The organism is Streptomyces sp. NBC_01298 (assembly GCF_035978755.1).
In the GTDB taxonomy this organism is placed as follows: Bacteria; Actinomycetota; Actinomycetes; order Streptomycetales; family Streptomycetaceae; genus Streptomyces.
On record NZ_CP108414.1, the window covers coordinates 3085149 to 3142819 of the forward strand.

Annotated in this window: 47 protein-coding genes and 1 tRNA gene (2 of these 48 cut by a window edge); 11 read left to right on the plus strand and 37 right to left on the minus strand. The window is 70.4% G+C overall.

Annotated features, from left to right (window positions below):
• The 3 genes from OG730_RS13690 to OG730_RS13700 all read left to right on the plus strand — a co-directional run.
• Positions 1-697, plus strand: partial view of an ABC transporter permease gene (locus OG730_RS13690; RefSeq protein WP_327309255.1) — the 3' portion only. The gene continues 83 nt to the left of window position 1, outside the view; only the last 697 of its 780 coding nucleotides appear in the window; its start codon lies beyond the left edge, outside the window; the stop codon is at positions 695-697.
• Between the two features lie 136 nt (positions 698-833).
• Positions 834-2018, plus strand: coding sequence for an ABC transporter ATP-binding protein (locus OG730_RS13695; RefSeq protein WP_327304503.1), 1185 nt, complete (start codon positions 834-836; stop codon positions 2016-2018).
• The gene (locus OG730_RS13700; protein WP_327304504.1) at positions 2015-2878 is read left to right on the plus strand and encodes an ABC transporter permease; all 864 of its coding nucleotides are present in this window, start codon (positions 2015-2017) and stop codon (positions 2876-2878) included. The genes OG730_RS13695 and OG730_RS13700 overlap by 4 nt, the downstream gene beginning before the upstream one ends.
• Before the next feature lie 37 nt (positions 2879-2915).
• Here OG730_RS13700 and OG730_RS13705 read toward each other — a convergent pair whose 3' ends face one another.
• On the minus strand, positions 2916-3269 hold the full coding sequence (locus tag OG730_RS13705) for an Rv1322 family protein (protein ID WP_327304505.1): 354 nt from the start codon (positions 3267-3269) through the stop codon (positions 2916-2918).
• Positions 3270-3511: 242 nt separating this feature from the next.
• Between OG730_RS13705 and OG730_RS13710 the strand changes: the two genes are divergently transcribed.
• Positions 3512-4546 carry an LLM class flavin-dependent oxidoreductase gene (locus OG730_RS13710; protein WP_327304506.1) on the plus strand — a complete coding sequence of 345 codons (1035 nt, stop codon included), beginning with the start codon at positions 3512-3514 and terminating at the stop codon, positions 4544-4546.
• Between the two features lie 154 nt (positions 4547-4700).
• On the opposite strand, the gene OG730_RS13715 is transcribed toward OG730_RS13710, so the two are convergent.
• Positions 4701-5093 (minus strand): SCO5389 family protein, encoded by a 393-nt coding sequence (locus OG730_RS13715; protein ID WP_243336246.1) that lies wholly within the window; start codon positions 5091-5093, stop codon positions 4701-4703.
• Between the two features lie 220 nt (positions 5094-5313).
• Between OG730_RS13715 and nucS the strand changes: the two genes are divergently transcribed.
• Positions 5314-5985, plus strand: a complete 672-nt coding sequence (gene nucS / locus OG730_RS13720; RefSeq protein ID WP_327304507.1) for an endonuclease NucS — start codon at positions 5314-5316, stop codon at positions 5983-5985.
• Positions 5986-5989: 4 nt separating this feature from the next.
• Here the strand turns inward: nucS and OG730_RS13725 are convergent, their stop codons facing one another.
• From OG730_RS13725 to OG730_RS13735, 3 genes are all read right to left on the minus strand, one after another.
• Entirely contained in the window at positions 5990-8863 is a 2874-nt protein-coding gene (locus OG730_RS13725; protein WP_327304508.1) for an ATP-binding protein, read from the minus strand.
• A 242-nt stretch (positions 8864-9105) separates the two neighbouring features.
• Positions 9106-9429, minus strand: coding sequence for an STAS domain-containing protein (locus OG730_RS13730; protein ID WP_243336243.1), 324 nt, complete (start codon positions 9427-9429; stop codon positions 9106-9108).
• Positions 9430-9589: 160 nt separating this feature from the next.
• Positions 9590-10438: a 3-hydroxyacyl-CoA dehydrogenase family protein gene (locus tag OG730_RS13735; protein WP_327304509.1), complete on the minus strand. Its 849-nt coding sequence runs from the start codon at positions 10436-10438 to the stop codon at positions 9590-9592.
• 195 nt (positions 10439-10633) lie between these two features.
• Between OG730_RS13735 and OG730_RS13740 the strand changes: the two genes are divergently transcribed.
• Positions 10634-11206 carry a cob(I)yrinic acid a,c-diamide adenosyltransferase gene (locus tag OG730_RS13740; protein WP_327304510.1) on the plus strand — a complete coding sequence of 191 codons (573 nt, stop codon included), beginning with the start codon at positions 10634-10636 and terminating at the stop codon, positions 11204-11206.
• On the opposite strand, the gene OG730_RS13745 is transcribed toward OG730_RS13740, so the two are convergent.
• Positions 11203-11769 (minus strand): hypothetical protein, encoded by a 567-nt coding sequence (locus tag OG730_RS13745; protein WP_327304511.1) that lies wholly within the window; start codon positions 11767-11769, stop codon positions 11203-11205. The genes OG730_RS13740 and OG730_RS13745 overlap by 4 nt on opposite strands.
• A gap of 108 nt (positions 11770-11877) precedes the next feature.
• Between OG730_RS13745 and OG730_RS13750 the strand changes: the two genes are divergently transcribed.
• The 3 genes from OG730_RS13750 to OG730_RS13760 all read left to right on the plus strand — a co-directional run bounded on the left by OG730_RS13750 (position 11878) and on the right by OG730_RS13760 (position 15860).
• On the plus strand, positions 11878-13161 hold the full coding sequence (locus OG730_RS13750; RefSeq protein ID WP_442814911.1) for a sensor histidine kinase: 1284 nt from the start codon (positions 11878-11880) through the stop codon (positions 13159-13161).
• Positions 13158-13799: a response regulator gene (locus OG730_RS13755; RefSeq protein WP_327304513.1), complete on the plus strand. Its 642-nt coding sequence runs from the start codon at positions 13158-13160 to the stop codon at positions 13797-13799. Before OG730_RS13750 ends, OG730_RS13755 begins: the two co-directional genes overlap by 4 nt.
• Before the next feature lie 201 nt (positions 13800-14000).
• Entirely contained in the window at positions 14001-15860 is a 1860-nt protein-coding gene (locus tag OG730_RS13760; protein WP_442814912.1) for a glycoside hydrolase family 18 chitinase, read from the plus strand.
• A 177-nt stretch (positions 15861-16037) separates the two neighbouring features.
• Here OG730_RS13760 and OG730_RS13765 read toward each other — a convergent pair whose 3' ends face one another.
• The 25 genes from OG730_RS13765 to OG730_RS13885 all read right to left on the minus strand — a co-directional run bounded on the left by OG730_RS13765 (position 16038) and on the right by OG730_RS13885 (position 42566).
• Positions 16038-16487: a DUF2550 domain-containing protein gene (locus tag OG730_RS13765; protein WP_266881152.1), complete on the minus strand. Its 450-nt coding sequence runs from the start codon at positions 16485-16487 to the stop codon at positions 16038-16040.
• Between the two features lie 157 nt (positions 16488-16644).
• On the minus strand, positions 16645-17019 hold the full coding sequence (locus OG730_RS13770; RefSeq protein ID WP_327304514.1) for a F0F1 ATP synthase subunit epsilon: 375 nt from the start codon (positions 17017-17019) through the stop codon (positions 16645-16647).
• Positions 17020-17148: 129 nt separating this feature from the next.
• A complete protein-coding gene (gene atpD, locus OG730_RS13775) occupies positions 17149-18588 on the minus strand; it encodes a F0F1 ATP synthase subunit beta (protein WP_266881151.1) in 1440 nt (479 codons plus the stop codon).
• On the minus strand, positions 18588-19505 hold the full coding sequence (locus OG730_RS13780) for a F0F1 ATP synthase subunit gamma (RefSeq protein ID WP_266904423.1): 918 nt from the start codon (positions 19503-19505) through the stop codon (positions 18588-18590). Before OG730_RS13780 ends, atpD begins: the two co-directional genes overlap by 1 nt.
• Positions 19506-19525: 20 nt before the next feature.
• Positions 19526-21121, minus strand: coding sequence for a F0F1 ATP synthase subunit alpha (gene atpA / locus OG730_RS13785; RefSeq protein ID WP_266881149.1), 1596 nt, complete (start codon positions 21119-21121; stop codon positions 19526-19528).
• A 130-nt stretch (positions 21122-21251) separates the two neighbouring features.
• Positions 21252-22067 (minus strand): F0F1 ATP synthase subunit delta, encoded by an 816-nt coding sequence (locus tag OG730_RS13790; RefSeq protein WP_327304515.1) that lies wholly within the window; start codon positions 22065-22067, stop codon positions 21252-21254.
• Positions 22064-22606, minus strand: a complete 543-nt coding sequence (locus OG730_RS13795; protein WP_327304516.1) for a F0F1 ATP synthase subunit B — start codon at positions 22604-22606, stop codon at positions 22064-22066. The genes OG730_RS13790 and OG730_RS13795 overlap by 4 nt, the downstream gene beginning before the upstream one ends.
• Before the next feature lie 42 nt (positions 22607-22648).
• Positions 22649-22885, minus strand: coding sequence for an ATP synthase subunit C-like protein (locus tag OG730_RS13800; protein WP_266955157.1), 237 nt, complete (start codon positions 22883-22885; stop codon positions 22649-22651).
• Positions 22886-22966: 81 nt separating this feature from the next.
• Positions 22967-23803 carry a F0F1 ATP synthase subunit A gene (atpB, locus tag OG730_RS13805; RefSeq protein ID WP_327309257.1) on the minus strand — a complete coding sequence of 279 codons (837 nt, stop codon included), beginning with the start codon at positions 23801-23803 and terminating at the stop codon, positions 22967-22969.
• 210 nt (positions 23804-24013) lie between these two features.
• The gene (locus OG730_RS13810) at positions 24014-24451 is read right to left on the minus strand and encodes a Cg1360 family ATP-synthase-associated protein (RefSeq protein WP_327254962.1); all 438 of its coding nucleotides are present in this window, start codon (positions 24449-24451) and stop codon (positions 24014-24016) included.
• A 275-nt stretch (positions 24452-24726) separates the two neighbouring features.
• Entirely contained in the window at positions 24727-26061 is a 1335-nt protein-coding gene (locus tag OG730_RS13815) for an MraY family glycosyltransferase (protein ID WP_327309258.1), read from the minus strand.
• Between the two features lie 104 nt (positions 26062-26165).
• Positions 26166-27398 (minus strand): serine hydroxymethyltransferase, encoded by a 1233-nt coding sequence (gene glyA / locus OG730_RS13820; protein WP_327304517.1) that lies wholly within the window; start codon positions 27396-27398, stop codon positions 26166-26168.
• 170 nt (positions 27399-27568) lie between these two features.
• A complete protein-coding gene (locus OG730_RS13825) occupies positions 27569-28201 on the minus strand; it encodes an arsenate reductase/protein-tyrosine-phosphatase family protein (RefSeq protein WP_327254960.1) in 633 nt (210 codons plus the stop codon).
• Complete coding sequence (locus tag OG730_RS13830; RefSeq protein ID WP_327304518.1) at positions 28198-28845, minus strand: L-threonylcarbamoyladenylate synthase; 648 nt, start codon at positions 28843-28845, stop codon at positions 28198-28200. The genes OG730_RS13825 and OG730_RS13830 overlap by 4 nt, the downstream gene beginning before the upstream one ends.
• 103 nt (positions 28846-28948) lie before the next feature.
• Positions 28949-29794 (minus strand): peptide chain release factor N(5)-glutamine methyltransferase, encoded by an 846-nt coding sequence (gene prmC, locus OG730_RS13835; RefSeq protein ID WP_327304519.1) that lies wholly within the window; start codon positions 29792-29794, stop codon positions 28949-28951.
• 86 nt (positions 29795-29880) lie between these two features.
• Positions 29881-30960 (minus strand): peptide chain release factor 1, encoded by a 1080-nt coding sequence (gene prfA / locus OG730_RS13840; protein ID WP_327304520.1) that lies wholly within the window; start codon positions 30958-30960, stop codon positions 29881-29883.
• A 114-nt stretch (positions 30961-31074) separates the two neighbouring features.
• The gene (gene rpmE / locus OG730_RS13845) at positions 31075-31290 is read right to left on the minus strand and encodes a 50S ribosomal protein L31 (RefSeq protein WP_112448418.1); all 216 of its coding nucleotides are present in this window, start codon (positions 31288-31290) and stop codon (positions 31075-31077) included.
• A 216-nt stretch (positions 31291-31506) separates the two neighbouring features.
• Positions 31507-32610 (minus strand): LCP family protein, encoded by a 1104-nt coding sequence (locus OG730_RS13850; RefSeq protein WP_327304521.1) that lies wholly within the window; start codon positions 32608-32610, stop codon positions 31507-31509.
• A 381-nt stretch (positions 32611-32991) separates the two neighbouring features.
• Entirely contained in the window at positions 32992-35139 is a 2148-nt protein-coding gene (gene rho, locus OG730_RS13855; protein ID WP_327304522.1) for a transcription termination factor Rho, read from the minus strand.
• 470 nt (positions 35140-35609) lie between these two features.
• The gene (thrB, locus tag OG730_RS13860; RefSeq protein WP_327304523.1) at positions 35610-36536 is read right to left on the minus strand and encodes a homoserine kinase; all 927 of its coding nucleotides are present in this window, start codon (positions 36534-36536) and stop codon (positions 35610-35612) included.
• A gap of 381 nt (positions 36537-36917) precedes the next feature.
• Positions 36918-37988, minus strand: coding sequence for a threonine synthase (gene thrC, locus OG730_RS13865; protein WP_327304524.1), 1071 nt, complete (start codon positions 37986-37988; stop codon positions 36918-36920).
• A gap of 6 nt (positions 37989-37994) precedes the next feature.
• The gene (locus OG730_RS13870; protein ID WP_266912707.1) at positions 37995-39284 is read right to left on the minus strand and encodes a homoserine dehydrogenase; all 1290 of its coding nucleotides are present in this window, start codon (positions 39282-39284) and stop codon (positions 37995-37997) included.
• Between the two features lie 161 nt (positions 39285-39445).
• Entirely contained in the window at positions 39446-40837 is a 1392-nt protein-coding gene (gene lysA, locus OG730_RS13875; RefSeq protein WP_327304525.1) for a diaminopimelate decarboxylase, read from the minus strand.
• Positions 40838-40909: 72 nt separating this feature from the next.
• Positions 40910-41971 (minus strand): ArgS-related anticodon-binding protein NrtL, encoded by a 1062-nt coding sequence (nrtL, locus tag OG730_RS13880; protein ID WP_327304526.1) that lies wholly within the window; start codon positions 41969-41971, stop codon positions 40910-40912.
• A 118-nt stretch (positions 41972-42089) separates the two neighbouring features.
• Positions 42090-42566: a response regulator gene (locus OG730_RS13885; RefSeq protein ID WP_327309259.1), complete on the minus strand. Its 477-nt coding sequence runs from the start codon at positions 42564-42566 to the stop codon at positions 42090-42092.
• A gap of 100 nt (positions 42567-42666) precedes the next feature.
• Here OG730_RS13885 and OG730_RS13890 point away from each other — a divergent pair.
• Both OG730_RS13890 and OG730_RS13895 read left to right on the plus strand, forming a co-directional pair.
• Positions 42667-42738, plus strand: a tRNA-Arg gene (locus tag OG730_RS13890).
• A 733-nt stretch (positions 42739-43471) separates the two neighbouring features.
• A complete protein-coding gene (locus OG730_RS13895) occupies positions 43472-44659 on the plus strand; it encodes a CBS domain-containing protein (RefSeq protein WP_327304527.1) in 1188 nt (395 codons plus the stop codon).
• A 61-nt stretch (positions 44660-44720) separates the two neighbouring features.
• Here the strand turns inward: OG730_RS13895 and OG730_RS13900 are convergent, their stop codons facing one another.
• From OG730_RS13900 to OG730_RS13925, 6 genes are all read right to left on the minus strand, one after another.
• Positions 44721-46982 carry a UvrD-helicase domain-containing protein gene (locus tag OG730_RS13900; protein ID WP_327304528.1) on the minus strand — a complete coding sequence of 754 codons (2262 nt, stop codon included), beginning with the start codon at positions 46980-46982 and terminating at the stop codon, positions 44721-44723.
• The gene (locus tag OG730_RS13905; RefSeq protein WP_327304529.1) at positions 46979-53746 is read right to left on the minus strand and encodes a DEAD/DEAH box helicase; all 6768 of its coding nucleotides are present in this window, start codon (positions 53744-53746) and stop codon (positions 46979-46981) included. Before OG730_RS13905 ends, OG730_RS13900 begins: the two co-directional genes overlap by 4 nt.
• Before the next feature lie 105 nt (positions 53747-53851).
• The gene (locus OG730_RS13910; RefSeq protein WP_327304530.1) at positions 53852-54799 is read right to left on the minus strand and encodes a hypothetical protein; all 948 of its coding nucleotides are present in this window, start codon (positions 54797-54799) and stop codon (positions 53852-53854) included.
• A gap of 44 nt (positions 54800-54843) precedes the next feature.
• Entirely contained in the window at positions 54844-56031 is a 1188-nt protein-coding gene (locus tag OG730_RS13915) for an AAA family ATPase (protein WP_327304531.1), read from the minus strand.
• On the minus strand, positions 56028-57317 hold the full coding sequence (locus tag OG730_RS13920) for a DUF262 domain-containing protein (RefSeq protein ID WP_327304532.1): 1290 nt from the start codon (positions 57315-57317) through the stop codon (positions 56028-56030). The genes OG730_RS13915 and OG730_RS13920 overlap by 4 nt, the downstream gene beginning before the upstream one ends.
• Positions 57318-57392: 75 nt before the next feature.
• Positions 57393-57671, minus strand: partial view of an ATP-binding protein gene (locus OG730_RS13925; protein WP_327304533.1) — the 3' portion only. 168 nt of this gene lie beyond the right edge of the window; the window shows 279 of its 447 coding nt (coding positions 169-447); its start codon lies beyond the right edge, outside the window; it ends in the stop codon at positions 57393-57395.

The following is a 57671-nucleotide window of genomic DNA, read 5'->3' on the forward strand; positions in this document are numbered from 1 at the left end:
CTTCCTCGTCACCGTCGGACTCAGCGCCGGATTCTGCGCCCTGGCCAGCGCGACCTTCGGCGACCTGAACGAGGTCGAGAAGGCCACCTTCGACCCCACCCTGCTGAGCTTCACCGGAATGGGGCTCGGCCAGCTCGCCATGATCGTCTTCGGCGTGATGGTCGTCAGCACCGAGTACAGCTCGGGCATGATCCGCACCTCGCTGGCCGCCGTGCCCCGGCGCGGCTCCTTCCTGGCGGGCAAGTTCGCCGTGGCCACGGCGCTGGCCCTGGTGGTCGGGCTGCTGACCAGCTTCGTGTCCTTCTTCCTCGGCCAGGCGATCCTGGGCGACCTCGGCATCGGCATCGGCGAGGACAACGTCCTGCGGGCGGTCGTCGGAGCCGGCCTGTACATGGCCCTGCTCGCCCTGTTCACCATGGGCGTGGCCACCATGCTGCGCAGCTCGGTCGCCTCGATCAGCATCCTGATCCCGTTCTTCCTGATCGTCTCGAACCTCCTCAGCGGTTTCGAGGCCACCCGCAAGTACGGCCAGTACCTGCCCGACAAGGCCGGATCCAAGATCATGCAGGTCGTACCGGAGGCCTTGGGCAGCTCCGAGACCCCCTACGGCCCCTGGGGCGGCCTCGGGATCATGCTGCTGTGGGTGGCCGCCTCGGTCATCGGCGGCTACCTGGTCCTCAAGAAGAGGGACGCCTGACGTACTACGGGGGATCCCCGGGTCGAACCTCAGGGGTAGCTCAGGGTCCGGGACGACGTGGAACCGCAAGGGACTGGATATCCTCTTAACCCTTACGCGGGCGAGAGTCGTCCCGGCCTGGCAAGGGGCAGCAAAGATGATCGAGGCAGTCGGCCTGACCAAGCGCTTCGGCGCGAAGACCGCTGTCGACGACCTGTCCTTCCAGGTCAAGCCCGGTCACGTGACGGGATTCCTGGGGCCCAACGGCTCCGGGAAGTCCACCACGATGCGCATGATCGTCGGCCTGGACCGGCCCACCGCCGGCCGGGTCACGATCAACGGCCTGCCCTTCCGCGAGCTCCCGAACGCCCAGCGGCACGTAGGGGCCCTGCTCGACGCCAAGGCCGTCCACGGCGGCCGCCGGGCCCGCACCCACCTGCTGTCGATCGCCCAGCTCTCCGGGATCCCGGAGAAGCGGGTGGACGAGGTGCTGGGCGTCGTGGGCCTCCAGGACGTGGCCCGGCAGCGCGCCAAGGGCTTCTCGCTCGGCATGGGCCAGCGGCTCGGCATCGCGACCGCCCTGCTCGGCGATCCCCAGGTGCTCCTCTTCGACGAGCCGGTCAACGGACTCGACCCCGAGGGCATCCTCTGGGTCCGCAATCTGATGCGCCGGCTCGCCTCCGAGGGCCGCACCGTCTTCGTCTCCTCGCACCTCATGAGCGAGATGGCGCTGACCGCAGACCACCTGATCGTGATCGGCCGGGGCCGGCTGCTCGCCGACATGGGCACCCAGGACTTCATCACCCACAACTCGGCCGGATTCGCCCGGGTCCGCACGGCCGACACCGACCCTGGCGGCTGGGACACCCTCGGCTCGGTCCTCACCAGGGCGGGCGGCCGGGTCCTGCGGGAGCCCGACGGAGCGCTGCGGGTGACCGGGCTGGAGCTGCCGCGGATCTCCGACCTCGCGCACGCGGCCGGCGTACGGCTGTGGGAGCTGTCGCCGCACCGGGCCTCGCTGGAGGAGGCGTACATGCGGATGACCCAGTCCTCCGTCGAGTACACCTCCACCGAGGACCCGCGCAACGAACTGTGGGAGCCCGAACCGCTGAGCGTGCCGAAGTGGGACGAGGAAGCGGCCGCCGAGGCCCTCCAGGTCCCGCAGGCGGGCTTCTTCGCTCCCCCGCCGCCCGGGACCGGCGACCGGCCGTTCCTGATGCCCGGCAGCCCCGGCGAGCTCGCCGGGCCCGGGGCCGCGTCCCCCGGGGCCGCGTCCCCCACGGCCGAGCCCTCCCCCGACCCCGTGCGCACCCCCGCGCAGAAGCCCGAGGACTCCCGATGACCGCCCCGACCACCGCGACCGCCGGGGAGCGGGGCCCGGCGGGCAACACCTCGCCGCTGCCGACCCCCCGGCCGCACCTGGGGCACGCGCTGGCCTCGGAGTGGACCAAGCTGACCTCGGTGCGCTCCACGATGTGGACGCTCGGCTCGCTCGTGCTGCTCGTCGTCGGCATCGGCGGCCTGGTCATCGTGCAGACCCGGGACGTGGACTACGAGCAGATGCCCTTCATCGCTCCCGCCCTCTTCGGACTGCTGGTCGGCCAGCTCGCGGTGATGGTGCTCGGGGTGCTGACGATCACCTCCGAGCACGGCACGGGCCTGGCCCGCACCACCTTCACCGCGGCCCCCGACCGGTACCGGGTGCTCACCGCGAAGTACCTCGTCTTCGGCCTCACCGCGTTCCTCACCACGGCCGGCTCGGTCTGCCTGGTCGGGCTGACCGCATCGATCCTGCGCGACGGCGCCGAAGCCGGGCCGCACCCGGCTTCCGAGTGGGCCTCCGGGCTGGTGGGCAGCCTGTACGTCACCCTGCTCGGCGTCCTGGCCCTGGCGATCGGGGCGCTGGTGCGGCACTCGGCGGGGGCGATCGCCGTGATGCTCGGCGTCGTCACGCTGCCGCCGGTGATAGGGGCGGTGCTCAGCATCTGGGAGGCCGTCGCCCCGGTCGGCCGGCTGCTGCTCCAGTACAACGTGCCGGTGGCGATGATGGAGCTGTTCGGCATGCCGACCAACGCCGCCGACCCGTCGTCGGGCGCGAGCATGGCGCTCCCGGGCGGCCTGAACCACATGGCGCTGATCCTGCTGGTGACGGGCGCCGCGATCGTCGGCTCGTACGTGGTGGTCGGCCGCCGGGACGTCTAGCCGGGACGTCCGGTACGGCGCCACTCGCCGGGGGCGGCTAGTACTTGGGAGCGTTGCGGGACCGCTGCACCTTGGAGGTGCGGCGGTCCTTCGCGTTCCAGCAGGCCTTGTGCCAGTGCCGGCGGTCGTCGACCCCGCCGTACTCGGGCCAGGCCACCAGGTGCGGGGTACCGGAGGGGATCTCCTGGTCGCAGCCGGGGCAGCGGTAGCGCTTGCCCGCGGCGCTCGCGCCCGCGACGTGCCGGACCTTCCAGTCCTCGCCCTGGTACTCCTCCGTGCGCTCCAGGCCGTACCTGTCCAGACCTCCCGCTCCCGCTCCCGGGCCCGAGCCCTGGTCCGAACGATCGGCTGGATTCTCGCCGCCCCTGGGGCGGTTGTGGCGCGGTGACACGTATACCTCACGGATGGGCGGACGGCAGTGACTTTCTCCCAGACTACGCGCAGCGAGACCGGGTACCCGCAGGGTGGCCGAAGGGCGACCACCGTACTGAGCGGCCGGTTGGCGCGACTGGCCTGACAATCCCAATAACCTTCCGGTGAGGCCGTGCCTTTGGCACGTGTCAGACGTTGTTGCCGATGAGGAAAACGGTCCGCCTGGGGGAGGCCGCGTCAGCCGCGAGGAGGCTAAAGGCGATGCGCGTAGGAGCTTTTGTACTGGCGGCCCAGTTCCCGGGCCAGGGACAGGGCGAGGCACTGCACCGGGCGGTGCGGACCGCCGAGGTGGCCGAGGAGGCCGGGCTCGACTCGGTCTGGCTCGCCGAGCACCACTTCGTCCCGTACGGGGTCTGTCCGTCCGCGGTGACGCTGGCGGCCCTGATGCTGGGCCGCACCCGGCGGCTGCGCGTGGGGACGGCGGTGAGCGTGCTGCCGAGCACCCACCCGGTGGCCCTGGGCGAGCAGGCGGCCCTGCTGCACCTGACCTCGGAGGGGCGGTTCACCCTGGGGGTGGGCCGGGGTGGTCCCTGGGTGGACCTGGAGGTCTTCGGCGGCGGGCTCGACGCGTACGAGAACCGCTTCCCCGAGGACCTGGACCTGTTGCGGCGCTGGCTGGCCGAGCCGCGCGTGGGGACGCCGGCGGGGGCCGCGGCCGGCGGCCGGTACGGCTTCCGCGAAGTGGCCGTCGTACCGCGCGCTTCGGAGGCGCTGCACGGCGACGGGACGGGGCCGGAACTGATCGTCGCCTGCACCTCCCCCGGCTCGGTTCGGATGGCCGCGGAGCGCGGACTGCCCATGCTGCTGGGCATGCACTGCGGTGACGAGGACAAGGCCGCCATGGTCGAGCTGTGGCGGCGTACGGCGCGGGCCGCGGGCCATTCGCCCGAGGCGGGCCACGTATCGGCCGGGGTCTGCCAGCTGGCGGACCGGACGGCGGACGCCCGCGAAACGCTGCTGAAGGCGATGCCGGGCTGGCTCAAGCAGGGCCTGGACGCGCACGTCACGGTGGACGGACGGCAGCGGGCGATGCGGGACCCGGTCGCGTACACCGAGCTCCTGTGCGATCTGCATCCCGTGGGCACACCGGAGCTGGCGGCGGACCGGCTGGCGGCCACGTCGGAGCGTACGGGCATCACGCGGTTCGCCCTGCTGACGGAGGGATCGGGCGATCTCGCCTCGACCGAGGAGAACGTCCGGCGTCTCGGCGCCGAGGTGCTGCCCCGGCTCGGATAAGACCAGGGCTGCCGCTCCGTTGGCACCGGAGCGGCAGCGAGGTACCGGTCGTGCGGTGGTACGGCGGTGCGGAGTGCGGTCGTACGGAGGTGCGGTGGTTCCGAGGTGCGGTGGTGCGGTCGTACTGGTTGTACTGGTCGTGCGGATCTTCCGGCTAACAGTCGCGCATTTCGGGCGACTGGTTGAGCAGCTGACCACGGATCGAAGTGAACTTGGCCAGCCGGTCGTCCACCGAGGAATCGAGCGGGAACACCGCTACCCGGTGGCAGTTCTGGAATGCCAGGCGCACTCCGAAGTGGCGTTGCAGCGCACCCCGTATCGCGTCACTCGCGAGGGCGCGAAGCAGCTGGCCACGCGCCTGCTCGTCCGGCGGCGGCGTCTGGTTGTCGGCGAACTGTCCGCCGTCCACCTTGAGCTGGGCCACCAGCGAGCTGATCATCTCCCATGCGTAGGGCAGGGAGGTCCGGACGCAGTCGACGAAAGCCGCTTCGTCGACCTCGCCTCGCTCGGCCTGTTCGAGTAGGGCCGGTGAGACGTCGAGCGACATGGGTTCTCCTCTCGCGACTCCGGCCGATTGGGTTGCCGGAGCCTTACGGGCAGGGAGGGAGATCGCGACGCAGCGTGCACGCTTCGCAACCTCCCGCTCACCACGGTAGGCGCCCGCTGGGTACCGCACCAGGAGAATGCGCATACAACGCGCCATCCGCGAAGGGGGCTTTCGGGGGCGAATCGCGTGCAGGCCTTCTCGTCGAGTAGCGTTGCCGACCATGCGTCTCGTCATTGCCCGCTGCTCCGTCGATTACGCGGGCCGGCTCACCGCCCATCTGCCCTCGGCACCCCGTCTGATCCTCGTGAAGGCCGACGGCAGTGTCTCGATCCACGCGGACGACCGAGCGTACAAACCGCTCAACTGGATGTCGCCGCCGTGCACCCTCAAGGAGGGGAGCGGTGATGAGGCCGGCGTCTGGACCGTCGTCAACAAGGCGGGCGAGAAGCTCATCATCACCATGGAGGAAGTCCTCCACGACTCCTCGCACGAGCTGGGCATCGACCCGGGTCTGATCAAGGACGGGGTCGAGGCCCATCTGCAAGAGCTTCTGGCCGACCGGATCGAGACCCTCGGCGAGGGTTACACGCTGATCCGCCGCGAGTACATGACCGCGATCGGACCCGTCGACATCCTGTGCCGGGACGCCTCCGGCGCGACGGTGGCGGTGGAGATCAAGCGCCGCGGCGAGATCGACGGCGTGGAACAGCTCACCCGCTACCTGGAGCTGCTGAACCGCGATCCGCACCTGGCGCCGGTCAAGGGCGTCTTCGCGGCCCAGGAGATCAAGCCCCAGGCCCGCGTCCTGGCGAACGACCGCGGCATGGACTGCGTCGTCCTCGACTACAACGCGATGCGCGGCATCGAGGACGACAAGCTCCGCCTGTTCTGAGCCGTCAGGGGGTCGCGGTCTCCGTCTCGCCCTCGGCATCCGTGGGGGGATTCGGCGGCCCGGTCGTCGGCCCGGTGTGCGTGGGAGACGCCGTCGCGGACGGGGACACGGAGCCGGACGGGCTCGGGGAAGCCGGTGGGCTGCTCACCGGCGGGGGCGAGCTCGACACCGGCGGCGAAGGCGGTACCACCGAGGTCGACGACGACGGAGTCGGCGTCGGGCTCGGCGTCCCCGAGGGGGACTTGCTCGGCGGCGGGGTCGTCCCCGGTGCCTGCGACGTCGGGGACGAGGCCGACGGCTCCGGCGAGGGATCGCTTCCGCTCGGATCCCCCGTACTCGGCTGCGGCTGCGCCTCCTCCGAGCTCGGGGCCGTGGAGACCGCCGGCGCCTGCACGGGTGGCTTCTTCTCGTCGGTGGTCATCGCCAGGGCGACCACCGTGCCCAGCACCACGACGGTCACCGCCCCGGCAGCGGCGAGCAGCAGCGGCTTGCGGCCGGGCCTCGGCTTCGGCTCGGGCAGCGCACGGGGCGCCGGGGCCGGCTCGGGAGTGAGGGGGAAGGCGTCCTCGAACACCTCGGCCAGGGTCGCGGGCGCGACGGAGCCCGGCGGCGCCACCGCGGGCACGACCGTCGTGAAGCCGTCCGGAACCCGCGCCGCCGCACGCTCGGGTCCGGGGGCGGCCCCGGAGCCCGCCTCGGGCAGGGCCGCGAGGGCCTTCGACAGGGTCGCCGGAGTTACGGGAGCCGAGGGGGCCACCGGAGCGGACGCCGCCCCGGCAGCACTACGAGCCCCACGAGCCCCGGGAACCAACGCCGTCCCGGCAGCACCGGCAGCACCGGCAGCACCGGCAGCACCGGCAGCCAACGGGCTCCCCGCGGCTCCGGACACACCAGCCGCACTGGCGGCACCAGCCGCACCAGCCGCACCAGCCGCACCAGCCGCACCAGCCGCACCAGCCGCCAACGCGCTCCCCGCGGCAGCGGAAACACCGGCGGCGCCCGGAACCCCAGGAGACCGCGGCGCCCCGGCGCCCCCGGGGCCGAAGGAAGACCCCGGAGCTCCGAGAAGTGCGGGGAACTGCGGCTTCGGGCCGGTCTGGGGAAGCACGGGAGGACCGGGAAGCCCGGCGAGCCCGGCGAGCCCGGCAGCCAGGGGACTCCCGGAAGCACCCGGAGCCGCCGGAGCACCGGGACCCGGCAGGGCCCCCGGACCACCCGGCGCCGCCGGCGGAGCCAGTCGCAGGGGCGGCGAGGCCGGGGTCTCCGCCGCCTCCCGGTCGGTGACCAGGGCCAGGGCCCGCCGTCCCGACACGGTCCCCCGCTTGTCGGCCAGCGCTCCGCGCAGCCCGGTCGAGGCCTCCAGCTCGGCACGTGCCCGGTCGAGCCGGCCCTCGCACAGGGCCAGTACGCCCAGTTCGTGGTGGAAGTACGCCTGCTCCGCGACCTCGCCGGCCTTCCGCGCGGCCTCCGCGCCCGCGCGCAGCACCCGCTCCCAGGCCTCCCAGTGCAGCGAGGCGGCGAACGCCGGTGCCGCCGTCCGCGCCAGCATGACCGCGGCCACGACATCGGCCCCGGCCAGCGCCGCGAGCACCGCGTCGGCCTCCGCCGCGACCCGCTCGGGACTGACGGAGGTGTGCCCGGTCCACCAGGCGTAGTGCCGGGCGGCCGTACGGGCCTCCTCGGCCGCGGTGTCCCCGTAGCCGATCTCCTCCAGCTGCCGCACGACACCGGCGGCCAGCTGGTAGCGGGGCCCGACGGGGGTCAGCAGCCCGCAGTCGAGCAGCTCGGCGACGGCCGTGTCGGCGTGCGTGTCGCCGACCAGCGCGGGCAGGTGCGCGTGGTGCGGCAGCTCCCCGCCCAGCGCGCAGGCGATCCGCAGCGCGGCGCGCGCCGACTCGCTGACCCGGGAGGCGAGCAGTTCCGCCGGGGCGGCGCCCTCGGCGAGCGTCGGCAGCGGCACGAACACGGTGTCGCGCGGCTTCTCCTCGAAGACGCCGGGCTCCTCGCCCTCGTCGGCCTCGTCGTCGGAGCCGGTGCGGTTGAGCGCGTCGCGCTGTCGCAGCAGCGCGGCCGCCTGGACGAAGCGCAGGGGCAGTCCCTCGGAGGCGAAGCTCAGGTCGGCCGCCCAGGCCGTTTCCTCGTCGGTGAGCGCCCGTCCGGCGCCCGTTTCGAGCAGGGCCACGCAGTGGGCGCGGGACAGCCCGCCGAGGAAGACCTCTTCGAGGTGGGAGTCGTCGGAGGGGGCCTTGCTTTCGGGGGTGGCGGCCAGCAGGTACGCGCACTCGGGCGTGGCCCGCAGCAGGTCGTCGAGGGCGGTGCCGCCCATGTCGAGGTCGTCGATCACGACGACGGCGCCTATCTCCGCCACCCGGGCGAGGAGCACGGCCCGGTCGGGGCGTTCGGCCGGAGCCTCGTACACGGTGGCGTAGAGCGCCTGGAGCAGCTCGCCGGGCTGCTGGTGGCCCTGGGCGCTGAGCCGTACGACGCCGTCGGGGGCGAGGTCCGCGCAGGCCTCGGCGACCGCGTCGAGCAGCGCCGTGCGCCCGGATCCGGACGGACCGGTCAGCCGTACGGAGCGGCCGCGCGCGAGGAGGCGTACGAGGCGCTCGCGCTCCTCCTCCCGGCCCAGCAGGGTCCGCGCACCGGCCGGGGCGCCCGGCGGTACGGGCGGCCGCACGGCGGCCGCCGCGGAGGCGCGGGCGGCGGGGGCGCGCTTGACGGGGGTGGGGGCGGGCTCGCCGCCGGGGCGGTGCGTGCGGACGATCTCGCTGCCGTCGACGGGGTTCACGGTGAGGGTGAAGTCCCCGGACGTGAGCGTCACCACGCGCGCCGGCGGTTCCACCGGATCGGGTTGCCCCTGTGTGCTGCTGCGGTCCATGACCAAGTCCCCCGTATCGCGCCGTGCGCCCTCGTCTCGCCCGGCCTTCGCTCACGCCGCTGTCGCTAGTGGTCCGGTTTCCGCCCGAACCCTAGACCGTGCCCGGTGGGGCGTGAACCGCAGGGGTGCCTTCACCACCGGACCGTTACGTTTGCGACGGCCCTGTGGAGCGGGGCGCACATCCTCCGCATGCGGACCGCGCGCGGAGCCGCGTCCGGACCGCGTACGGGGGTCGTACGGGGTCACGCGCGCGGCAGCGACTCCGCTTCCAGCCCGCCCTCGATCGCGAGGATCCGGTGCAGCCGGGTGGCCACGAGCAGCCGCTGCATCTGGGGCGGGACTCCGCGCAGGACGAGCCGCCGGCCGGTCCGGCCGGCCCTGCGGTGGGCGCCCATGATCACGCCGAGGCCCGTCGCGTCCCAGGAGTCGAGCCCGGTGAGGTCCAGCACGAGGTCGCCGTGACCGTCGTCGAGGGCGGTGTGCAGGACCGTACGGGCGTCCGCCGCGCTGCGCACGTCGAGGCGACCCCCGACAGCGAGTTCGGCGTGGTCGCCCCTGATGTGCATGTGTACTCCCGGCAGCGCGGTACTGATTGCGTATGGTCCGACTGGTTCGTTGGTCGGCAACTCTCACTGCAACTGACTGCCTCGGGGGCGGGGAAGTTGCCGACCGTGAGCGAACCGATACCTAATTCACCCTGTGGGGTGCAGGTATTCGAACGTGTGCTCAGTGCTTGTAGAAGCCCTGGCCGCTCTTGCGACCGATGTCGCCCGCGTCCACCATGCGGCGCATAAGCTCCGGCGGCGCGAACTTCTCGTCCTGCGACTCCGTGTAGATGTTGCTGGTGGCGTGCAGCAGGATGTCGACGCCCGTGAGGTCCGCGGTGGCCAGCGGGCCCATGGCGTGCCCGAAGCCGAGCTTGCAGGCGATGTCGATGTCCTCGGCCGACGCGACGCCCGATTCGTACAGTTTCGCGGCTTCGACGACCAGCGCGGAGATGAGACGGGTCGTCACGAAGCCGGCGACGTCGCGGTTGACGACGATGCAGGTCTTGCCGACGGACTCGGCGAACGCCCGGGTGGTGGCGAGGGTTTCGTCGCTCGTCTTGTAGCCGCGCACGAGCTCGCACAGCTGCATCATCGGGACCGGCGAGAAGAAGTGCGCGCCGACGACCCGCTCCGGACGCTCCGTCACGGCCGCGATCTTGGTGATCGGGATGGCGGAGGTGTTGGAGGCGAGGATCGCGTCCTCGCGCACGATCTTGTCGAGGGCGCGGAAGATCTCGTGCTTGACCTCGAGCTTCTCGAAGACGGCCTCGACGACGATGTCGGCGTCGGCGACCGCTTCCAGCTCGGTGGTCGTGGTGATGCGGGCGAGCGCCGCCTCGGCGTCCTCGGCCGTCAGCTTGCCCTTGGAGACGAACCGGTCGTACGAGGCCTTGATCCCGTCGGTGCCGCGCGTCAGAGCGGCATCGGTGACATCGCGCAGCACGACGTCCCAACCCGCTTGAGCGGAGACCTGCGCGATTCCGGAACCCATCAGTCCGGCACCGATGACGGCGAGCTTCCCAGCCACTGCACACCCCACGTTCTTCTAGGACACGGCCTCAGATACGGCACAGCCTCGTTCGTTCTCCGGCGGAGACTAGCGTCCGCGAGGGGCCCAGTGACCGCGAAGTAACACGCGTCACGTCTCAGATGACGGACATCACACCGGGACGGCCCAGCAGTGCGGCGGGGGCCCGTAGTTGACCCGGACTAGGGTGGCGGCATGGTGAACCTCACGCGCATCTACACCCGTACCGGCGACAAGGGCACGACCGCGCTCGGCGACATGAGCCGCACGGCCAAGACCGATCTGCGGATCTCGGCGTACGCCGACGCCAACGAGGCCAACGCGGCCATCGGAACGGCCATCGCGCTCGGCTCGCTGCCCGCCGATGTCGTGAAGGTCCTGGTCCGTGTGCAGAACGACCTGTTCGACGTGGGCGCCGACCTCTGCACCCCGGTCGCCGAGAACCCCGAGTACCCGCCGCTGCGCGTCGAGCAGTTCTACGTGGACAAACTGGAGGCCGACTGCGACCTCTTCAACGGCGAGCTGGAGAAGCTCCGCAGCTTCATCCTCCCCGGCGGCGCTCCCGGCGCGGCCCTCCTGCACCAGGCCTGCACGGTGGTCCGGCGCGCCGAGCGCTCCACCTGGGCGGCCCTGGAGGCGCACGGCGAGGTCATGAACCCGCTCACGGCCACCTACCTCAACCGCCTCTCCGACCTCCTCTTCATCCTGGCCCGCACGGCCAACAAGGAGGTCGGCGACGTCCTGTGGGTCCCGGGCGGCGACCGCTAGGGCGTGTCCGCAAAGTCGCGCAGGCCGGACTTCGCCGGAGCCCGCTTCGGCCACACCGTGTAGGTGACGGCGATCAGGGCGTGGATGGCGACCATCCGCAGGGCCGTGAGCTGCCAGCCGCGCAGCACCGCGGTATCGCCCGAGGCGCCGACGTACCAGATCGCGGCCTGCAGCAGGCCGGCCGCGACGGCCGCCGCGAGGACGGTCCGCGCGACCAGCTTCCACTCGTGGACGGCCCGCGCCCCGCCGTAGCCGACGCCGGCCGGCTTCGGGCCGCCGGCCAGCCGGTACGCGGCGTGGCCGTCGAGCCAGCGCACGGTGTAGTGCCCGTAGGCGACGGTGTAGCCGAGGTAGAGCGCGGCGAGCCCGTGCTTCCAGTCCGGCTCGGCGCCGCCGCGCAGGTCCACGGCGGTGGCCACCAGCAGCACCAGTTCCAGGAGCGGCTCGCACAGCAGGACGGCCGCGCCGGTCCTGGGCATCCTCGCGAGGTAGCGCAGGGCCAGACCGCCGGCCAGCAGGACCCAGAAGCCGACTTCACAGGCGATGATCAGGGTGACGAGCACGGGAGTCTCCGTTCCTGTGGTGGGGGGGATGCCTCCAGCTTCCCGCCCGCCGCGCGCCGTTTCCTCGTCGCCAGTGACGAATGCCGGCCGGCCGCCCTGCATCCTTCGATGTACGGGCCCGTCCGAAAAGGCGGCCTCGATGGCGACGCCCGCCCCCGCCGCAGCCTGTTGGATGGGCCCGTGACCCTCAAGATCCCGCCACCGCACCGCCACGACGTCCTGCTCGCCGTGATCAGCGTGGCCGCCGGCCTGCTCCTGTGGTCGCTCGGGGTGTACAGCTCCCCCACCCGGGACCTGCTCCCGGCCTGGGCCGCCCTGGTGCCGCTCCTCGCCCTCGGCGCGATGGAGCTGCTGCGCCGCAGCCTGCCCCGGGTGACCCTGGCGGTCGGCACCGCCGGGCTGATCGCCGACCAGTTCACGGTGGGCAATCTGGCCACCATCCTGATCTTCACCGACCTGATGTACGCGGCCGTCGTCTACGGCAAACCCGCGATGGCCCGCCGCCTCCCGGTCACCACCGGCCTGATCACCATCGCCGTCACCATCGCCTCCGTCGCCTGGCTGCGCACCCCGCAGGCCCTGATGATCGGCGTGATCACCGGCATCGTCAGCTTCGGTCCGGCGCTGACCGGGGCCACCCTGCGCAACCACCGCGAGGCCGCCATCGCCGCCCGGCTGCGCGCCGAGCAGACCGCGCTGCTGGCCGAGATGGACCGGTCGCAGGCGGTCGTCGCCGAGCGGGCCCGGATGGCCCGCGAACTGCACGACATGGTGGCCAACCACCTCTCCGCCATCGCCATCCACTCCACCGCGGCGCTCTCCATCGACTCCCCCGCCACCAGCCGCGAGGCCCTCGGGGTGATCCGCGAGAACAGCGTCCAGGGACTGGCCGAGATGCGCCGGCTGATCGGGCTGCTGCGGGACGCGGGCGCCGGGGAGGAGGCCGTCGCCACGCCCTCGCTGGACGGGCTGGACGCCCTGCTGGAGCAGGCCCGTACGAACGGGGCCGCGAGCGGGCTGGACTTCGTACTCCGTGACGCCCGGCCGTCCGGGGAGCCCCTGCCCGCCCCGGTGGAGCTGGCGGCGTACCGGATCGTCCAGGAGTCGGTGACCAACGCCCTCAAGCACGCCGCCCCCGGCACGGTCACCGTCCGCCTGGCCCGCGACCGCCCCGCGGGCGGGGGCCGGGCCGGGGCCGGCGCGCTGCGCGTGGCGGTCGACTCCCCCTACGGGGAGCGCCCCGGCCCCCGCGCCCCCGGCTCCGGCGCCGGTCTGATCGGCATGCGCGAGCGGACGGAACTGCTCGGCGGAACTTTCGAAGCGGGCCGCGCGGACGCGGTCTGGCGGGTCCGGGCGACGCTGCCCGTGGAAGAAGAGGCGGTACGGACGTGACGATCAGGGTCGTGGTGGCGGAGGACCAGAGCGCGGTACGGGCCGGGCTGGTCCTGATCCTGCGCAGCGCCGGCGACATCGAGGTGGCGGGCGAGGCCGCCGACGGGGAGGAGGCCGTGCGCCTGGCCCGCGAGCTGCGGCCCGACCTGGTGCTCATGGACGTGCAGATGCCCCGCCTGGACGGGGTGTCGGCGACCCGCCAGGTGGTCGCGGAGGGCCTGGCCGACGTCCTCGTGCTCACCACCTTCGACCACGACGAGTACGTCTTCGGCGCCCTGCGCGCGGGCGCGGCGGGCTTCCTGCTGAAGGACGCGGACGCGGCGGAGCTGATCGGGGCGGTACGGACCGTCGCGCGCGGGGAGGGCCTGATCGCCCCGGCGGTGACGCGGCGGCTGATCGCGGAGTTCGCGGACCCGCGGCCCGTACGGGTGCCCGTACCGGCCACGGTGGAATCGCTGACCCCGCGCGAGCGGGAGGTGCTGGGGTGCCTGGGCGAGGGGTTGTCGAACGCGGAGATCGCGGTGCGCCTGGAGATGGCGGAGGCCACGGCGAAGACCCACGTCAGCCGGGTGCTGGCCAAGCTGGAGCTGCGCAGCCGGGTCCAAGCGGCAGTTCTGGCACAGGAGTTGGGGCTCTAGCCAAGTCCGGCCGGAAATAAATCCGAGGCCGCTACGGGAGGTCTGGACCTCTTGACGGTTGGTCCAGACCTTTCTACTCTCACGCACAACTGTGGTGAGCGTGCCATGACAAAAAGTCACGGTCGCGCTCACGGGCGGCGCAGGTCCCACCCCCATGCAGCGGCCGTCCCCACGTCCGCTGCGGACCTCGGAGGAGCACCCTTGAGCACAGCACCCCCACGACGCGCACCGCTGTTTCGAAGAGTCGCGGCCGCACTGGCCGTCCTCACCCTGCCCGTCGCCGGACTCGTGGCCATCGCCGGTCCCGCCGAGGCGGCCGCCTCGGCCACGGCGACGTACACCAAGGTCTCCGACTGGGGCTCCGGCTTCGAGGGCAAGTGGACGGTGAAGAACACCGGCACGACCACCCTCAGCAGCTGGGCCGTGGAATGGGACTACCCGGCCGGCACCGCCGTCACCTCCGCCTGGGACGCCACCGTCACCAGCTCGGGCACCCACTGGACCGGCAAGAACGTCGGCTGGAACGGCACCCTCGCCCCCGGCGCCACCGTCAGCTTCGGCTTCAACGGCACCGGCTCCGGCGCCCCCAGCGGCTGCAAGATCAACGGCGGCACCTGCGACGGCGGCACCACCCCCACCGACAACCCGCCCAGCGCCCCCGGCACCCCCACGGCCAGCGGCGTCACCGACACCGGGCTGACCCTCGGCTGGGCCGCGGCCACCGACGACAAGGGCGTCAAGAACTACGACGTCTTCCGCGGCGGCGCCAAGATCGCCACCGTCACCAGCCCCTCGTACACCGACTCGGGCCTGACCAAGGGGACCGCCTACACCTACACGGTCACCGCCCGCGACACCATCGACCAGACCGGCCCCTCCTCCGGCTCCCTCTCGGTGACCACCACCGGCGGCGGCGGAACCGACCCCGGCGACCCCGGCACCCCGGGATCCGCGGTCAAGCTCGGCTACTTCACGAACTGGGGCGTCTACCAGCGCAACTACCACGTGAAGAACCTGGTCACCTCCGGCACCGCCGCGAAGATCACGCACATCAACTACGCCTTCGGCAACGTCCAGGGCGGCAAGTGCACGATCGGTGACGCCTACGCCGACTACCAGAAGACCTACGACGCGGGCTCCAGCGTGTCCGGCACCGCCGACACCTGGGACCAGCCGGTCGCGGGCAACTTCAACCAGCTGCGCCAGCTGAAGAAGAAGTACCCGAACATCAAGGTCCTCTACTCCTTCGGCGGCTGGACCTGGTCCGGCGGCTTCGGCCAGGCCGCGGCCAACCCGGCAGCCTTCGCCCAGTCCTGCTACGACCTGGTCGAGGACCCGCGCTGGGCCGACGTCTTCGACGGCATCGACATCGACTGGGAGTACCCGAACGCCTGCGGCCTGTCCTGCGACACCAGCGGGGCCGCCTCCCTGAAGAACGTCCTCTCCGCGCTGCGCACCAAGTTCGGCAGCAGCAACCTGATCACCGCCGCCATCTCCGCCGACGGCTCCAACGGCGGCAAGCTCGACCTCGCCGACTACGCGGGCGCCGCCCAGTACGTCGACTTCTACAACGTCATGACGTACGACTTCTTCGGCGCGTGGGACGCCAAGGGCCCGACGGCCCCGCACTCCCCGCTCACCTCGTACACCGGCATCCCGATCGCGGGATTCAACTCCGAGGCCGCGATCACCAAGCTCAAGGGCAAGGGCATCGCGGGCTCCAAGCTCAACCTCGGCATCGGCTTCTACGGCCGCGGCTGGACCGGCGTCACCCAGGCCACGCCCGGCGGCACCGCCACCGGACCGGCCCCGGGCACCTACGAGCAGGGCATCGAGGACTACAAGGTCCTCAAGGGCAGCTGCCCCTCGACCGGCACCATCGCGGGCACGGCGTACGCCAAGTGCGGCAGCAACTGGTGGAGCTACGACACCCCCGCCACCATCGCCTCGAAGATGACCTGGACGAAGCAGCAGGGTCTCAGGGGAGCCTTCTACTGGGAGTTCAGCGGCGACACCGCGAACGGCGAACTGGCCCAGGCGGTCCACGCCGGCCTCTCGTAACCCCTGACCGCACGGCCCGGTGAAAGACGAAGCCGGGGAGACGGGGTCCGCCCCCCCGTCCTCCCCGGCTTCTCCTTCTTCGCGCGCCGCTCGCACGGCTCGGCCCCGGGGGCCTCCCCGGCTTCGCGCCGCCGCGCCGGACTCCGTCCGGCGGGGACGACCCGGCGCCACCGGCCCTCAGGCCACGTTCACCCGTTGCCCGGGAGGCGCGGCCTCCAGCCAGGCCAGGAAACCGGTCAGCGCGTCATCGCTCATCGCCAGCTCCAGACGGGTGCCGCGATGCGCGCAGCACAGTACGACGGCGTCGGAGAGCAGGGCCAGCTCCTCCTCGCCCTCGGGCGCACGGCGGGCGACGACCTCGATGGAGGACCGCTCCAGCAGCCGGCGCGGCCGCGGGGAGTAGCTGAAGACACGGAACCAGTCGATGCGGTCACCGCTGTAGCGCGCGACCCCGTAGACCCAGCCCTTGCCGGAGACGTCCGGTTCCTCGGACACGCCCCAGCGCATGCTGCAGTCGAAGGTGCCGCCGGAGCGCTGGATCAGCCTGCGGCGCAGCCCGAACACAAAGAGCCCGATCACCACCAGGGCTACGACGACCAGGCCGCTCACAAGCAGAGCGAGGAGCATCTTTCACCGACCTCCTCGCTCATCGAATAAACCCGGACGACAGCGTTCCTACCAGACGGAGTCTGGTGCGGACCCGCATCGCCTCAGCCGCGACCCGGTCCGGAAAATTCCGGAACAGGCCGCGGCTGAGGTTTGAAACTCTTAACAGTACCGGGGCTTAGCGCCCCGAAACCGCGCGCAGCCGGACATCGGCGCGACGCTCGGAGACCGAGTCGGTCTCCGACTTCGCGCGCTCCAGTGCCCGCTCCGCCCGCTCGACGTCGATCTCGTCGGCAAGCTCGGCGATCTCGGCCAGCAGCGACAACTTGTTGTCCGCGAACGAGATGAATCCGCCGTGCACCGCGGCGACAACAGTGTTGCCCCCGACGGTACGGATGGTCACCGGGCCCGATTCCAGCACACCGAGAAGCGGCTGGTGACCGGGCATGACGCCGATGTCGCCGGACGTGGTGCGGGCGACAACCAGGGTGGCCTCGCCGGACCAGACATTACGGTCCGCCGCGACCAGCTCGACGTGCAGCTCAGCAGCCATGGTGGCTCCTCGGGTCACCACTCGGCCCAATGGCCGGGTGTTGGGTCAAATTCTAATGGGCGTGAGGAGAGGGACGGGACACACCCGCCCCTCTCCGTCATTCAGCTGTGCTCACGGATGAGCGCGGCTTCAGGAGACGCCCAGCTCCTTGGCGTTCGCCTTCAGGTCCTCGATGCCACCGCACAGGAAGAACGCCTGCTCGGGGAAGTGGTCGTAGTCTCCGTCGCAGATCGCGTTGAAGGCCACGATCGACTCGTCGAGCGGAACGTCCGAACCGTCGACGCCGGTGAACTGCTTGGCGACGTGCGTGTTCTGCGACAGGAAGCGCTCGACACGACGGGCACGGTGGACAACGAGCTTGTCCTCCTCGCCCAGCTCGTCGATACCGAGGATCGCGATGATGTCCTGGAGGTCCTTGTACTTCTGCAGGATCCCCTTGACGCGCATCGCCGTGGCGTAGTGGTCCGCCGCGATGTACCGCGGGTCGAGGATGCGGGACGTCGAGTCCAGCGGGTCCACGGCCGGGTAGATGCCCTTCTCGGAGATCGGACGGGAAAGAACCGTCGTCGCGTCGAGGTGGGCGAAGGTGGTGGCCGGCGCCGGGTCGGTCAGGTCGTCCGCGGGGACGTAGATCGCCTGCATCGAGGTGATCGAGTGACCGCGGGTCGAGGTGATGCGCTCCTGCAGCAGACCCATCTCGTCAGCCAGGTTCGGCTGGTAACCCACGGCGGACGGCATGCGACCGAGAAGGGTCGACACCTCCGAACCGGCCTGGGTGTAACGGAAGATGTTGTCGATGAAGAAGAGCACGTCCTGCTTCTGCACATCGCGGAAGTACTCCGCCATGGTCAGACCGGCCAGCGCGACGCGAAGACGCGTGCCCGGCGGCTCGTCCATCTGACCGAAGACAAGCGCCGTCTTGTCGATGACGCCGGACTCGGCCATTTCCTCGATGAGGTCGTTGCCCTCACGGGTGCGCTCACCGACGCCCGCGAAGACCGACACACCGTCGTGGTTGTTGGCGACGCGGTAGATCATTTCCTGGATCAGAACGGTCTTGCCGACACCGGCACCACCGAACAGACCGATCTTTCCACCCTTGACGTACGGGGTGAGAAGGTCGATGACCTTGACGCCGGTCTCGAACATCTCGGTCTTCGACTCGAGCTCGTCGAAGCGAGGGGCCTTGCGGTGGATCGGCCAGCGCTCGGTGACGTTGGCGTTCTCCTCCGGGTAGTTCAGCACCTCACCCAGGGTGTTGAAGACCTTGCCCTTGGTGAAGTCACCGACGGGGACGGTGATGCCCTCGCCCGTGTTGACCACCGTGGCCTGGCGGACCAGACCGTCGGTCGGCTGCATCGAGATGGTACGGACGAGGCCGTCACCCAGGTGCTGCGCGACCTCGAGGGTCAGGGTCTTGAGCTTGCCGTCCTCGGCCGGGTCTGCGACCTCGACCTTGAGGGCGTTGTAGATCTCGGGCATGGCGTCGACGGGGAACTCCACGTCGACGACCGGGCCGATGACCCGGGCAACGCGGCCCGTGGCGGCGGCCGTCTCAATGGTCGTCATTACTTGTCACTCCCCGCGGTCGCGTCTGCCATGGCGCTGGCGCCACCGACGATCTCGCTGATTTCCTGGGTGATTTCGGCCTGGCGGGCCGCGTTGGCAAGCCGGGAGAGGCTCTTGATGAGATCCCCGGCGTTGTCGGTAGCCGACTTCATCGCGCGGCGGCGGGCGGCGTGCTCGGAAGCGGCCGACTGCAGCAGTGCGTTGTAGATGCGGCTCTCGACGTAGCGCGGCAGAAGGGCGTCGAGGACGTCCTCCGCCGACGGCTCGAAGTCGAACAGCGGAAGGATCTCGCCCTTCGCGCCGGTCTCTTCTTCGACCTTGTCGAGGCTGAGCGGCAGCATCCGGCCGTCCACCGCGTTCTGCGTCATCATCGACACGAATTCCGTGTAGACGATGTGCAGCTCGTCGACGCCACCCTCGGCCGTGACCGTCTGGATGGCCTCGATCAGCGGCGCCGCGACGCGCTTGGCGTCGGCGTAGGCCGGGCTGTCGGTGAAGCCGGTCCACGATTCCGCGACCTTGCGCTCACGGAAGCCGTAGTAGGCGACACCCTTGCGGCCGACGATGTAGGTGTCGACCTCCTTGCCCTCGCCGCGCAGCCGCTCGGTGAGCCGCTCCGCCTGCTTGATGGCGTTCGAGGAGTAGCCGCCGGCCAGACCGCGGTCGCTCGTGATGAGCAGGACCGCGGCACGCACCGGTGCCTCGACCTCGGTCGTCAGGGCGTGCTTGGTGTTCGAACCGGTAGCCACCGCGGTCACCGCACGGGTGAGCTCGGTCGCGTACGGCATCGATGCCGCCACCTTGCGCTGCGCCTTGACGATGCGCGAGGCGGCGATCATTTCCATCGCCTTGGTGATCTTCTTGGTCGCCGTGACGGCACGGATACGACGCTTGTAGACCCGGAGCTGCGCTCCCATGAGTCAGCTTCCTTCCGTCGTCACTTGGAGACGTTGACGGCCGGCGCGTCCTCGCCCAGGAGCTTGCCGTCCGAGGTCTCGAACCCACGCTTGAAGTCAGCGATGGCGTCAGCGATGGAGGTGAGGGTGTCGTCCGACATCTTGCCGCCGTCCGCGATGGAGGTGAGGAGGTCCTTGCGCGAGACGCGCAGGTGCTCCAGCAGCTCCGACTCGAAGCGACGGATGTCGTTGACCGGGACCTCGTCCATCTTGCCGGTGGTGCCGGCCCAGACGGAGATGACCTGCTCCTCGACGGGCATCGGCTGGTACTGGCCCTGCTTCAGCAGCTCCACCAGACGCTTGCCGCGCTCCAGCGAGGCCTTCGAGGCGGCGTCCAGGTCGGAACCGAAGGCGGCGAACGCCTCCAGCTCGCGGTACTGGGCGAGGTCCAGGCGCAGACGGCCGGAAACCTGCTTCATGGCCTTGTGCTGGGCCGAGCCACCGACGCGGGAGACCGAGATACCGACGTTCAGCGCCGGGCGCTGGCCCGCGTTGAACAGGTCGGACTCAAGGAAGCACTGGCCGTCGGTGATGGAGATGACGTTGGTCGGGATGAACGCCGACACGTCGTTCGCCTTGGTCTCGACGATCGGCAGACCGGTCATCGAACCGGCACCCATGTCGTCGGAGAGCTTGGCGCAACGCTCCAGCAGACGGGAGTGCAAGTAGAAGACGTCGCCCGGGTAGGCCTCGCGGCCCGGCGGACGGCGCAGCAGCAGCGACACGGCGCGGTAGGCGTCGGCCTGCTTCGACAGGTCATCGAAGATGATCAGGACGTGCTTGCCGGCGTACATCCAGTGCTGGCCGATGGCCGAACCGGTGTACGGCGCCAGGTACTTGAAGCCGGCCGGGTCGGACGCCGGGGCGGCGACGATCGTCGTGTACTCGAGCGCGCCGGCGTCTTCCAGGGCGCCGCGAACGGACGCGATGGTCGAGCCCTTCTGGCCGATGGCGACGTAGATGCAGCGAACCTGCTTGTTCACGTCGCCCGAGCGCCAGTTGTCGCGCTGGTTGATGATCGTGTCGACCGCCAGAGCGGTCTTGCCGGTCTGGCGGTCACCGATGATCAGCTGACGCTGACCACGGCCGACCGGCACCATCGCGTCGATCGCCTTGTAGCCGGTCTGCATCGGCTCGTGGACCGACTTGCGGACCATGACGCCGGGGGCCTGCAGCTCGAGGGCGCGGCGGCCCTCGGTCGCGATCTCGCCGAGGCCGTCGATCGGGTTGCCGAGCGGGTCGACGACGCGGCCGAGGTAGCCCTCGCCGACGCCGACGGAGAGCACCTCACCGGTGCGCTGCACCGGCTGGCCCTCCTCGATACCGCTGAACTCGCCGAGGACGACGGCGCCGATCTCGCGCTCGTCGAGGTTCAGGGCGAGACCGAGGGTTCCGTCCTCGAACTTCAGCAGTTCGTTCGCCATGGCGGAGGGCAGGCCCTCCACCTTCGCGATGCCGTCGCCGGCAACGCTGACCGTTCCGACCTCCTCGCGCGAGGCCGCGTCCGGCTGGTACGACTGGACAAAGTTCTCCAGTGCGTCCCGGATCTCCTCCGGCCGGATCGTGAGCTCCGCCATCTGGGTTCCCTGCTCTCCTTGTTGGGCCTGAAGCTTCTTAGGGGTCTGGGGGCGACCCCCAGGAATCTTCTGCAAGTTCTGCACGGCCCAACCGGGCCGCTAGGAATGCTTTTTTCTAATGTGTGGCTGGTCAGCCGGCCATGCGGCGCGACGCCTCGGCGATGCGGTCCGCGATGGTGCCGTCGATGACCTCGTCGCCGACCCGCACCGAGATCCCGCCGAGGACCGTGGGGTCCACGTCGAGGTTCAGGTGCATCGGGCGGCCGTACAGCTTGGCCAGCACCGCGCCGAGACGCTGCTTCTGGACGTCACTGAGCGGAACCGCGGTGGTCACGGTGGCGACCATGCGGCCACGACGCTCGGCGGCGACCTTGGAAAGGGACTCGAGGCCCGCTTCCAGGCTACGTCCACGCGGGTGCGTGACGAGACGCGTGACCAGCCGCTCGGTGACGGCGTTCGCCTTGCCGCCGAGCAGGCTGCGCAGCAGCTGGCTCTTGGCGGCGGCGGTGGCCGACCGGTCGGTCAGTGCTGCGCGCAGCTCGGTGTTCGAGGTGACGATCCGGCCGAACCGGAACAGCTCGTCCTCGACGTCGTCGAGGCCTCCGCCGCTCTGGGCCGCCGTGAGGTCGGCGGTGGCCGCCAGGACCTCGAGCGAGTCCACCAGGTCACGGGACTGCGACCAGCGGGACCGGACCATGCCGGACACCAGGTCGAGGGTTTCCCCGCCCACCTGGCCGCCGAGCAGACGGCCCGCCAGCTCGGCCTTGGCCTCGCCGGACTGCGCCGGGTCCGTGATGACCCGACGCAGCGAGACCTCACGGTCGAGCAGCGCGGTGACGGCCGCCAGCTCGCCGGCGAGCTTCGCCGCGTCGACGGACGTGTTGTCCGTCAGCGCGTCGAGACGCTCGCGGGCGGTGGCCAGCGCGTCGCGGCTCGCTCCGTTCATCGGGCGGCCTCGGCCTTCTCCTCAAGCTCGCTGAGGAAGCGGTCGATCGTGCGGCTCTGCCGGGCGTGGTCCTCGAGGGACTCGCCGACAAGCTTTCCGGCCAGGTCGGTCGCCAGCTTGCCGACGTCCTGACGGAGGGCGGAAGAGGCGGCCTTGCGGTCAGCCGCGATCTGGGCGTGACCGGCAGCGATGATCTCCTCACGCTGCCGCTGGCCCTCTGCGCGAAGTTCTTCCTTCAGCGCAGTGCCCTGCTCCAGAGCATCCTGGCGCAGGCGAGCGGCCTCGTGCCGGGCTTCGGCGAGCTGGGCCTTGTACTGCTCCAGCACGCTCTGAGCCTCGGTCTGAGCGGCCTCAGCCTTTTCGATACCGCCTTCGATGGCCTCGCGGCGCTCGTCCAGAACCTTGTTGATGTTCGGGAGGAGCTTCTTCGCGAGGAAACCGAAGACGATGACGAAGGCGATCAGACCGATGACGAGCTCGGGGATCGGCGGGATGAGGGGGTTTTCCTTACCCTCAGCCGCGAGAACCAGGAGGTTCACATCAGTGCCTTTCGTCGATTCGGACTAGTCGTTGGGTTCGTCTTAGTAGACGAACGGCATGACCAGACCGATGAGGGCGAGCGCCTCACAGAAGGCGAAGCCGAGGATCTGGTTGGCGCGGATCAGACCGGCAGCCTCGGGCTGACGGGCAAGAGCCTGCGTGCCGTTACCGAAGATGATGCCGACGCCGACGCCGGGGCCGATGGCCGCGAGGCCATAGCCGACAGAGCTGAGGGAGCCGGTGACGCCTTCGGTGGCAGCAGCGAGGATCTGGGACATGCCAGTTCTTCCTTCTCTTTCATGGACCGGTGGGGGTTGGCCACCGGACGATTCGGGGGGATTGCAGGAGCGAGCTGTGGCTCAGTGGTGCTCGGCGAGCGCGCCCTGCAGGAAGCTGCAGGCCAGGAGCACGAAGACGTACGCCTGGACAGCCTGGATGAAGAGTTCGAACGCGGTCATCACGACGACCATGACGAACGAGACGCCCGCGTAAGCGATGCCGATCCCGTTCAGCAGGTACCAGCTGGCGATGGTGAACAGCAGCAGCAGCGTGTGACCGGCGAACATGTTCGCGAACAGTCGGACCGCGTGGGTGAAGGGGCGGACGATCACGTTCGAGAAGAACTCGATGACCATGACCAGCGGCAGGACCGGGCCGAGCGTCTTGTCGTAGCCGGTCAGGTTCTTGAAGCCGCCGACGAAGCCGTGACGCTTGAACGTCACGCTCATCCAGATCACGTAGACGATCAGCGCGAGGCCGACCGGGTACGAGAAGATCGCCGTCACCGGGAACTGGGCGATCGGAATGATCGACCAGAGGTTCAGGATCCAGACGAAGAAGAACAGCGAGACCATGAAGGGGACGTACTTCTCGCCCTCCTTCTTGCCGAGCGTCTCGTAGACGATGCCGCGACGCACGAAGTCGTAGCCGGCCTCCGCCACCATCTGCAGCTTGCCCGGGACGACCTTCGGCTTGCGGAAGGCGGCCCAGAAGAAGGCGACGATGACGACCGTGCCGAGCAGGGCGAGCAGCATCGTCTTGTTGAAGTACGCGTTGCTGTCACCGTCCCCGAAGATCGGCTCGAACATGAACGAGTGCAGGCCGGGAGCCGGGAAACCACAACCGTCGAAGATGTGGCAATCGGTCTCGAAGGCGAGCACCGTCGTCGGGTCAGCACTCACCGCGGGCTCCTTCAGCGTGGCGCATAGGTACGGCAACCTCGTTGTGTCGGCGCGGCGGACAGCCGCTGTTCGGCACTGGACTGGTGTAACGGATGTGGGGGCGGCGTTCGGGCATCGAGCCTCGCGATGGGACAGGCGTCAGCTCAGATGCCCGCGCCAGCATTGCCACAGTTGAAACCGGACGATAGCAGCATCCCGAACGCGTACTTATTCCGCCCCTACCCCTCACGGCTTCTGGCCCGAATTTCCGGGCTTGTCGCCCTTCATCGAGTCAGGTTCGACGTAGAGGATCTTGGCCTTCATATGAGCACGCGCCTGTGCGGCGATCCACACCAGGGTGGCGACGACGAGCGTGATGGCGAAGGCCTTGGGGTTGAACAGCGTCGTGTTCTTGAACACGGCGAGAAAGACGAAGAGCAGCAGGATCTGGGCCGTGTAGAGCATGAGCCCCATGGCCTGGAACAAGTGCGGAAGTGATTTCGCCGTGCGCTGCAGTACGAGGAATCCGATGCCCATGAACAGCATCACCACGACCGTCGCGACGACGGCGCCCACGGCCCCCTTGCCACCGGCGACGATCCCACTGATGACGGCGGCGAGAGCGCCGGCGACAGCCGTGGGAACGGCGGATTGCAGGAGGGATCGGACGTCATCTGACCGCATGGCGGTTTGCTCCGCGTGGTGGTGGGGGCACTGGGACTCGTACAGGACGAGCGTAGACCCGGTCCGAGAGGGAACCTCGGGCCAATGGACCGTCGCACTACGGTCCTTCGGCTCTGTCGCCGGGTTTAGTGAACGGTATCACAAAGTATTTGATGAGAGCTTTACTCGGAGGGTGTGCCCACTGTCACACATGAGAGTGACCCTGCGCGTGTGTGCGCGACAGTCAAGTGTCTTGTCTGGTAAAGGGCGTTCATGTCCGACATGCGCGCAGGACGTCAGCGCGAGGATCCGGCCTTACGCCGGTCGGGGAAGCGCGAACGGGGGCCGATGGCGGTCGCCCCGTTGACGCCGGACACTCCCGCCGCGATCGGCCGGGCCGGCTCCGGCTCCGCCGCCGAGGCGTCCTGCAAGGCTGCCTCCGCGGCCCGTTCGGCGTGCCGGTAGCGCGGGGGGACCAGCCGCTCCGCCCAGCGCGGGGCCCTCGGGGTGAACCGGGGCAGCAGGAGCAGCAGCAGGCCCACGGCGCTCAGTGCGGAAATCGCCAGCACGATCCACATCGAGGCGGAATGCACCGAATACGCCACGGTGCCGAAGGCGATCAATCCTGACCAGAAATACATGATGAGCACGGCCCGGCTGTGCGAATGCCCGAGTTCCAGCAGCCGGTGGTGCAGGTGTCCGCGGTCCGCGGCGAAGGGCGACTGGCCCTTCCAGGTGCGCCGCACGATGGCCAGGACCAGGTCCGTCATCGGGATAGCGATGATCGTGAGCGGCAGGATCAGCGGGATGAAGACCGGCAGCATCGCGTGGGTCGCGTTGCGCTCGCCGCCCACGAACAGGGCCATCGCGTCCGGGTCCACCTGTCCGGTGACGGAGATGGCGGCGGCGGCCAGCACCAGGCCGATGAGCATCGAGCCGGAGTCGCCCATGAAGATCCGGGCGGGGTGCATGTTGTGCGGCAGGAAGCCGAGGCACATGCCCATCAGGATGGCGGCGAAGAGGGTCGCGGGCGCGGCCGCCTCGATCCCGTAGCCGAACCAGATGCGGTACGCGTAGAGGAAGAACGCACAGGTCGCGATGCAGACCATGCCGGCCGCGAGGCCGTCGAGGCCGTCCACGAAGTTCACCGCGTTGATGGTGATCACGACGAGGGCCACGGTGAGCAGGTTGCCCTGCCAGGGGGTGAGCGAGACCGATCCGATGCCGGGAACCGGAATCCACAGGATGGTCAGACCCTGCATGCACATCACGCCGGCGGAGATCATCTGCGCGCCGAGCTTGATCAGGGCGTCGAGCTCGAACTTGTCGTCGAGCACGCCGACCAGCCAGATCAGGGCCGCCCCGGAGAGCAGGGCCCGCGGCTCGTTCGACAGCTCGAAGACCCCGTTGAGGTTCTGCAGGTGGTCCGCGACGAGCAGGCCGGCGCACAGTCCGCCGAACATCGCGATGCCGCCGAGCCGCGGAGTTGGCTCCCGGTGCACGTCGCGAGCACGGATCTCCGGCATCGCGCCCACGGCGATCGCGAACTTCCGCACGGGCCCGGTGAGTAGATAAGTCACCGCGACCGTGACGCAAAGCGTCAGCAGATATTCACGCACGGGCTGCCCCAGATGTATCGCCGGCCATCTCAGCCCCACACACTAGCTGCGATGTACTCACTGTCAGGGACGCGCAGGGGCGGTATCCCGGTTGCGGTACGTCGCACTTGCCCCGCTTAAACCCCATACGGCGGAAAACTGACCACCAGCTCGTTGACGTCCCTACGGATCTTCGCCGGCTCCCCGCCCGTCAGCGCGGCCGTGAACAGCTCGGCGATCCGGCCCATCTGCGGCTCCCCCATCCCCTGCGTGGTCACCGCCGCGGTGCCGAGGCGGATGCCGCGCTGATCACCGTACGGAAGGGCGCAGGTGTCCAGCACGATGCCGGCGGCGGCCAGCCGGCCCCGGGCGCCCGCGCCGTCGAGGCCCAGCGGTGCGGGGTCGGCGGTGATCAGGTGGGTGTCGGTCCCGCCGGTGGTGATCGCGAAGCCGCGGGCGGCGAGCGCGTCGGCCAGGGCGCGGCCGTTGGCCACGACCCGGTGCGCGTAGGAGGTGAAGGCGGGCCCGGCGGCCTCGCCGAAGGCCACGGCCTTGGCGGCGATGGTGTGCATCTGCGGGCCGCCCTGGGTGAAGGGGAACACCGCCCGGTCGATCCGCTCCGCGAACTCGGCCCCGCACAGGATCATCCCGCCGCGCGGACCCCGGAGCACCTTGTGGGTGGTGGCCACCACGATGTCGGCGTAGGGAACGGGGCTGGGCGCGGCCCCGCCGGCCACGAGTCCGATGGGGTGGGCGGCGTCGGCGATGAGGAAGGCCCCGACCTCGTCGGCGATCTCCCGGAAGACGGAGTACTCGGGGTGCCGCGGATAGGAGATGGACCCGCACACGATGGCCTTGGGCCGGTGCTCGTGCGCGAGCCGCTGCACCTGGGCGTAGTCGATGAGCCCGGTCGCGGCGTCCACTCCGTACCCGACGAAGTCGAACCAGCGCCCGGAGAAGTTGGCGGGCGACCCGTGGGTGAGGTGTCCCCCGGAGGTGAGCGCCATCGCCAGCACGGTGTCCCCGGGCCGCAGCAGCGCGGCGTACGCGGCGAGCACGGCGGCCGATCCGGAGTGCGGCTGCACGTTCGCGTGCTCGGCGCCGAAGAGGGCGCGGGCCCGCTCGACGGCGATCCGCTCGGCCAGGTCGGCGTACTCGCAGCCGCCGTGGTGGCGGGCGCCGGGGTACCCCTCGGCGTACTTGTTGGCGAGCGGCGATCCGAGTGCGGTGAGCACGGCGGCCGAGGTGAAGTTCTCGGCGGCGATCAGCTGCAGCCCCTCCGCCTGCCGCTGCCGCTCCCCGTCGAGGACGTCGGCCATCTGCGGATCCTGCTGCCGCAGCAGGTCCAGGGGCTGGGTGATGACGCTCATGGCGCGACTCCAGGGGGGTACCGCATACCGGGTACCAGCCACTGTAGGCCGACCCTGCGCATCCCGCCCTCCGGCGAAATCAGCCCCGCCCGGGGCCCCTCCCAGCGGTGGCTGGGGGAGTTTGAGGCGCGGGGGTTCGGGGGCAGCGCCCCCGACAACGGCGCCGCAGGTCAGCGGGAGGTCTTGACCCCGGTCAGCGCGGTGACCACCGGCTCCAGCGCCTGGTTGATCTCGTCGCCGATCGAGCGGAAGAAGGTGATCGGCGCCCCGTACGGGTCGTACACCTCGTCCGCGTCCGGGGACGGCGCGAGGAGCCACCCGCGTAGAGCGGCGGCGGCACGGACCAGCGCACGGGCCCGCTCCACCATCCCGTCCTCCAGCGGCGGCAGCGTCGCCGGGTCTATCGCCCGCACCAGCCGGGTGAACTCCTTCAGGGTGAAGGTGCGCAGCCCCGCCGAGTGCCCCATGGAGATCACCTGGGCGCGGTGGTCGCGGGTGGCGGTCAGGACCAGGTCCGCGCGTATGACGTGCTCGTCCAGGAGTTCCCGGCCGGTGAAGCCGGAGGCGTCCGCCCCGAAGTCGGCCAGCACGGCGGCCGCGTTGGCCTCCATGGGCGCGCCCTCGTGGCCCCAGGTGCCCGCGCTCTCCACGATCAGGTCGCCGGTGACGGGACCGCCGAGCCGGTGGGACAGCGCGTGCCGCGTCAGCCGCTCGGTGATGGGCGAGCGGCAGACGTTGCCGGTGCTGACGTGGAGTATGCGGAAGGTGCTGTCCCCGGCTATGCCACGCCCCTCAGGGCTCACGGGGCCACCTCGAGGTCGGGTACGACCTCCCGCAGCTGCTCGGCGGTCAGTGCCCCGGCGCGCAGCAGGACGGGAACCTTCCCGGTGACGTCGACGATCGACGAGGGCTGCATGCCCGGGGTCGGACCGCCGTCCAGGTACACGGACACGGAGTCGCCGAGCATCTCGCGGGCCGCGTCGCAGTCCTCCGGCGCCGGGTGTCCGGTCAGGTTCGCCGAGGACACCGCCATCGGGCCGACCTCGGTCAGCAGCTCGATCGCGACGGGGTGCAGGGGCATGCGTACGGCCACGGTGCCGCCGGTCTCGCCCAGGTCCCACGCCAGCGAGGGCTGGTGCTTGGCGACGAGGGTCAGCGCGCCGGGCCAGAAGGCGTCGACGAGCTCCCACGCCTGCTCGGAGAAGTCGGTGACCAGGCCGTGCAGGGTGTTCGGGGAGCCGATGAGGACGGGGGTGGGCATGTTGCGGCCGCGCCCCTTGGCGGCGAGCAGGTCGCCGACGGCCTCCGCGCTGAAGGCGTCCGCGCCGATCCCGTACAGGGTGTCCGTGGGCAGCACGACGAGCTCGCCGCGACGTACGGCGGAGGCGGCTTCGCGCAGGCCCGTCTTGCGGTCCGTCGCGTCGTTGCAGTCGTATCGCCGGGCCATCAGCGGGCCTCCTCGTGCAGCAGGGTGGTGGCGGGAATGCGCGCGGTGATCGCCCCGGCCGGGGCGGCACCGGTCACGGCGGGGCCGGTCACGGTGGGGCCGGTCACGGCATGGCCTTGCGGGCGGTGGCGAAGCGCGGGCGCTTGTTGAGGTCGGGGTGGTCGGCGGCGTCGGCCCAGCCCCGTTCCTCGGCGAAGATCCACGGGACCTGTCCGCCCTGCGTGTCGGCGTGCTCGATGACGACGATGCCGCCGGGACGCAGCAGCCGGTGGGCGGTGCGCTCGATGCCACGGATGGTGTCCAGGCCGTCCTCGCCGGAGAACAGCGCCATCTCGGGGTCGTGGTCGCGGGCCTCGGGCGCGACGTACTCCCACTCGGTGAGCGGGATGTACGGCGGGTTGGAGATGACCAGGTCGACCTGCCCGTCCAGCTCGGGCAGCGCGCTGAGCGCGTTGCCCTGGTGGACGGTGACCCGGGAGCCCTCGGCGTTCTTACGGGTCCACTGCAGGGCGTCCTCGGACAGCTCGACGGCGTGCACGCGCGAGCGCGGCACCTCCTGCGCCATGGCCAGCGCGATGGCGCCGGAGCCGGTGCAGAGGTCCACGATCAGCGGTTCGACGACGTCCATCGCCCGGACGGCCTGTATGGCCCAGTCCACGACCGACTCGGTCTCGGGCCGGGGCACGAAGACCCCGGGCCCGACCTGGAGCTCCAGGTAGCGGAAGAAGGCGCGGCCGGTGATGTGCTGGAGCGGCTCGCGCGCCTCGCGGCGGGCGATCGCCTCCCAGTAGCGGGCATCGAAGTCCGCGTCCTTGACGTGGTGGAGTTCCCCCCGCTTGACGCCGTGCACGAAGGCCGCGAGCTCCTCCGCGTCGAAACGCGGTGAGGGCACGCCGGCGGCGGCCAGCCGCTGGGTGGCCTGGGCCACCTCGGCAAGCAGCAAGTTCACGCTGGTCCTCCGGGCTGCTGTCGTACGGGGGGTGGTGCGGGGTCCTGCGGGGGTGGTGCGGGTCCTGCGGGGTCCTGCGGGAGGACTCAGTGCGCGGACGCGAGCTTGGCGGCGGAGTCCGTGTCGACGCAGGCCTGGATGACCGAGTCGAGGTCTCCGTCGAGCACCTGGTCCAAGTTGTACGCCTTGAAGCCCGTCCGGTGGTCCGAGATCCGGTTTTCCGGGTAGTTGTACGTCCGGATCTTCTCGGAGCGGTCCACGGAGCGCACCTGGCTGCGGCGCACGTCGGAGGCCTCCTGCTCGGCGGCTTCCTGGGCGGCGGCCAGCAGGCGCGAGCGCAGGATGCGCATGGCCTGCTCCTTGTTCTGGAGCTGGCTCTTCTCGTTCTGGCAGGAGGCGACCACACCGGTCGGGAGGTGCGTGATGCGCACGGCCGAGTCGGTGGTGTTGACGGACTGGCCGCCGGGGCCCGAGGAGCGGTACACGTCGATGCGGAGGTCGTTCATGTTGACCTCGACCTCCACCTCCTCGGCTTCCGGGGTGACGAGCACGCCGGCGGCGGAGGTGTGGATGCGGCCCTGGGACTCGGTGGCCGGCACGCGCTGGACGCGGTGCACGCCGCCCTCGTACTTCAGGCGGGCCCAGACGCCCTGGCCGGGCTCGGTGGCCCCGTTGCCGCCCTTGGTGCGGACGGAGACCTGGACGTCCTTGTAGCCGCCGAGCTCGGACTCGGTGGCGTCGATGATCTCGGTCTTCCAGCCCACGCGCTCGGCGTAGCGCAGGTACATGCGCAGCAGGTCGCCGGCGAACAGAGCCGACTCGTCGCCGCCCGCACCCGCCTTGACCTCCAGGAGCACGTCCTTGTCGTCGCTGGGGTCGCGCGGAACGAGCAGCAGGCGGAGCTTCTCGGTGAGCTCTTCGCGCTGTGCGGTCAGTTCCTTGACCTCTGCCACGAAGTCCGGGTCGTCGGCCGCGAACTCCTTCGCCGTCTCGATGTCCTCGGCGGACTGCTTCCAGGCACGGAAGGTCGCGACGATCGGGGTCAGCTCCGCGTAGCGCTTGTTCAGCTTGCGCGCGTTGGCCTGATCCGAGTGGACCGAAGGGTCGGCGAGCTTCTTCTCAAGATCGGCGTGCTCGCCGATCAGTTCCTCGACCGCCTCGAACATCGGGGGCTCCTGAAGATGGTGAATGTGAAGAAATGGGCTGCGGGACGAGAAAGGCGCCGGTCCGGCTGCCCCCGTGCGAACAGGGTGCAGCCGGAACCCGGCGCCTGAGGCTCGCTACTTCTGTGCAGCCTTGCCGAAGCGGGCCTCGAAGCGGGCCACGCGGCCACCGGTGTCGAGGATCTTCTGCTTGCCCGTGTAGAACGGGTGGCACTCGGAGCAGACCTCGGCTCGGATGGAGCCTTCGGTCAGGGTGCTACGGGTGGTGAACGACGCGCCACAGGTGCAGCTGACCTGGGTCTCGACGTACTGGGGGTGAACATCGCGCTTCAAGGTGTCTCCTAGATTCGGGAGGGCGCCGGGTCGCAGGAGCCGAATTGCGCGCTGCGTGAACCGGGGCCGACAGACCAGTCTGCCAGGACCGGGCTGCCTGTCAAAATTCTGAGGACGCCTCCCTCAACGGCAGGGGTCCGGCATCTATTCCACGGCCGGCCGGAACCCGTCCGACCAGGCGGTTCAGGCGTGCCGGACGGCCATGACCGACCGGGGCTACCGGACCACCGCACCGGCGGTGCCCTTGTCGCCGGCCGAGTTCGCGGTGGCCTCGGCGGGGACCTGCCGGTCGGCCAGCAGGGCCTCCCAGACCATCTTGGACTCCTTGGTGAGCGGGACGACCCGGTTGGGGTCACGGGTGTCGCCGGTCACCGGCAGGGTGATCATCTGCATGTTCTCGGGGCCGATGCCCTCCAGGCCCTGGGCGAAGCCCATGAGGGACTTCACGTCGCCGAGCGCCTTGTCCGTGGTGACGGCCTTGGTGGCGGTGTCGGCCAGGTCGAGCAGCTTCTTGGGGTTGTCGAAGACGCCGATGCTCTTGACCTGCTTGATCAGCGCCTTGATGAAGGCCTGCTGGAGCTGTATTCGGCCCAGGTCGCCGCCGTCGCCGACGCCGTGGCGGGTACGGACGAGGCCGAGGGCCTGCTCCCCGGTGAGCCTGTTCGTCCCGGCGGGCAGGTTCAGGTGGCTGTAGTAGTCCTTGATCGGCTTGGTGGTCGTCACCTCGACGCCGCCGAGCTTGTCGATGATCTCCTTGAAGCCCGTGAAGTCGACTTCGAGGTAGTGATCCATGCGGATCCCCGACATCTTCTCCACGGTCGCGACCGCGCAGGCGGCCCCGCCGACGGTGAAGGACTCGTTGAACATCTTGCGCGGGCCGCCCAGGTCGCTCTTGCCGCTGGGGAGCTTGCAGGAGGGCCGGGTGACGAGGGTGTCGCGGGGTATCGACACGACGGTGGCCTTGGTGTGGCCCTCGTTGAGGTGGACGATCATCGCCGTGTCGGAGCGCGCGGAGCCGCCGTCGTCCTGGCCGTACTCCCCGTTGGCCCCGCCCCGGGAGTCGGAGCCGAGGACGAGGATGTCCATCGAGCCGTTGTCCACGTCCTGCGGGCGGTCCGCGCCGAGGGCGGCGTCGATGTCGACCGTCTTGAGGTTTCCGTTGAACTTGAAGTAGAAGTAGCCGAGCCCCGCACCGCCCAGGAGGACCACGCCCGCGGCGGTCCACGCGGCGATGGCGACGGCCCTGCGGCGCGCGGCCGGCTTCCGTCGGCGTCGGCCCGCGCCGGCCCTGCGGCCGTGGCCCCTGTTGTCCTGGCTCATGCTCTGCTCTGCCCGTCTGTGTGCGGCCCGGTTGCCCGTTTTCCCTCTGACAGAGACGGTCGGCCGCCTTCCAGGGTTCCACGGCCGCCTGTGCGCCCCGTGTGCGTGCCGTCGCGTGCGCCCCCGGGCCGCCCGGGGCGAACGCCCCGTAATCCCGTACCTACCTGCGGTTTCCCCCGCGGGCCCGGCGGTGGCGCACGGGGCCGCGCGGGGTACGGAGTGTGGCAAAGGTCGCACCCGTGCCCGAAGGCCCGTAGACCGCTCTGCGCAGAACGACGGGGCTCGCGTACGCAGACCGACGGAACCCCCGTACGACGCGACCGCCCCCGTCGCGGCTGCGGCGGGGGCGGTCGGTCATGCGGGTGGCGCTACGGGGAGACGTCAGTCGTCGTTCTTGCCCGACGGGGTCGTCTTCGCGATCTGCATGAGGAACTCGGCGTTCGACTTCGTCTGCTTCATCTTGTCGAGGAGCAGCTCGATGGCCTGCTGCGAGTCGAGCGCGTGCAGCACCCGGCGCAGCTTCCAGACGATGGCGAGCTCCTCGCTGTTGAGGAGGATCTCCTCCTTGCGGGTGCCCGAGGGGTCCACGTCCACGGCCGGGAAGATGCGCTTGTCGGCGAGCTTCCGGTCGAGCTTGAGCTCCATGTTGCCGGTGCCCTTGAACTCCTCGAAGATCACCTCGTCCATGCGCGAGCCGGTGTCGACCAGCGCGGTGGCCAGGATGGTCAGCGAGCCGCCGTCCTCGATGTTGCGCGCGGCACCGAAGAAGCGCTTCGGCGGGTACAGCGCGGTCGAGTCGACACCACCGGACAGGATGCGGCCGGAGGCGGGGGCGGCGAGGTTGTACGCGCGTCCCAGGCGGGTGATGGAGTCCAGCAGGACCACCACGTCGTGACCGAGCTCGACGAGACGCTTGGCGCGCTCGATGGCCAGCTCGGCGACGGTGGTGTGGTCCTCGGCCGGGCGGTCGAAGGTCGAGGAGATGACCTCGCCCTTCACCGACCGCTGCATGTCGGTGACCTCTTCCGGACGCTCGTCGACCAGGACGACCATCAGGTGGCACTCGGGGTTGTTGACCGTGATCGCGTTGGCGATCGCCTGCATGATCATGGTCTTACCGGTCTTCGGCGGGGCCACGATCAGACCGCGCTGGCCCTTACCGATCGGCGACACGAGGTCGATGATGCGGGTGGTCAGCACGCCCGGGTCGGTCTCCAGGCGGAGCCGGTCCTGCGGGTACAGGGGGGTCAGCTTCTGGAACTCCGGGCGGCCGCGGCCGGATTCGGGCGCCATGCCGTTGACGGAGTCCAGGCGCACGAGCGCGTTGAACTTCTCGCGGCGCTCGCCGTCCTTGGGCTGCCGGACGGCGCCGGTGGTGTGGTCGCCCTTGCGCAGACCCGCCTTGCGGACCTGGGCGAGGGAGACGTACACGTCGTTCGGGCCGGGCAGGTAGCCCGAGGTCCGGATGAACGCGTAGTTGTCGAGGATGTCCAGGATGCCCGCGACGGGGATCAGGACGTCGTCGTCGGCGACCGGGGTCTCGACCGGGGCGAACTCGTCGCGCCCGCGACGGCCACGGCGGTCGCGGTAGCGGCCGCGACGGCCGCGACGGCCGTCCTCGTCGAAGTCGTCCTGGGGGCCGTTGTCCTGACGGTCCCGCTCCTGACGACCACCCTGCTGGCCCTGCCCCTGGCCCTGACCCTGGCCGCGGCCGCCCTGCTGGCGGTCCTGACGGTCGGTCCGGTCCTGGCGGCCGCCCTGCTGGCCCTGGTTCTGACCCTGGCCCTGGCCCTGGTTCTGACCCTGGCCACCCTGGCCGGCCTGGCCCTGACCCTGGGCGCCCTGGCCCTGGTCGTCGGCCTTGGCACCGCGGTCACGGCGCTCGCGGCGGCCGTCGGCGCGGTCGTTGCCCCGCTCGCGGCGGTCGCGACGGCCGCGGCCCTCGCCTTCCTGCGCCTGGCCCTGGCCGGCGGGGGCGGTGGCGGCCTCGGCCTTCGCCTCGGCCTGTGCGGCCGGAGCGACGGTCTCGGGCTTCTGCTCCACCTGCACGGCGGCGGGGGCCGAACCCTCGGGGCTGCCGGAGGGGGCGGTGGCGCGCCGGCGGCGGCGCTCGCCGACCGGGGCGTCCTCGCTGGCGGGCTGGCCCGGGATGTCGATCTGGGCCTGCGCGGCGGTCTTCTCGGCGGGCGCCTCGGCGGCGGCCTCGCCCGTACGGGCCTTGCTGGTGGCGCGGCGCTTCGGCTTGGTCTCGCCGGTGTCGGCGGACGCGGCGGCCGGCGCGGAGGCCGCGGCCTTGGGGGCGCTGCTTCCCGCCTGCGCCTCCTTGATGACCTCGATCAGCTGGCCCTTGCGCATCCGCGCGGTGCCCCTGATGCCGAGGCCCGACGCGACCTGCTGGAGCTCGGCCAGGACCATGCCGTCAAGGCCGGTGCCGGAGCGGCGGCGCTTGGTCGGCGCGGCGCCCTCGGCGGGGGCACTGGTGTCGACGTTGGTGTCGGCAGCGCCCATCAGATCGGTGGTGTCGCTCACGAAGGGTCCTTCCCTGGAGCGGACGTCGGCCTGTCTGGCTCGGCGACCGGTTGTGCTGTCCGACGGCAGTCCGTGGCCTGAGGAGGTGTGGACTGCAGCCGGGGCGGTGGTCCGCCGATAGAGATACGGCGGAGAGAAACGTGCATGTGCGTGGGTGGTTCCGGCGAGAAGCCCCCGAGCTGAAAGCGTGGGAATGTCACGCCGATTCCGGAGCGTGCTCGAAACTGCTGGCAGCGATCAAAGCAGTCGGGGAGGCTCCCGGAAGAAAGGTGGTCCCTGATAGGGACACTGAGCACCAAGCCATGGCGGCTTCGGATGCGCACTTGAGACTAACACTACCGGATCCAACAGACATTCCCCCTCTCCATCACCGGCTGTAGAGCCCTTCCGCGCAAGTACCGCGCGGGCTCCGCGCGGGCGGCCTGCCCTGGCCGCCCGCCCCTGGCCGGCTGTGTCCTCTACTGAACGGATCAGCCGCCCTGGGTTCCCAGCGGAAGTACGCTCGCGCCCGCTGCGTCGAGTGCGAGCCGGTTGGCCGCCCACCCCTCGCCCGCGAGCCGTGCGACCTTGTCGGCCGCACCGTTGTCGACCAGCGCGAGGACCGTGGGGCCCGCGCCGGAAATCACCGCGGGGATGCCGTCCGCCCGCAGTCGGGCCACGAGCGCCACGCTCTCGGGCATCGCCGGGGACCGGTACTCCTGGTGGAGACGGTCCTCGGTGGCCGGCAGCAGGAACTCGGGACGCCTGGTCAGGGCCTCTACGAGCAGACCCGCGCGGCCCGCGTTGACGGCCGCGTCCACGTGCGGGACGGTGCGCGGCAGCAGGCCGCGCGCCGTCTCCGTCAGGACCGGCCTGGAGGGGACGAAGACCACCGGAACGATGGAATCGGCGGGCTCCATACGGATCGCCTTGGCGCTGCCGCCGTCCATCCACGCGAGGGTGAAGCCGCCGAGCAGACAGGCGGCGACGTTGTCGGGGTGGCCCTCGATCTCGGTGGCCAGTTCCAGCAGCGCCGTGTCGTCGAGCTTGGCCTCTCCGCCTATCGTCACGGCGCGGGCGGCCACGATGCCCGCGCAGATGGCGGCGGAGGAGGACCCGAGGCCGCGGCCGTGCGGGATGCGGTTGGCGCAGACGACCTCGAGGCCGCGCGGCTGGCCGCCCAGCAGGTCGAAGGCGGTGCGCATGGAGCGTACGAGGAGGTGGCTCTCGTCCCGCGGGAGGGTGTCGGCACCTTCGCCCGCGATGTCGATGTTCAGGCCGGAATCGGCCACGCGTACGACGACGTCGTCGTAGAGCCCCAAGGCCAGCCCGAAGGCGTCGAAGCCCGGGCCGAGGTTGGCACTGCTGGCGGGAACGCGCACCCGTACGGCGGCGGCGCGGAAGGCGGGACCGGCCATCTTCCGATGACACTCCTTGTGACTGTGCGAGACGGGATCTTCGCTGGCTCGCTGTGAATGTACTGGAGAACGTACGACACCCGAAGGCCCTGTGGGCAGCACCGCGGTCATGTGCGCGGCGGCGGATGTAAGTACAGCCTATCGAAGGAAGGTTCTTCTCCGACATAGGGCGCACAGCAGGCGCACGATGCGTGTCGTGGGCTCCCACCGGATCCGTCGGCTTCTCGCCGGGACATCTGCCGGGATTCCGTGGCCTTTTGTACCGTACGGGCCCGAGTTGCCGGATTCCTCGGCCTGGAGAAGGCTTCCGGAATCCGGCAACGCGGTTACTGCGGCTACTGCGGCTACTGCCGTTACTGCACTACTTCTCTACCGCCCGGGTCAGACGAGACCGAGACGGATCGCGGCGGCCTCGGCGTCGACCGGAATGGTGACCGGCTGCGGAGCGCCGGCGACCGCCCAGTCGGGGTCCTTCAGGCCGTTGCCGGTGACGGTGCACACGATCTTCTGGCCGGGGTCGACCAGACCGAGGTCGACGGCCTTGAGCAGGCCGGCCACCGACGCGGCCGAGGCGGGCTCGACGAAGACGCCCTCCTGAGCGGCCAACAGGCGGTAGGCCGACAGGATCTGGCGGTCCGTCACCTCGTCAATGAAGCCGCCCGACTCGTCCCGGGCCTGCAGGGCGTAGTCCCACGAGGCCGGGTTGCCGATGCGGATCGCGGTGGCGATGGTGTGCGGCTCCTTGACGACCTCGCCGCGCACGATCGGCGCGGACCCGGAGGCCTGGAAACCCCACACGCGGGGCGTACGGGAGGCCAGGCCATCGGCCTTGTACTCCTTGAAGCCCTTCCAGTACGCGGTGATGTTGCCGGCGTTGCCGACGGGCAGCACGTGGATGTCGGGGGCGTCGCCGAGCGCGTCCACGATCTCGAACGCGGCCGTCTTCTGGCCCTCGATGCGTACCGGGTTGACGGAATTGACCAGCGCCACCGGGTAGTTGTCGGACAGCGCGCGGGCAAGGTCCAGGCAGTCGTCGAAGTTGCCGTCGACCTGAAGGATCTTGGCACCGTGCACGAGCGCCTGGCCCATCTTGCCCAGCGCGATCTTGCCGCGGGGCACGAGGACGGCGCAGACCATCCCGGCGCGCACCGCGTAGGCGGCGGCGGAGGCCGAGGTGTTGCCCGTGGAGGCGCAGATGACGGCCTTGGCACCGTCCTCCTTGGCCTTGGTGATCGCCATGGTCATGCCGCGGTCCTTGAAGGACCCGGTGGGGTTGGCCCCCTCGACCTTGAGGTGTACCTCGCAGCCGGTGCGCTCGGAGAGCACCTGGGCGGGGACGAGGGGAGTGCCGCCCTCGCGGAGCGTGACCACCGGAGTCGTGGCCGTGACCGGCAGACGGTCCCGGTACTCCTCGATGATGCCGCGCCACTGGTGGGTGCGATTGCTGCTCATGGGTCCTTACTCCCCTTCAACACGCATGATGCTGGCCACACCGCGGACGGTGTCCAGCTTCCGCAGCGCCTCGACGGTCCCGGAGAGGGCCGCGTCGGGTGCCCGGTGAGTGACGACGACGAGGGAGGCCTCGCCGTCCTTTCCCTGCTGGCGGACGGTGTCGATGGAGACACCGTGCTCCGCGAAGGTGGTCGCCACCTGGGCGAGCACGCCCGGCTTGTCCGCCACATCGAGGCTGATGTGGTAGCGGGTGACGACATCCCCCATGGGGCTGACCGGCAGCTGGGTGTAAGCCGACTCGCCCGGCCCCTTTGCCTCGGCGAGCTTGTTGCGGCAGACGGCGACGAGGTCGCCGAGGACCGCCGACGCGGTCGGAGCACCGCCCGCGCCGGGCCCGTAGAACATCAGCCGCCCGGCGGCCTCCGCCTCGACGAAGACGGCGTTGTACGCCTCGCGGACGGAGGCGAGCGGGTGGGTCAGCGGGATCATCGCCGGGTGGACGCGGGCGGTGACGGACTCGCCGTCGGCGGCGCGCTCCAGGATGGCGAGGAGCTTGATGGTGCAGCCCATGCGCTTGGCGGACGCGAAGTCGGCGGCGCTGACCTCGGTCATGCCCTCGCGGTAGACGTCGTCGAGGCGGACCCGGGTGTGGAAGGCGATGCCGGCCAGGATCGCGGCCTTGGCGGCGGCGTCGTAGCCCTCCACGTCGGCCGTGGGGTCGGCCTCGGCGTACCCGAGGGCGGTGGCCTCGTCGAGGGCCTCCTGGTACCCGGCGCCGGTGGAGTCCATCTTGTCGAGGATGAAGTTCGTCGTGCCGTTGACGATGCCCATCACCCGGTTGATCTTGTCGCCCGCGAGGGACTCGCGCATGGGGCGGACCAGCGGGATGGCGCCGGCGACGGCGGCCTCGTAGTACAGGTCCAGCCCGGCCGCCTCGGCGGCGGCGTGCAGCGCGGCGCCGTCCTGGGCGAGCAGCGCCTTGTTCGCGGAGACCACGGAGATGCCGTGCTCGAAGGCGGTGGTGATCAGGGTGCGGGCCGGCTCGATGCCGCCGATGACCTCGATCGCGACGTCGATGTCGCCGCGTTTGAGCAGCGCGGTCGCATCGGTGGTGACCAGGGCCGGGTCGATGCCCTCGCGCACCTTGGAGGGGCGGCGCACGGCCACGCCCGCGAGCTCGACGGGCGCGCCGATCCTGGCCGTCAGGTCGTCGGCGTGCGTCGTCATGATGCGGGCAACTTCCGAGCCGACCACTCCACAGCCCAGCAGCGCCACCTTCAGCGGACGCGTACGCATCATTCGACCTACGCCTTTCGATCTTCACAGCAGTACCTGGTGCGCGGTTTGCACCCCAGGTGTGAACCAGTCTCACTCAATGGACAACAGTTTCCACCCTCGGTCCATTGAGTGAGACACCTATTCGGGGGTCCGGGAGCCGTCCCCCAGAAGAATCCGCATCAGCCGACGTCGAGGCGCAGGAGATCCTCTTCCGTCTCCCGGCGGACGATGACACGCGCCCCGCCGTCCCGCACGGCGACGACCGGCGGGCGGAGCACGTGGTTGTAGTTGCTCGCCATCGAACGGCAGTACGCACCGGTCGCCGGGACCGCGAGGAGGTCCCCGGGGGCGATGTCGGCGGGCAGGAACGCGTCCTTGACCACGATGTCGCCGCTCTCGCAGTGCTTGCCCACGACGCGCACGAGCATGGGCTCGGCGTCGGAGGTCCGGGAGACGAGGCTGACCGAGTACTCGGCGTCGTAGAGGGCCGTCCGGATGTTGTCGGACATCCCGCCGTCGACGGAGACGTACGTCCGCAGGCCCTCGAGCGGCTTGACCGTGCCCACCTCGTACAGGGTGAAGGCGGTCGGGCCGACGATCGCCCGTCCGGGTTCCACGGAGATCCGCGGGGCGCGCAGGCCGGAGGCCTCGCACTCGCGGGCGACGATCTCGTGCAGGGCCTTGGCGATCTCGTGCGGCTCGCGCGGGTCGTCGGCGGAGGTGTAGGCGATGCCCAGGCCGCCGCCGAGGTCGATCTCGGGCAGCTCCACCCCGTGCTCGTCGCGCACGGCGGCGAGGAGGCGCACGACGCGCTTGGCGGAGACCTCGAAGCCGGCCATGTCGAAGATCTGCGAGCCGATGTGGGAGTGGACGCCGAGCAGCTCCAGGCTGTCGTGCCCCAGCGCGCGCCGGACGGCCTCGGCGGCCGACCCGTCGGCGACGGCGATCCCGAACTTCTGGTCCTCGTGCGCGGTGGCGATGAACTCGTGGGTGTGCGCCTCCACGCCCACGGTGACGCGGATCTGCACGGGCTGGCGCACGCCGAGCTCGCGGGCGATGTGGGCGACGCGGGCGATCTCCTGGAAGGAGTCGAGCACGATCCGGCCGACACCGGCCTCGATGGCGCGGGTGATCTCGCTCGTCGACTTGTTGTTGCCGTGGAAGGCGATCCGGGCGGCCGGCATCTCAGCCGCGAGCGCGGTGGCGAGCTCCCCGCCGGAGCACACGTCGAGGTTGAGCCCTTCTTCCTTGAGCCACTTCACGACGGCCTTGGAGAGGAACGCCTTGCCGGCGTAGAAGACGTCGGCGTCCGGCCCGAAGGCGTGCGCCCAGGCACGGCAGCGCGCCCGGAAGTCCTCCTCGTCGAGGAAGTACGCAGGCGTCCCGAACTCCTCGGCGAGCCGGGTCACTTCGATCCCGCCGACGGTGGCGACCCCGTGCTCGTTCCGGCTGACCGTCCGCGCCCAGACCTTCTCGTCGAGCGCGTTGAGGTCGGCGGGCGGCGGGGAGTAGTGGCCCTCGGGCAGGACGTCGGCGTGGCGGGGCCCGGCGGGGTGTGCGGAACGGCTCATCTCGGCATTCTCTCTTCGCAAATCATCCGGATCGCAGGCGAATCACATCGGATCACATACGTATCGCAGGCATCACAGGTGGTCGGGCGCGTCTACGCCGAGCAGGGCCAGGCCGCCGGCCAGCACCGTCCCGGCGGCTTCGGCAAGGGCCAGCCGGGCACGGTGGGCGGCCGAGGGTTTCTCGTCCCCCTTGGGCAGGACGTGGTACTGGAAGTCGAGCAGGGCGTCGGCGAGGACGACGAGCTGCCGGACCAGCCGCTCGGGCGCCCGGTGGTGCGCGGCGGCTTCGAGCACGAGCGGCTGGTCGCGCAGGGCAGCGAGCAGGACGCCGGCGCCATCCACCTCGCCCGGTTCCGCAAGGAACCCCAACTGCCCGGCGTTGCGGGTCAGCGCCCGCGCCCGGGAGCGGGCGTACCGCACCCGGAAGTACTCGCTCGACTCATCCTGGACGAGCAGCCACGCGGGAAACACGGGGGTCTCGGGCCCGGGCACGGACAGCATCGCCCAGGCGGCGGCGCCGGCGCCGAAACGGGCGCGGACGTCCCCGTCGCGCTTGGCGACGGGGGCGACGTTCGGGAGGTTCGGGAGGTTCGGGAGGTTCGGGAGGTCACTCCCGGAGGCTGCCGGTCCCTGACTCCTCCGGATCCGCTGCACGGCCGCGTGCACGACGCGCTCGCGCAGGGCCGCGGCGGGCACGCCGGCGAACTCGGCGGCACCGGGGGTCTCGGCAGGACCGGGGGTCTCGGCAGGACCGGGGGTCTCGCGTCCCTCCGGGGCGAATCCGTACAGGGCGGCGGCCGCACCGGCTCGAATGCTCCGTACGTACTCCCCGACCGAACCCTCGGCGAGTACGAAGTTCAGGAACCCGGCGCCGGTGATCTCCACGCGCTCGATCCCGTCCAGGCCCGCCAGCCGCGGGGCCAGCACCTCGGCCACGTCACGGGGCGCGACTCCGGCTCCAGCCCCCTTCGCCACCCCGAACGCGACGGGCGAGGCGTAGTCCCCCACTCCCCCGGGCCGGGTCCGCTCGACGACGACCCGCTCGGGCACGACCACACCGGCGGGCAGCTCACCGTCCTCGACGGCGCGGCGCAGGGCGCGCACGACGGAACGGGAGAGGTCGACGGGGGTCACGTGACCAGCCTAGGGGAGAAGCCTCCAGGTCACGCGAAGGGTTTCGCCATGTGAAATGCGACCCCGACGGAAGGGCGTGCCGGGCCGGTCGGGACGGGGGGTCATCCCCTCCCGGGGGTCATCCCCTCCCCCTCCCGGCGGGAGCGCCCTTCCTCTCTCTCCTGTCCCGGCGCTCGATGAGCCGGTGCACGACCCGCACGAGCTCCGCGGGCTCGAAGGGCTTCGCGAGGAAGGCGTCCACACCGGCGGCGATCCCGGCCTCGACCTCGTTCTGCGTACAGGCGCTCACGATCGCAAGAGGCAGATGCCGCGTCCTCGGGTCGGCCCGCAACTGCGCGGCTGCCCCGAACCCGTCCAGCCGGGGCATGACCACATCAAGAGTGATCACATCGGGCATCACGCGATGGACGACGTCCAGGCACTCGGCACCATCGTTCGCGGTCACGACCTCGAAGCCCTCCAGCTCGAGATTGACCTTGATCAGCTGCCGGATGACCTTGTTGTCGTCGACAACAAGCACCCGGCCCGAGGCGCCCGACACAACTCGAGAGTAGGTCGACCCCCGGCCCCGCGTCCGGGTTTTCGCCACTTCCACCCCCTCCGAGCGACCCGGCCCCCTCTCCCCCTCAATCCGTTCCTGATCACCACCGGGAAGCTGGTAGTGTTCAACCCGTCGCAGCAACACCAGCGACAGCGCCCCCGTAGCTCAGGGGATAGAGCAACGGCCTCCGGAGCCGTGTGCGCAGGTTCGAATCCTGCCGGGGGCACTCCGGAACAAGGCTCTGACCAGCGGAAACGCAGGTCAGAGCCTTTCTTGTTGATGTCAAACGCACACGGCCTACCCAGCCTTGAGCAATAAGTTCGGCGCTGAGCTGAACTGCGGTTTCCCCGCTCCATCCGGACCAAGTCCCCATGGCTCGATCTCACAGATCGCCCTACGTGGGACATCTGTGGGACGGCAGCCCGCTTTGGGTGCAGCCGTGACCCCGCCGCACTACGTACGCACGGCCGAAATCACCCTGGCCGGCTCGGCCTGCGACGTATGAGATCGCCGGCGCCGGGTTGATCACCGTGCGGTGACACAGATCGCCCCGCATGTTGCCAAGCGGCACTGGGAGTGTGTTGGACATCCGGATGACCAAGGGGGTTCTGGCGTGGCACGGGCTTGGACGGTACGGGGCGGGCAGTCTGGGGAACGGGAGCAGGCGGCTCTCTCCGAAGGACGGGCGATCGTCGGCTGGGAGGACCTTGGCGATCTCAGTGACTGTGCGTCAGCCGACGAGATCGGCGAGCTGCTGGCGAAAGGGTACCCGGAGGAAGCCGTCGGCACGATCGACAACTGGAAGCGCCAGTTGTGGCGATTCATCGCCATGGACATCGGCGACTACGTCGTGATGCCGCGAAAGCAAATGCCGGTCGTAGCACTTGGCAGGGTCACTGGACCTTACGAGTATGTACCCGAGTCCGCCTGGCTTCAGGCACACCCGCACGGTCGCGTGGGTGCGCCCCCTCGTGGAACGGGCGGCCATCCGCGGTGATCTGCGCGACAGCATGGGAGCCTTCCTCACCGTCAGCGAGCTGAGCCGTCGCGACGCGGCGAAGCGCGTCGAAGTGCTCGCCGAGACGGGCTCCGATCCGGGTTACGTGGGTGCCGTCGAGCCTCCGAGTGGGCCCGAGGACCTGGTGGGGGACGTCCAGAGCAGTGGTACACGCCAGTTGACCGCACGCGATCTCATCGGGCTGTGGGGGTGGCAGCGACGCGCGGCCGAGGTCATCGAACTCGTGGATCAGGAACTGGCCTCGCACGGGCTGCGAGTGGATCCGCACTTTACCGAGGTGCAGTTGGGCGGCTTGGTCACCGTCTCCGCCCAGGAGACGGCCAACACCGAGGAGTCGTCCGGGGCCGGTCCGATTGGCGGCAGCCGCGCAGCGGGAGAGAAATCCGACTCGGAACGGGCCACGGACCGCGATCTCACCTGGCGGATCGGCAGCCTGCCGTTCGTACGGGAGGTGTTCACGATACAGATCGGTGACCCGTTGAGCCACGCCGTCACTCCCATGATCGAGCACGACTTCTCCCAGCTCCCGGTCGTGGACCACAACAGCGTGCTACGTGGAGTTATCACGTGGGAGGGCATAGCCCGCGCCCAGCTCGGTGGCGGTAGGGCGACGGTCTCGCAGGCCATGGATCCGCATCCGGAGACGGCACGGGAACAGGAGGAGCTCTTCCGTCGGATCGACCGCATTCAAAAGAGCGGCTTCACCATCATCGTCGACGGCGAGAACTCCGTCATCGGCATCCTCACGTCCACAGACCTCGCAGGGCAATTGAAGGCACGTATCGAGCCGTTCACGCTTCTTGAGGAGTTGGAACGCAGGCTGCGCAGGCTAACCAGGCATTTCTCGACGGACGAGCTGCCCGCGAAGATCCGCAGAGCGCGGGAGCAGGGCCGCCAGTTCACCCTCGGCCAGTACGCCTTCCTTCTGGAGGACCCGCACTGCTGGGCCAAGCTCGACTGGCCGTACGACCAGCAGCACATGCTGTCGCGGCTGCGCATCGTCACGAAGTACCGCAATGAGCTCGCGCACTGGGCGGTCGACGCGCCGGCGGAGGACGCCGTAGCACTCGCCGCCACGGCCCGCCTGCTCAAGCTCCTCAAGGTCGTCGACCTGGATCCGGCGGTCTGAGCCGTCCCCGATACCTCGTCGGGGCCGTCGTATCGATACGGACGACGGCCCCGGTAGGGGCCTATCCGACTGTCAGCGGTGCGAGGAACCTGCTCGGCTCTCCGTGCCAGGTGATGGTGAGGGCGTCCCGGGCACGAGTGGCCGCGACGAAGAGGAGCGACCGGGCCCGTTGGAGCTCTCGCCGGTGCCGCACAGGGTCGGTGCGCTCCCACGCGTCCGCCGAGGAACGCGGTACGAGCCCTTCCGCGACACCGGCGATGATCATGCGGCGGTACTCCAGTCCCTTGAACCGGTACATGGTGCCGATGTGTACGCCCTCCTCGTGGCGCGGTCCGTCCTGTGTGATCTCCGTGGACTCGATGCCGCGCTGCTTCAGCCGATAGGCGACCTGGGTGACCATGTCGTTCGTCGGCACGCAGATGGCGGTGGCTTCACGGGGCACGTCGTGCCAGGCTCCAAGCTGATCCACCAGCAGGTCGAGCTCCTCGTCCCAGCTTCGGGCGCCCCGCAGGACGGGCTTCGGACCGTGGAGGACGGATCGATATCCGGCCAGATTGTCGGCTTCTCCGTCGAGGTCGTCGTAGTCGACGCCCTCCAGGACTCCCAGCGCGGAACGCAGGATTTCCCGGGTCGTGCGGTAGCTGAGGGTGAGCCGGGAGGACCTGCCCCGGATGTTGACTCCGAGGCTGCCGAGGGTGACCTGGTTGTCGTAGATCCTCTGGTGGGTGTCCCCGACCAGGAAGATGTCGTTGGACGTGCTCGGCACCATGGCGCGCAGCATTTTCCAGTGGGCGGCGCTGAGGTCCTGGGCCTCGTCCACCACGATATGCCGGTAGCGGTAGCGCAGCCAGGCACCGGAACCGGCCTCGACGTGGACGTTGTGCAGTCCGCCGCGTTCCTCCCGCTCCGCCTCACGCCTGTCGATCTTGGATTTGCGGGCCATTTCCAGCTGCGCGGCACGCTCCGCGACCTGGCGATGGGTCTCCAGGCCCTTGGTGTCCAAGCGTTGGGTGAAGCGCTCGGCGAGCTGCCAGATCTCGGCACGTTCCGCCCGGGACACGCTGCGCCCTCGTCCGGCACGCCTGGCCCGGAAATAGTCGCTGCGGGAGGCCACGGCCTGTCCCAGGATCACCTGGTTCCACTCGTCGCTGAGGAAATCGGCGGCCCACCGCTTCTCTCCCGCCTCCACCAGCAGGTCCCGCCATTCCCGCAGAGCCTGGGCATCGTTGATCCTGCGCTTGGAGTTCCCGGGATCGGCCTCGCCGACGACACGCGTGGCCAGCTGGTCCACGTGCTGGATGTCCACCCGGGCAAGGATCTCCGGGCCGCCCAGCGAGAGCAGCCGTGAGCGCAGGTCCGCGGCCAGGTTCTTGTTGAACGTGGTGAGCAGTACCGGCTTGGTATGGCCGGGCGGGAGCTGCTCCACCAGGTGCCGTACCCGGTGCAGCGCGACGATGGTCTTGCCGGTGCCGGGGCCCCCGCCCACGCGGGCTGGGCCCGAATAGGTGCGGTGCACGAGCTTGTCCTGGGTGGGGTGCAGGAAGATCTTCCAGCGGCCGAAGTCACCCTCTTCGAGGATGCTCTGCAGGGATTCGTCATCGGTGATGACGACCGCCTGGGAGCGGTCGACGGCGGCCTGCCAGTCCTCGTCGTCGAACTGCTCCGCGGGATCCACCGCGACGGGTGCGGTGACCTCTGCCTTGACCTGCTCGTACGGGACGCCGTCGCGCAGCCGCAGCAGCACCTCGCCCGTGTGCCGGGGAGCGTACTCGACGAGCCCGAGGAGTTCCTCGTCCGTGGTGAGCCTGAACACGACCGGGATGAGCGGCTCCGCGACACCGAGATCCGCCAGCTGCCGTGCGTCGTACGGGGCGAAGAGCAGCGGCTCGGCGGGCCCCGAAGGTGCGGCGGCGGGTGCCGGCGCGCCCGCGGGGGCCGCCGTCTCCCGGCGCAGCACGCTCTCCTCCACGACCTGGAGGTCCACGTACTCGATGGCACCGGTGATCTGGTTGATGCCGTACGCGAGCCGGTCCAGGTTCTGGTGGACGTGGCCGCGGTGCTTGACGGAGACGAGGAGCCAGTCGTTGCCGCCGAGGCGGAGCAGCAAGGCCCTGTACTCGCGGTTGACCCGTGCGGACCAGAGGCGGCCGTCGCCCTTGAGGGGCTTCAGGTCGAAGCCGCCGGCCTCCGGGTTTCGCCGGAAGTCGTGCTGGAACTTGTAGACCGCTCCGACGATCGCCCGGTCCAGCTTGACGATTTCCTTGTCCGCCTTGTCCAGCAGGCGCAGGGTCGCGCCTGCCGTGGGGGCGCCGGTGACGGTCATCCGTCGTTCTCCTCGTCTTCCTTCTCCGCGCTCACCGGGCCGGTCAGCAGAGCGATCAGTTCGTGGGGGTCCCAGTCGGGTGCGGTGCGGACCTGCCAGCCGGCCTCCGCATAGGCCTGGTCGCGGTCTTCGGCGTCCTGGTCCACGCCGTCGCCGCTGTCCGGCCGGTGCGCCAGGACCACGCCGATGCGCCGGTCCGGCCAAGCCAATTCGGCCGGCCAGGCGGCCTCTCCGAGTTCGAAGCCCGCTTCGGGTGCCGGCGCTCCCCCGTCGGCCAGCAGAGCCGCGAGTTCGGGCAGCCCCGGGTCGTCCACCAGGTACTCGATGATGTCGCCCCAGGCCGGATCCCGTTGGGCGGCTGGTGCGGCCGGTGCGGGTGACCCGGTCCCGGACTCCGAAGGCGCCGGTTCCGGCGTGTTCGCCCGCCGCTGGGAGGTCAGCCAGCCGGCTCCGCCGGTGACGGCGAGCTCCACCGGGTCGAAGCCGGCAAGCTGTCCGGTGGTCAGCTGGACCCCGTCGCCCTCGCCCTCGTTGAGGAACTGGAGCAGGTTGGTCCAGTAGAGCCACGCGTGCCAGCGACGGCGGTGGGCCGTCTCATCGGCGTTCAGGGTCTCCGCGCTGTCGTCGAGCACGGTGAGCGCCGTCCATGCCGCCCCCTTCTGTCCCTTGCGCAGGTCGAGCGCAATGGTCAGCGGGCAGCCGGAGGAGTCCCGGGTGGCCATGATCTGAACGGCACCCTGCCCACCGGACAAGCGCCGTCCGTTCAGGGCCTCGGCGAGCCGTGCGGCGATCTCCGGGCCGTCGGCAAGGGCCCGGCTGGTCGCCGAGACGGCAGCGAAGCCGGCGAGGGCGCTCTGGGTACGCCCCCGCCACAGCTCGGGGTCGGGATCGGTCAGGTAGCCGATCAGGGTCTCGACGGGGTTGGCCCAGACGAACCGACCGAGGTCACGGGTATCTCCTGCGTGGAGCCGCCGGTGGATGTCCGCGGCGGTCTTCTGCGCGGTGTTCTGGTAGGGCTGCCATACCGGGTCGGGCTGCGGCTTGCTGTCGCCCGTCCACACCTGTACGTCGTCCCACGTGAGCTGGAACACCTGCCAGCCCAGCTCGGAGCGCAGTCGGGTGCGCTTCGCCGCGTCGTCCGCGAGGCGGTTGCAGCCGGGGCTCGCGTGGTAGCGGTAGCCGTCGAGGTAGACGGCCACCCTCCGGTCGTCATCGGTGCTGCGGAACACCACATCGGGCCGGGTGAAACCGAGCGACGTCTGCGTCTCCATCTCCCAGCCGCGCACCGTTCCGTCGGGTGCCGTGAAGCGCAGCTTGATGTCCTGGCCGCCGTCCGCGGTGAGGGCCGTGCGGGCGCTCACTTCATCCTTGCGATCGGCCCACTCCAGCAGCCCGCGGCGGAAGAGCGCCTCCAGTTCGCTCTCTACCTGGTGGACCAGGGTGATGTCGCGGGTGGTGGCGACGGGTTCCGTGGCCCATGCGTCGCTCGTCCGGCCGAACAGTTCGCTGAGCATGTCCAGAGCGTGCTCGCGGGAGACGAGTTCGTATTCTCCGTTGCTCACGTGGCGCAGCAGGCACCGGTGGCAGGCGGGCCTTCCCTCAGCCACGCACACGCAGCCTTCGATGACCTCTCGGGCCTTGCGCAGGACGTCGCGCAGCCCGTCCGGCCCGGCCAGGCGGTGCAGGTATCCGGTGCCGCCGGGCAGCGTGTCGTACAGGACGAGGAAGTGCCGGCGAAGGCCCGAGTCCCCGCTGCCTTCGTCGGGCATGGAGTCGGGTACGACCGCCAGGTGATCGGGGTCGCCGCCGTAGCTGCGGGCGATGCCGGCCAGCAGTAGTGCCTTGAAGGAGACGAGCCGTTCCTGGGTGTGTGCGGTGACAGCGGGGATGAGGATGCGCAGGGCTTCGGTGCGCAGCTCGTGGGCGAGCAGCACCTTCACCCCCTGCTGGAGTTCCGGCCCGCCCCGCCTGCGGGGGCACCAGGGGCGGTGGTACCTGGCGGCCTTGGCCGCGTCGAAGGTGTCGTGGGCGGCGGGCGGACCGCCGTCCGGGTCGGCAAAGCCGCAGGCGTCGCAGACCCAGAAGGGGTTCAGCCGGACCTCGCGGCCGGCGAAGGCGGTGTCCGGTGCACCGTCGACACGCATGGCGCCCACGTTGAGGTGCCGGATGCGCGCCTGCCGGGTGAACTCCCAACCGAAGGTGGCGTGCTGGTGCTTCCACGCCTGCTCGATGTACTCCCGGTCGATGTCCACAGCCGGGACGACCGTGTAGTGGCGGCGTTCCCGTTCGTCGGAGTCGTCGCGCACGCGTACGTCGTCGCGCTCGTCCCTGGAGGTGACGCGGTGGGGCACCAGCACCTTGTGCAGGCAGCCGACGTCACCGATGGCCGGGGACTGGCAGCGCGGGCAGGCGCTCGCGTCCTGCTCGGCCCGGTGGGTGCGGATGTGGCCGCAGTCGGGGCAGATCCGCCACCACAGCCACGTCGGGCGTCCCGGACTGCCGATGTCGAGCCCGGTGATCTTGTGCTTGTAGCCCTGGGCGTAGAAGTGGTTCCCGGGGGCGAAGTCCCTGAGGGCGAGGCCGGCGGTGCGTTGGTGGCGGATCGTCTTGCTCTGTGTCTTGCGGCTGCCGTCGGCGGTCTGCTCGGTCCAGGTGAGGTTCGCCTCCAGCTCGGTCATCGAGTCGATGAGGCTGTAGTTGGGCAGCAGTCCGAGGTCCACCAGAGCACCATGCGCCGTGCCGCGACCGATCTCCTTGATCACTCCGACCGCGGCGCGACGCTCGGCGCGCAGTTCCCGGCCCTGCCGCTCGTGTTCGGGATCACCGGCGACCAGCAGGCCGTGCGCGCGGTCGATGGCTTCCAGTCGGTGCTGGGTCTCGGACCGGCGGACTTCCCACTGCTCGTGGGCGCGTTCGAGGGCTGCACCCAGTCCGTTCGGCCCGGGGTCGGTGGCGTAGGCCGTGAGGTCGGCCCGGGCCTGCTGGCTCACCCCGGTGCCGCGTTCTTCGTCGTGCGGGGGGAAAAGTGCCAGGAAGCCGCCCACGAGCCGTCCTCCGTGGGCGAGGACAGCCTCCGTGAACTCGGTCCGCCAGGAGGAGTCCCGGAACAGCTCGACCGCCAGGCGCGGCAGCGCATTGACCGGCCGGTCACCGGGGGCGGCAGCCGGCAGTCGCCCGGCGCCCGCAAGGTCGAGCAGGTGGGCGAGGTACTGGCGGCGCAGGATCTCGGAGGCCGACAGGTAGCAGCCGGGGGGCTGGATCTCCCCGGCGATCATCATCCGGGGGTCTTCCAGGTAGTAGCGGTCACGGGGACCGCGGTCGACCATGGTGAGCAGGTACGCGTTGCCGGTGGAGCGGCCCGCGCGGCCCACCCGCTGGATGTAGTTGGCCGGCCCCTTGGGCAGGGACCCGAGGATCACTGCGGACAGGTCTCCGATGTCGATGCCCAGTTCCAGGGTCGGCGTGCAGGAGAGCACCTGCGGGTTGGCGTAGTGAACGTCCGTACCGTCCCGGAACGCCTTCTCCACCGCCTCGCGCTTGGCCCGGCTGAGGGTGCCGGTGTGCTCGGCGGTGTTGATGGTGAAGACGCCCGCCTCCCGGTACATCCGCCGGTAGAAGTCCTCGGTGAAGTCCCGCTGCCGCATTCCCGTCGCCAGGTCCCGGCCGGTGCTGAGGAGGCCACCACAGCGGTAACGCGGGCAGGGCTGACCGTGCCACTGGTCGGCCAGGTCGGGGTGGACGGTCTGCTCCCAGAAGCAGCGGGGGCAGTGGGCGGTGGCGTCGGCCACAAGGTCGTCCGCGAGTCTGCGGACCTCGATGTGGCCGGGCTGGAGCCCGTAGACGCGGGTGGTGCCGTCCTGGGCGGTGCGGGCCGAGAGGACGCCGGAGTCGGCGAGGGCCGGAAGCAGCCGGACCAGGAGGTCGGTGGCGGCCTCCGGGCGGCGCAGGCCGAGGGCGCGGACGGTCCAGTCCTGGTACCAGCCGAGCCGTCCGGTCAGTACGTCGAAGTCCTCGCTGCCCTGTTTGGGGCTGCCCAGCAGGAAGGAGGGGGCGGACACCCCGGGCGGGAAGGCGGGCATGCCGGGTGTGCGGCCGCCCCAGATCGGCCAGCGGCGGACCCCGGCCTGGTCGAGCCAGGGGTCGAGCCAGGCGTGCCGGACGGCGCCCCGGGTCCGCATCCGCTCCAGCAGGCCCCGTACGAAGCCGAGGTACCGGTCGGGGCCGGGTACGGAGCCGTCGGGCAGGGCGATCTCTCCGGGCGTGGTCCGTAGCAGGTCGCCGACGAGGTCGGCGACGGCGACCGGGTCGGCGAGCGGTACGTTCGCCGCGACCGTGCGGGTGAGTTCCAGGGTGCGGCCCTGCCGGGACCTGAGTCCGAACTCCATGACGGCGGCGAACGCGAGCCGCTGGGCGATCAGTTCCCAGGTCGCGCGGGACCCGCGACTGCGTCCGGCGAGGAGGGTGTCCACGCCGGGGAAGACGTGGAGGTCGGGCGGGATGACCGCGGCCTGGACGGCCTTGCTGTCGACCACGTCCGCGATGATGTCGGCCGCCAGGTCGCTGACCGTGATCGGTTCTTCCTCGTCGATCCGGCTGGCGAGCAGGGCACGGAGGGAAAAGGTGTAAGAGCGGCTGGCGACGTAGCCGGCGCGGTGCGCGGCGTCCTGGACGGAGTCGTTGAAGAGGAGGGTCTTGTTCTCCTTCAGCGTCTTGTCCAGCTCGCCGCCGGTGAACAGCTGGGTGATGGCGGCCGAGGCGAGGGCGGCCAGCCCGGTACCGAGGTAGCGGATGGAGTTGAAGGTCCGGCAGGCGGGGCACTGGTCCGTTTCCGCGGCGCGGTCCCCTGCGAGGTCGGCGAGCACGAAGGCGGCCCCGTGCAGCGGCTTGGCCCGGCGCGGGGTGCCGTCCTCCTCCTCCGCCGCCGGAAGGAAGTCCGACTCCGGGGACAGCGGTCGCAGACGCCCGCCGGTCCCCTCCAGCACCATGACGGCCGGCCCGCCGCGCGGGCGCTCGGCGCCGGAGAAGGCCGCCTCGTGGACCTCCTGCTCGGTCGCGGCGATCATGTTGCGTACGCGGCGCTTGTCGCGCCCCACCGAGGCCCGACGGATCTTGGTCGCGTTGAGGTCGAGGTCGGCGGGGTCGATCTCCGGGGAGTACGCCGCCCAGCCGGAGCGGCCGCACTCCCGGCAGAACACGGCGGGCAGGAACACCTCGGCCGGCGGCGGGGCGCTGTCGTCGGCCGGAACGGCCGTCTCCTCGCCGTTGTAGGGGCTGCTCCGCGGGGCCTCTGCCAAAGGTTTGCGGGCGAGGCGGCCGTGCGAGGTGACCCGCTCGTCGTCCCACCGGAACACGGCGCGCGCCGGGGTGATGCCCCGCAGCACCCGCGAGACGGAGCGCACCCAGTGGTGGATCTCGATCGACAGCAGTGGGCGCCCCGGGCGCTCGGGGTCGGGATCCCGGGCGTGCGACAGCAGCGCGATGTACCGGGCGAGGGCCGTGGCTGCCTTGTCCGGCCGGTGCTTGACGGCCATGCCCCAGTGGTAGGCGTACCGGGGCAGGGCCTCGATCACCTCGTTGATCGAGCGCGGGCTGCCGTCGAGGACCTCCAGGACGGCGGCGGTGAGGCGGTGGCTGCGGAGCCGTCCGCCGAGTTCCTCGGGGGTGAGGCCGCGCTCCCCGGTGAACCGGGCCATCAGCTCGTCCAGCACGCCGGGGTCGCGGGTCGGATCCTCGAGCTCGGCGATTTCGTAGGGATCGGGGAACGGCAGGGAGAAGTCGCTCTCGCCCGCGAACTCCCGGGTCGTGGCCCGGTCCTCACCGATGACGGAGTCGGGTGCGAAGGGCACGCCGAAGACCTGTTCGGCGACCTCCAGCATGGTGGGCCCGGTCTGGCCCTGCGCACGGCCGCCGGACCCGTTCTCGCCGAGGGTAGCGGAGGTGGCGACCGGGCAGACCGGTCCCAGGGGATGGCCGGGCTCGGCGAGGCCGCTGATCGCCCCGAGCCGGCGGAGCAGCATCGCCACGTCGGTGCCCTGTGCGCCGTCGTAGGTGTGGAACTCGTCGAGGACGATGTAGGCGAGCGCGCCGTCCTGCCACAGCCGCTGGTCCTCGGGCCGCTGGAGCAGCAGGTCCAGCATCTTGTAGTTGGTGATGAGGATGTCCGGGCGGGTCCGCCTGATCTCCTCCCGGTCGACCGCGATCCTCGGGTTGGCCTGCTTGAACTCCTGCGACGGCTTGTCACCGATGTAGAGGGCGGCCTGGACGCCGCCCTCGCGCAGCCGGGCGTCCTTCGGGTCGGCGAGCCGGTCGTTGATGCGGTGCGCCTGGTCGGTGGCGAGGGCGTTCATCGGATAGAGCAGGATCGCCTTGACGCCCTCCTGTCCTGCCTGGCGCTGCCGGAGGCAGTGGTCGAGCACCGGGATGAGGAAGGACTCAGTCTTGCCGGATCCGGTGCCGGTGGTGACCAGCGTGGGCCGGGCGGGACCGTGCAGGGTGGACAGCCGCTCCCAGGCCAGCTCCTGGTGCCGGTGCGGCGTGAACGGCTTCTCCGGGTACCAGGTGAGGTGCCGCTTCCAGTCCTCGCCCCGGGCAGACCGGAAGGGGGTGCGGACGCGCAGGTAGGGGCCGCGGAAGATGCCGTCCTCCGGGTCGGCGAGGAATCCTTCCAAGGCGCCCCGGGTCCCCTCGTCCGCCAGCGCGTACGTCGTCGCGAGGTACTGGCTCAGGCTGGCCCGTACCTGGTCGGCGGCGAGTGTGGGGCGCACGGGGGTTCTCCTTACGGGGGTGGGGCCGGGCGGGCGCCCGGAGGGCCCGCCCACGGCTCTACGGTAACGGGGACGGTGAGTCGGCCACGCTCGCGGGCGGAGCCGTCAGATCCCGAGCTTGCCGCCGATGTGCGCGATGTGGACCCGGCGCTCCGCCTCCAGGAGCCGGAAGTGGATCCGTCCCTCGTGGGGCGTGAAGCGCACGTGCGTGTCGAAGTACTGGGCCTCGCCGTCCAGGTCGGTGAACACGCAGTGCTCGCGCTTGCGCCCCTGGTGCTCGGGGGTGGTCTTGGAGCCCCAGTCGGGGCCTTCGGGCTCCTTGACGGCATCCCACCCGACCACGGCCTGCTGGATCTCGGCCAGCCGCTTGCGGACGGGGTGGACCCAGAGCTGCTTCAGCTCCCGCAGTTGCGCCTCGGCTCCTGGCAGGAACCGTACGTCCGGGAAGAGCTCGCGGCTGCGCTCCAGCAGGGCCGCCCCGGTCCGGATACTGCTCAGGTCACCCCGCCTGGCGGCTTCGGCGTACTCCCGGATCCACGGCAGGTGGCCGTCGATGTGTTCGCGGGTCGCCGCGTGCGGGATCTCGACCTCGGTGAGCTCGGAGCCCGGACCGCCCTCGCCGTCCACGAGTACTTCCCGGACCAGGGTCAGGCGGGGTCGGTCCCAGTGCGGGGCGACCGGGAGCGAGACCCCCATGCCCTCCATGAGGTGGGCAGCACCGAGACCTTCCACAGTGAGATCGCCGTGGCGGTACTCGACATCGGAGTAGGTCTCGCCTTCCGGGTATACGGCCCGGTACGGCGCCTTGTTCTGCATCTGCCGCAGTCGCTGCCACAGGTCGTGGTTGCGCGGATCGCCGGCCCATTTGCCCATGGGGTGGCCCACAGCGAGTTGGAGAGCCGCAACCGGCTCCCGTGCGATCAGAAACGTGCCGGGCCGATCGGCCTTGGCCACAGCCACGATCGCGTGGACCAAGCTGGTCATGGCGCGATTGACGCGATCCGGCTCCTCGGCGGACTCGCAGGACTTCTCGTTCAGGAACAGCTGCGGCACGTTTCCCCCTCCGCGACGATGTGTTACCCGCCCCCCGGCGGTGGTCAGCCGATCAGCTGGTCGAGCGTGTTCTCCAGCTCGTCGAAGAATCCCTCGGGCCACTGGTCGAGCAGCCCGTCCCGGTCGACCTTGGGGCTGACGACGTCCACCCCGGTGCCGTCTCCCCGGAAGTAGTGCAGCACGACCTGCTCCGGGGTGAGCCGCCCCTGTTTCACCGCGAGCCGGACCCCGTTGATCACGTGATCGCTGTGGGTCTCCACCACAAGCTGCGCACCGTGCGCGGCGGCGGCCGCCGCCAGGCCGGCCATACGGGTCTGGCCCTGCGGGTGCAGATGGGCCTCGGGGTTCTCCAGCAGGATCAAGGAGCCGGGCCCGGCCATGAGGCAGGCGACCACGATCGGCAGGACGAAGGTCAGGCCGAAGCCCACGTTGCCCGGGCGGCGGCGCCGGGTGGGGCCGAGAGAGCCCTGGAAGCCGTACGAGAGGCGTACGGCGTCGGTGCCCTCGATGGCATCGGCCTGGATGTCCACGCCCGGGCACAGATCGCCCATCCAAGCCGCGACCTGGTCGAGCAGGAAAACGGAGTCGGCACGCGGGTGGCGGAGCGGGCCCTTGGGAACCTCGTCCCGGGCATGGTGCCGCAGGAAGTTGACCGTGTGCTCGCCCCGTACGCCGAGGAAGCCACGAGTGATGGCCGTGTGGTGGTCACGGGGGTAGAACTCCGCGGGCGCGATGCGGTTGGCATTGAGGTATTGGAAGGGAGCCACCAAAAAGGCAGGGATCAAGGCCTCGATGCCGGACGGCAGGTCGGGCCCCTCCGAGGTGTACGGCAGGTCGACGTCGAGCAGCGGCAACTGGTTCTGCTCGGATTCGTACCCGACCGTCCAGGAGTACCGGTTCAGACCTTCATCGACACCGAGAGCGATCCGGGGCTCATCCCCTGTGAAGTCTTCGTGCAGGACGTCCTCACCAGTGCCAAGGCTGATGAGGTCACCGTTGAGCAGGAAGCCCTGTCCCGCGGTGTCGAACGGACGCCTCGACCCTTGCTCGTCGCGAGGCGGCTGCGTCGCGTGCAGGTCACCCGCTTCGTACGACTGGCGCAGCAGAGCGAGGGACTGGAGCACCGTGCTCTTGCCCGAGGAGTTGAGCCCGGTGAGGAGCGTGAGCGGGCCCAAGGGCAGCTCAGCCCGCTGGAATCCTTTGAAATTGCCCAGCACGAGCCGGTCGATCACTGTCCTGCCACCCCCTGGAAGACCCGTGCGATCTCGCCGAACCTCGTCCGGACCTTCTTCGGATCACCCGTCGCGATGGAGATGGACCGGTCGAAGTCGAGGTCCTTCATCAGCTCGAAGAAGCCGTCGAGAACGCTGTCACGCGACGCTACCAGCCGGTCCCGGCCTTGATCACCTAGGACGGCCAGATTGACGGCGACTGTCTCGAAGAGTGCCTTGTTGATGGGAGAGCGCCCCTTCCCTCCCCGCCACTTACGAAAGGCGTGCGCCCCGAATACGACTACGGCGCACCGCATGGCGGCCCGGAACTCCCGCGCCAGTTCCTCCCGCCCTGCCTCATCGACGCGGTTGATCTGGTGCATGGCGGTGACCAGGAACTGGTCGAAGTCCCGCTGCACGTGTTCGGCGGGGTCCGAGAGGCGGAACGCCATGAAGCGCAGCACCATCTCCCGGTCCGCCATCCGCTCGTTCGACACGCTCCAGCCGGTGGCCTCGCCGAACGCATGGTCCTCGGCCAGGTCCGCCAGGAAGGATCGGACGGGCCCCTGAACCAGCGCGTGCCGCAATTCCTGCGCCTTCAGCGCCAGTCCGCCGGTGTTGATGCGGGAGAACACGTTGTACTTCACGGCTTCCGGGGTGCCCTGCTGAATGATGTGCACCACGAGCTGGGTCTCGCGCAGCCGGATCTTCAGACGGCCGGACAGGTCCGCGTACCCCTTGCCATGGAAGTCCGTCAGGTAGTCCAGCCCGCGCAGGGTCAGCGGCGGCATGTCCACCGCGTCCGGGGCCACGAACCGGGCGATCGCCGTCAGCCGCTGGATGCCGTCGACCACCGCCCAGTTGTCCTCGTCGTCCTGGGCCATGTGGAAGTTGGAGATGGGGATGCGCAGCAGCAAGGACTCGATGAGCCTGCTCTGCATGACATCGCTCCAGATGCCCGCCCTTCGCTGGAAGTCGGGCGCGAGGTCGATCATTCCCTCCCGAAGCCGGGAGAGCAGCAGGTCGACGGTGGTCGCCTGCGTCTCGATCTTGATGCTCTCGGGGCGGAACGGCGCGGAGATCCCGTCCGGGTCGCCGTCCGACGCGACTTCCTCCGCGCCGGCCAGGTCCTCCAGCTCCACGCCGGTGGGCCGCCCGTCCGTCCCGATTTCGATCGGACTCTCCAGGGGCAGGAACAGGGAATCCTGCTCGGCCAGGTCGTCCGGCACCAGGTACCGCTGATAGCCCACGGGCCGCCCGCGCCCCGCCGCCGCCCGAACGCCGCCCGAGTCCTCCAGCTCCGCCATGCTCCCCGCTCGCCTCTCACCGCCGCCACGTGACCGCCACCTGCCGGATCACCCTATCGGCGGCCGCGCCGCCCGTCAGTGCGGCAGGTCCAGCTCGGCGATCACGGTCTTGCCGATGGGCAGCCGCTCCCGCACCTCCCAGCGGGCCGCGACCGCCTGTACGAGGAGCAGGCCGCGGCCGGTGTCGGCGAGCGGCCGGGGTGGCCGGAGCCCGGCAGGTTCCGGAGGGCGTCGCTCGCCCCGGGTGTCGGAGACCGCGATCCGGAGTGCGTCCGGGCTGAGTGTGAGCGCGAGCTCGAAGTCCCGTCCGGGCACGCGGCCGTGGGTGACGGCGTTGGCGGCGAGCTCGGCGAC

Bases quoted from the DNA above. Each gene is read 5' to 3' on its own strand.
- thrC (WP_327304524.1), bottom strand. From the start codon at position 37,988: ATGAGCAGCAATCGCACCCACCAGTGGCGCGGCATCATCGAGGAGTAC.
- glyA (WP_327304517.1), bottom strand. From the start codon at position 27,398: ATGAGCGTCATCACCCAGCCCCTGGACCTGCTGCGGCAGCAGGATCCG.
- OG730_RS13790 (WP_327304515.1), bottom strand. From the start codon at position 22,067: ATGAACGGAGCGAGCCGCGACGCGCTGGCCACCGCCCGCGAGCGTCTC.
- OG730_RS13750 (WP_442814911.1), top strand. From the start codon at position 11,878: ATGTACGGGCCCGTCCGAAAAGGCGGCCTCGATGGCGACGCCCGCCCC.
- lysA (WP_327304525.1), bottom strand. From the start codon at position 40,837: ATGAGCCGTTCCGCACACCCCGCCGGGCCCCGCCACGCCGACGTCCTG.
- OG730_RS13870 (WP_266912707.1), bottom strand. From the start codon at position 39,284: ATGCGTACGCGTCCGCTGAAGGTGGCGCTGCTGGGCTGTGGAGTGGTC.
- OG730_RS13740 (WP_327304510.1), top strand. From the start codon at position 10,634: ATGGTGAACCTCACGCGCATCTACACCCGTACCGGCGACAAGGGCACG.
- OG730_RS13900 (WP_327304528.1), bottom strand. From the start codon at position 46,982: ATGACCGTCACCGGCGCCCCCACGGCAGGCGCGACCCTGCGCCTGCTG.
- OG730_RS13765 (WP_266881152.1), bottom strand. From the start codon at position 16,487: ATGCTCCTCGCTCTGCTTGTGAGCGGCCTGGTCGTCGTAGCCCTGGTG.
- OG730_RS13710 (WP_327304506.1), top strand. From the start codon at position 3,512: ATGCGCGTAGGAGCTTTTGTACTGGCGGCCCAGTTCCCGGGCCAGGGA.
- OG730_RS13770 (WP_327304514.1), bottom strand. From the start codon at position 17,019: ATGGCTGCTGAGCTGCACGTCGAGCTGGTCGCGGCGGACCGTAATGTC.
- OG730_RS13780 (WP_266904423.1), bottom strand. From the start codon at position 19,505: ATGGGAGCGCAGCTCCGGGTCTACAAGCGTCGTATCCGTGCCGTCACG.
- OG730_RS13725 (WP_327304508.1), bottom strand. From the start codon at position 8,863: ATGGACCGCAGCAGCACACAGGGGCAACCCGATCCGGTGGAACCGCCG.
- OG730_RS13920 (WP_327304532.1), bottom strand. From the start codon at position 57,317: ATGGCGGAGCTGGAGGACTCGGGCGGCGTTCGGGCGGCGGCGGGGCGC.
- OG730_RS13695 (WP_327304503.1), top strand. From the start codon at position 834: ATGATCGAGGCAGTCGGCCTGACCAAGCGCTTCGGCGCGAAGACCGCT.
- thrB (WP_327304523.1), bottom strand. From the start codon at position 36,536: ATGGCCGGTCCCGCCTTCCGCGCCGCCGCCGTACGGGTGCGCGTTCCC.
- OG730_RS13700 (WP_327304504.1), top strand. From the start codon at position 2,015: ATGACCGCCCCGACCACCGCGACCGCCGGGGAGCGGGGCCCGGCGGGC.
- atpA (WP_266881149.1), bottom strand. From the start codon at position 21,121: ATGGCGGAGCTCACGATCCGGCCGGAGGAGATCCGGGACGCACTGGAG.
- OG730_RS13730 (WP_243336243.1), bottom strand. From the start codon at position 9,429: ATGCACATCAGGGGCGACCACGCCGAACTCGCTGTCGGGGGTCGCCTC.
- OG730_RS13800 (WP_266955157.1), bottom strand. From the start codon at position 22,885: ATGTCCCAGATCCTCGCTGCTGCCACCGAAGGCGTCACCGGCTCCCTC.
- OG730_RS13830 (WP_327304518.1), bottom strand. From the start codon at position 28,845: ATGGCCCGGCGATACGACTGCAACGACGCGACGGACCGCAAGACGGGC.
- atpD (WP_266881151.1), bottom strand. From the start codon at position 18,588: ATGACGACCATTGAGACGGCCGCCGCCACGGGCCGCGTTGCCCGGGTC.
- OG730_RS13715 (WP_243336246.1), bottom strand. From the start codon at position 5,093: ATGTCGCTCGACGTCTCACCGGCCCTACTCGAACAGGCCGAGCGAGGC.
- prfA (WP_327304520.1), bottom strand. From the start codon at position 30,960: ATGTTCGAGGCGGTCGAGGAACTGATCGGCGAGCACGCCGATCTTGAG.
- OG730_RS13850 (WP_327304521.1), bottom strand. From the start codon at position 32,610: ATGAGCCAGGACAACAGGGGCCACGGCCGCAGGGCCGGCGCGGGCCGA.
- nucS (WP_327304507.1), top strand. From the start codon at position 5,314: ATGCGTCTCGTCATTGCCCGCTGCTCCGTCGATTACGCGGGCCGGCTC.
- OG730_RS13810 (WP_327254962.1), bottom strand. From the start codon at position 24,451: ATGCGGTCAGATGACGTCCGATCCCTCCTGCAATCCGCCGTTCCCACG.